Below are 57190 nucleotides of genomic sequence, written 5' to 3' on the forward strand. Positions count from 1 at the left end.
GCCTGGTGGCAATAGCGTTGTGGACCCACCTGATCCCATGCCGAACTCAGCAGTGAAACGCAACCGCGCCGATGGTAGTGTGGGGGTTCCCATGCGAGAGTAGGTCACCGCCAGGCACCCAATTTTGTGCCTTTGTCCCATGACGGGGGCGCGACAAGTGATTCGATGCAGATGCATCACCCGTTTTTGCCTGGTGGCAATAGCGTTGTGGACCCACCTGATCCCATGCCGAACTCAGCAGTGAAACGCAACCGCGCCGATGGTAGTGTGGCAGTTGCCATGTGAGAGTAGGTCACCGCCAGGTTCCAATTTGAGAAACCCCGCCTCTGTTGAGGCGGGGTTTTTTCTTTTCTATCTCAGCCTGACACACCAAGCCTGTGATTGGTTTACTTGGAGGCTCAGTGCGGTCGGGGCCGAAGCGATCCCTTTAAGGTGTTCAGCCTTGTCGGCCATTGCCGAGGGGCTTTTCAGGGCAACATTGGACACTTCGCCACCGAGGCGGCCAAAACCTCGGCAGTTGGCGCTGGATAAGGGAAAAACCCCTTTACCTTTGACCCTGCTTCCGTATAATTCCAGCTCGTTCGCTAGGGGTATAGCTCCAATTGGTAGAGCACCGGATTCCAAATCCGGGTGTTGGGGGTTCGAGTCCCTCTACCCCTGCCATCTAAAGCGAAGAAGCCCGTTGAAAAACGGGCTTTTTTGTGTCTTTTTGCCGGTCCTGGCAAGGCCTACGGGTGGTACACAGAGGTGGTACACTCATGGTCGCATTCCCCTACCTGTTTCGTCGTGATAACGGCATCTACTACGTTCGCTATGTGATCCCTAAGGCTTATCGCAGCCAGCTGGGTCTCACGGAGCTGCGACGCTCGCTGGGCACCAATAATCGCACGGTGGCAATCGATCGCGCGTTAGTGTGGCTTTGCCATTACCGGGATTTTATGGCATCACTGGAGAGACGGCAGCAAGGATCGCTGCCGACACTCACCAGCAGGGAGATTGCCATGGCCAAGGACAGGCGGCCCATCAACGTTCGGATCACCGAATGTGCTCAACTGACCCTTTCCCCCCACACCTTGCTGAGCAAACTTCAACTGCAGCGTAACGAGAATCAGCAATTGACCTCGGAGGTGGACCGTCACCGACGGTTGTCGGCGCAAGCCTTGTCGCTGGCCGAGCAAGCGGAAGAAGCGCAAAGACAGCTTATTGAGACCGGTCAGAACGCGCTGGCGTTGTCACAGAGCAGCGCAGAGGCGTCTGTACGGGCCATCGTTCAACTCGAGGCATCTCAAAAGGCGTATTCGGCGCAAGTGCGCATCAATGAGCAACTGGTGGCGGACAATGAGCTGCAGTCATGCTCTTTGCAAGCGGCCTGGGATCGTTATGTCGAAATCAAAATCACCTTGGGCGGCCGCTCTGGGGAACCGTTATCACCGACCACGTTGCGGCAGTTGCGTCAGCGGGGCCAATGGTGTGTCGAATGCATCGGGGGGGAAAAACCGATCGGCGCGGTGGCTCAATCGGATGTGGAGCGCATTCAGTGTGCCCTGGTAGAAGCCGGGTACAGCCCCAAAACTCGCAAGCACTACCTGAATGGCTTCAGTGCGTTCTTTAATTGGGCGGTCAAAGCAGAACTGGTGCAGTCAAACCGCTTTCATGGCAGTGCCCCGCAGGTGCTGAAGAAGGAGCCGGTGATCTTTCATTCCACGCAGTTGACGCGACTGTTCCAACACCCACGCTTTCGGCGATGCCTTGGGCAGCCGGCTTACTACTGGCTGCCCTTATTGGCGTTGCACTCGGGCGCGCGCAGCGGGGAATTGGGGCAGTTGCGGATCGACGACGTGGTGAGTGTGCATGGAATTCAATGCTTGCAGATTCAAGCGAACCATCCACTGCAGTCGGTGAAAACTCAGGCAGCAAAGCGGGTGATCCCCATCCACGATCACTTGCTGGCTTTAGGGTGGTTAGAGTATGTCGCCGAGATGCGTGCCTCGGGAATGGACTGGCTGTTCCCGTCCATGATGAGAGGCGGCAGTAGCCCTTCGAGCCGAATGGCCCCCCGATTTGCGGAGATGGTCAATGACCAGCGGATCCCTAATGCGAAGGGATTGTCGATGCACGCGCTGCGGCGCACTGTCGCGACAGCCTGGCGCCACGTTGACGTTCCGGAACCTAAGGCGGCGGTGCTGCTCGGCCATCGAGGTAGCCTGGGATTTAGTTACAACGCCTACAGCATGCCAGAGAAGGCAGTGACGGTGCTTAAGGGAGTGATCGACCGACTCGACTTCAGCGCTGAGACCCAAGCTGTGGTGCCATTCTATAAGCGAGCACGGTGATGGCGGCATGGATTTTTAAGGGTGCTGTGACACCCGTTCTTCACCTTAATGTCCTTCTCAGAACGCCATTTGCTTACCCTCAGGGCCGACAATTTGTGCCCCAAAAAGGGGAAGGCGCAAAAGTACCACTTTACAGCCTACGCAATAGGCAAGATCTGCCATGACTAAGAACCGGATAAGCAAGGCGATTTTACGGGCCAATCTCAATGGCAACGCTTGCCGTGCAGTTGGTAGTGGTTTAACAAGGAAAGAGAGTATAGCGATCTGCCGCCAAGTACGTCTGGCCACGGAAGCTAGATGGTCGGATAAGCGTATTCAGAAGGAGATCATCACACCGTTTACACGAGGGCGAGAAGCTCATGGGCCCCAGGACCCCATCTACCGAGTTTCTCGGCGTTCAGAACAGCTTGCCCTGGTTCCCCTAATGGGCGATCCCAAACAGGCCGCAAAGCGCATGAGCTTGGCAGGACGGACGGTATTTGAGCCTTTTGTCGCTGCCTTCATTGCATTGCAGCACCATGCTCGTCAGGCAGAGCAGAGACTTTATCAAGTGACGGTTCAGTTCAATCCTGAGCAGATAGCCCGTCTGGCTCTCAAGGCGAAGCCCGCAGCCTACTTGGGTAAGCGTTGGCGTGATAGAGGTCTGCTGAGCCGGTTTATCTTGGTGCTGGAGCCCGGAGGTGTGAATGGTAGCCATGACCCTCGTGGGCTGCATCTGCATATGGTTACGAGTCTGGCCCCCTCTTCGGTGCAACCATTGCGGCGCGCTCTAAAACGCTATGCCCAAAACTACTGCAGTGCTATTCAAATCGTGGATAGATACCGCCAGACACGGCTGTACGATGACTTTATGGCAGAGGATGAGGCGTTGTTTGGGCCCCTCCCGGTTGGTGCGCCTGCTTACGATGAGCGGTGGGGAAGTACCTATCGTGATACCGGAGCTCGACGATTCCTGGTGCACACTGAACTGCCCATTGATCTCGGCATGTTGGATTACATGAGTAAAGGGATAACGGATAACCGGCAGCGTGGTCGCCGCTTCACTATCGTTGGGCTGTCTGGTCATCGTGCTATTCGAGAGGCATTGCACCGTGAAGCCCAAAAACTAAACCGCTGAGGGTTTGGTCCGTCCAAACGGCGATGAGTTGGACGTCCTAGGGAAACACCAGTGTAAGGGTGGCTGTGGTTTCTGAAAAATTCGCTGCCGCCAAAAAACCTTATACTTGCGCGACCCGCCTGGCGGAAAATCCTTAAAGTTGCGCCCTCCGTCTTGATTCCAATCCTTATGTTTGCATTAAAAAAATCCAAAAATTCTATATTGTTCAATGGTCTGTGAACATATTTTGGGGTGGAATAATCCATTTTGGCAGACTATACCCAAGGGATTGGACTCAATTAATTTTTGGTTAAGTTATGGCCGGGAGGGCAGCAATGCGTCTTTGGCGATATCCCGACGAGTATCAGTGTTATGTGGCTAGCTGGCATCATGGATTTGGGGTGTCACTACGGCAAACTGCTAAGCATTTTTGGGTGAGTGCCGACTCGGTTGGTCGTTGGATTCGTAAGTTTCCTCAGCAATCTATCGGCACTTGGGAAAATGGGAGGTCGCAACTGGAATCCGGTGAACTGGATTGCCAGCGCTTGATACAACAGCAGAAGCTGTGGAAGACGATTGAGGAAACCGCCAATGGAGATAAGCTCGGTTTGTTCTTTTTGTGCACGCTGGCTTTCCTTGAGCGCGGTTGTGAATCTGATTGAGGGCAAGTGCTGAATAGCTGACAAAGCGATGCGTCGTTTCTGCCCCTCTTCCGATTTCTGGCTGGTGAAATGCAGTATCGATACCTTGATTGTCTGCAATGACCCCTCGATCTCAATCTAAGGCGTCCTGGCTTCTGCAGGAGCCTGGGCCAGCCGCCGTTTAAAATGGTATCAACTTCGCGCTCCGAACTAGCGCCAATGTTGTATGAACGTCGCACCCGCGATGGCTCTGAACGCAACTGTCTTTCGGAGCCGCATCTCGTAGATGATGTGCTGCGGCTCTCGAGGGCCAATAACATAACCCTCATGATTGAGTCTCGGGTTGTAGCAGGCGGGCTGGGAGGTACAAAGACACAGAAGATTGCGCTTTGTTGCTCAGAGCCAGAAGTGAGTGCTGAGCGGTGAGGTGAGCCGTAAGTGCGGTCATAGAAGTCGAGCGGTCAACACAACCTTGCTCGTAAGCTCCAATTGGGGCTCTAAACGGTCCAATGGTGAAAGCCGTATTGGGAACCGGTTGACGTATGTCGACGGTAAGGCCCCTCAATGGCTCTTAGCGGCCACCGGTGTGGCACTCCCATGCCCTGCCCTTGATTTAGGCCTGAAGGTTTCTGCTGGGCGGCTAGCTGACTCTGTTGCGGAACAACGCGAAGCTGCGCCTGCAACGCATTGTGCCTCTGAGCAGGAAAGTGGCCTGGTGAGGCGCTGAAGGACATGGTTAAAGGTTAATGGTTGGCTGGAGTCATTCAAATCCGCCTGACTCCTTGTCCGAGATGTAATCCAGCAACCATTGGTGGCCCAATGGTGCTCTCTCCTTGAGTACCTGAGCCGGAGTCAGGTTGCCGAACCCCGCAATGTTCTCGTCCCGGAACCACAGCCATGCGCGGGCGACATCGCCTTCAAACCAGTGGTTAATCCGCTCTAGGATGTCAAACGCCTCACCAAGCTTGTGTTGCACCTCCGGAGTCAATGCGTATTCGACTTCCCAAGATGGGTTACTTGGCAACCCTAAATCATCACAGAGCCATTCGACGCTAGTACGCAATGTTTGGGCCCATTTATGTGGGTCTTGATAGGGCTGTCCATCGTGCATGGAAGTGAACTGCTCAACGGGTAAAAGCTGCCGCTTGTCGATGCGGGTCATGGTGTTCTCCTCGACGCGAATGTCAAAGATGATGAAGCGCTCTGTTCAGCATATTACGAAGCGTCGCGATTGATGCTCCCTGTCCGAGGATTATGCGCTTGGGCACAGATTGCCACTAGGTAAACTTGGCCTGCTCCGCTTCCTGAACCACCACTTGTTGGTAGAAGTCTTCCAGCTGCGGATTATAGGGATGGGCCACGTCCATCCGTTTAAGGTAATAGGGCAGCAACGCTTTGGGCACTGATAATGGCAACGACAGAGTGTCCAGATCCATGCCGTTGTCTTTGGCAATCACCTTTTGCTGTCGCGGGCTCAGTCGCGGGTTGGGGATCAGGGTGCAGGTGACGCTCTGGTGCCAGGCTTCATCGTCGGTCTTCTGGATACGCGGCCGACTGTCGTCCAGTGACGCGGGCCCGCGGAACCGGCTGATCACGAAATCCCGGAACCCCTGATTTTTCTCGCACCAGGCGCGTACATGCCAACGTATGCCGTTGAACACCAAGGTGTGGGGATGAATCAGGCGAGTGGGATCGTCGGCCGGCGCCTCGGAGCTTAACGAGTCGTAGTGCACTTCAACCGCCAAGCCTTCTCTTGCCGCCTGCACCAGGGTGCGGACCACTTGTGGGTCAACGTGGCGCGACGGCACATCCAATACCTCGGTTCCCCCCAGCTTTAAACTTAAGAAAGAGAGCACACCGCCCAGATCGTCATGGCGATCGAGCAGTTGCAGGTATTCGTGTGCGTGGCCTTCGCAGAATTGAGGGCGAAAGCTGGGGGTGGGTTTATAGCCTTTGAGACTGCGATCGTACTCCAGGCCCCCCTGGGCGAACTCTCGCAGGTAGTGATTGATGTCCTTGGATGCCTGCTGCCGGCCAATGCCAAAGGCCTGACATAGGTGGTTGGTGGTCAGGCGGCCCTCCCACAGAGCAATGATCTCGATGAGGCGGTAGCGCAACTGGAGGTCCAGTTTGACTGAGGTGGTGTCCATATCTGCTCGATTAGTTGACATGTATATGTAGCCAGTAAAGACATGTATATCAGGGCTACATATACTTTGTCCATCACTACAACACAGCAGGAGCAGACCATGTTGACCTCTCACGCACATCAGCGCATGCAGCAGCGGGCCATTCCGATGGCGTCCATTGAGCTCCTGCTGACCTTTGGTCAGTCCGACTTTCATCGCGGCTGTGAAGTGGTGTTCTTCGGTAAACAGGCCTGGCAACGGGTTACTCAGGCGATGAGAACGGTCCCAGAACGGTTCCGTAACCACTACCTGGTGCTGCACGGCGGTGAGGTGGTGACCGTAGGACATCGCTGTAAACACTTTAAGCGGGATCGCCGATGAGAGCCTGGATCCGGTTGGCTTTGGTCGCGCTGTGCTTTGCGCCCCAGGGGGTGGCCTTGGAATGGTCGGTGCCGGCCTTTCGCTGCACCTCAACTTCCCTGGTTAAAGTCGGAGACAGCACGGGCGCGCTGCTCCGCCGGTGTGGCCATCCAGCGCTGACTGAGTACCTGGAGTACCCCGAGGGCGGCATCGCCCTGACCCGCTATCACTATCGTCACCAGCGCCATCAGAGTGTGGTGATGGAGGTGCGCGGTGGGCATATCACCGCCATCTATCGAAGTCGGCCGTAATTGAATCGGACAGGATAACGCTGTGAATCAACTGCATGACAAAGCGCAGGGGGCCCTGCTGGGCCTGGCTCTGGGCGACGCGTTAGGGACAACACTGGAGTTTCAACCGAAGGACTCGTATCCGCCGCTGACCGATCTGGTTGGTGGGGGCCCCTTTAATCTGGCTCCCGGTCAGTGGACGGACGACACTGCCATGGCACTGTGTTTGGCCCAAAGCCTGGTGGAAACCGGGCGTAATGACATCGTCGATCAGATGCAGCGTTATCTGCGCTGGTTCCGCGAGGGCGAAAACGCCTGTACCGGCGAGTGCATCGACATCGGGCACACCGTAAAGCAGGCGCTGCTGCGCTTTGAAGCGGACGGCAACCCAGTCGCGGGCATCGACGCCGAATGGACGGCCGGTAATGGCAGCCTGATGCGGATAGCGCCGATCGCGCTGTTTTTCCATCGGGCGGATCTGGGGCTGGCGATCTCGGGTGCCCTCATCAGCAGCATCACTACCCACGGCGAACAGCGGGCCATCGAAGCTTGCGAGTTGATGACCTACTTCCTGCATCGACTGCTGAACAGTCGCGGCCAGCCCTGCAAAGCGGCGCTGTTGTTTGAGCTTGATGAGCGACTCGATAAGGTACGTCAAAACTGGCACCCAGCCATTCAAGCCATCGCCAATGGCGCCTACCGCCATAAGCCCCGCAGTGCCATCCATGGCAGCGGATACGTGGTGCACTCGCTGGAAGCGGCCCTGTGGTCCTTCTTTCACAGCAACAGCTTTGCCGAAGGCGCGCTGTTGGCTGCCAATCTGGGAGAGGATGCTGACACTACAGCGGCGATCTACGGCCAGCTGGCCGGCGCTTACTACGGTCGAGCAGCGTTGCCTCAAGCCTGGCTGGAGAAGTTGGCGTGGCGAGACAGCATCTCAGCCCTGGCGCGGATGCTGTGCGATCTGGCGCAAACCGCACACGGCAGAGGGCCTGGCGGCTTGGCTAAGGGCTCTGTAGCGGATCACGCCCTGGCTGGATAAGAGAGCGAAGATGGAAACGCTGATTTGGATTCTGTTGTTGGGCCTGATCCTGTTGGCCACTAAGTGGAGCCTGCAAGGCGCAATGCGGCTGTTTGCTTTTGCCGCGGAGCAGGGCTTTATCGGATTGGTGGTATACATCGCCTGCTGGATCAGCGCCTTCCCCTTCATGCTGACCGCCTGCCTGATTTGCGGTCTTTGTCGGGTTCCGGAGCCTGATTAGGTAATGCCGTTTGAACTCAAATGACTGAGATCAAGAGAACAACAACTTAACTCGTAATGAAGTGCAAATTTACAGAAAGGCTGGGATACGGTTGTCGATACTTCTCATGCCTTTACGCCCATTGGTTGAGCTAACGAATTGAGGAGCGCCGGATGCACAGGGGTCATAAGAGCTGGGGAGAGTGTTTTACTGGCTGGTGTCGGGTAATGCACAGTTCAATCCAGCTATCGTGTTACTAGGTATTCTCACGCGGTTAGGGTCGCAGTCACTTTCTTAAGTGAATGCAGAATCAATGGGTACCTTGCGCCCCATTTTACTCAATTGCCAATGCGCCCCGGTGGGCCCCAAAAGTGGGATCGCAGCCACAGCAATGGTTATCAGAGTTAGCGAATAATAACCGCCCTTTGCCGTCTTTTTGTACGAGGTTGGTGTCTTGCTGGCGCTTGACTAATCTCAATAACTCAAAATCTCAATAAAATCACAATCATTACTACCATGCAGCCATCTTTCAGCTTCTCAAATCTGATCCCGGACTTTGGCAGCCTGCTCGCGATGTGGGCGCGCGGCCAGTGGATGCCGGACGACACAGCAACCCTTTCTGCAATGTTTGTTTTGTTGCTGTTATCGGTATTTTCGGTGGGCCTCTCATTTAGTCTGGCGGCTTTTGTCCGTGCACGCTCTCGCATCGGGTTCTACCACAACTCGCTCTTGGGAAAGGTGCAGTTTGATACTGTGCACGACCAACTGCACGACATAAATCAGAAAGCACGGGATTCCAAATCACATCGTCACCTTTGGCATGAGTTTACTGAGACGTTAGTGGAAGTAGATCACGGTCAATCGAGTCATTACCACAATACTTACGACGCAGAACACTTTTTTAACACCACGACATTGTCGCGTGGTGCATCGGAGAGTCGCATTGCGGTGGCGGTGCCGGGATTCTTGACTGCTATTGGGGTCCTTGGAACCTTCGTTGGGCTGCAAATGGGTTTATCCGGCCTCAACTTGGCGGAGAACGCTTCGGTCGATGAGCTGCGCGCCAGCATTGGCCACATGATTAGTGGTGCGGCAGTGGCATTCACGACCTCTGTTTGGGGGGTCTTTCTTAGCTTGTTGTTCAACTTTATAGAGAAAAAGCTGGACTGGAATGTCCGCTCTAATCTATTGGCTCTGCAGACACGTGTTGATCACCTATTCCCCCGCATAACGCCTGAAAATCAACTCGTTAAGATTGCCAAAGACGGCAATCAATCGCGAGAAGCTTTGCAGGGGCTCGCGGACAAGATTGGCGACAAGATGCAGGTGGCGCTCGATAACGTGACCCAGTCTATTCAGACCAGCCTGGAGGCCAGCTTGGAGAACATCATGAAGCCGGCCATCGACAAACTGGTCGATGTAGGGACAGATACCAGCTCACAAGCGCTTGATAACATGCTTAATCAGTTTATGGACAGCATGGGGAAAGAGGGTAATCGACAGCGAGAAGCTATGGATCAAGCCTCTCAACAGATGCTCGGCACTCTGGAGCAATTGGGTACGACGCTGACCGCATTCATGAATCGCTTGGAAGCTTCCGAAGCAGATTCTGCCCAACGGCAGAACCAGCTTGGTGACACCATGGCTAACCAGCTCCAGCAAATGGCCGAGCACAGCAGCAGCCACTTGACCCAGTTGTCCGAGCGTACCGAAGCCGCCCAGCAAGCGATGGCGAAACAAGTATCAACGGTGGTTGCAGACCTGACCGAACAACAAAGTCAAAATCAACATCAGTTCGATAAAAGCCTACAGCAGATGGCGCAAAGCAGTTTGGACTCGTCCGAACAGATCCGCGCTGCGACTGCCCAAGCAACAGAGTCGTTGACTCAGTCCGTGGGGTCAGCCGTCGACGAGCTTCGCCTAGCTCAGCAACAGCAACATGAGCAGGTGCAAGCCGAAAACCAAAGTCTGCGAGAGAGCACAGAAGCATTGCTAATGCAGGTAAATGGCCTTCTTCGAGACCAAGTGGAAGCGGTAGCGAATTTGCTCGCTCAAGGCCAAAGTTTGCAGTCTGGAATTGAACGCTCCGCTAGTGCAAACGTGGATGCTGCCAGTAAGACTTTGACGGCCAGTGAGCAGATGCGCCAAGTCTCGCAAGACATCAATGTCTTTGGCAACAGTATGCGGGATGCTGCCAACGGGCTTTCTGGCGCCATCACTCAAGCGGTCAGCTCAACACGGGATTTGGCCGAGCAAAATCAACTTTCAGTGGAGCGTGTGGAGTCATTGCGCGACGAGATGGCATCAGAGCAGGCGCGCCTTAAGCAAACGCAAACGGCAATCGATAATACTCTGGCAACTGCGGGTCAGGTGTTTGCTGACATGCGTCAGCATCAACAGAGCTATCTGGATGGTTTGAACAGCAACGTGGAAGGATTGGTTAATCGTCTCAATCAATTGCTGCGTGAGTACTCTCAGGAAGTGCAAACTCAAACCACGGAACGTATGGAAAACTGGAACCAGCAAACCTCGGCGTACACCACGCAAATGACCAGTGCCATCGAAGCTTTGGCCGGTGCTGTGGATGAGATTGAAACCAAGATTCAGGGTGCAGCATGAGGGCGAAAGCACGACGTGCGGTTTCGGTAGATGAAGACAATCCGTATTGGATGTCCTTTTCTGACTTGATGTCGGGGCTGCTGGTGATTTTTATCCTGGCGGCGTTAGCTCTCATCTTGGAGCTGACTCAAACCCGGCAACAGGTCGACGAGGCGCTCAAAGAGCTTCAAACCGCCGAAAAGGTGCGGCGGAATATCTTGGATGACATTGTTGATGAACTGAAGCGACAAGATATTCATATTGAAGTCAATGAGAATAAGAGCATTCTTAGGATCCCTGATAGTCTGGCTTTTGCCTCTGGTCGCTATGAGATCCCCGACGACAACAAAACGCAGGATACTGTCAACAAGATTGGTTTGGCGATTCATCGTGCGATATTGAAAGAGCGAAGTGGGACTCTGGAATGTTCGGGCGCCTCAGAGGAGGTTCGACGGGAGCATAACTGTAAACCTGGTTATGAGTATCTGGATACAGTCTTTATTGAAGGGCATACCGACAGCGTGAACTTTAATGGGCTGTTGGGTACTGGAAATTGGGGTTTGTCGGCCTTTCGGGCGATTTCATTGTGGTCACATTGGAGCCAGGAGCTTGCGTTGACACCGTCGTACCAGGAAATGGTTAATCATGATGGTCTGAAGCTGTTTTCTGTCAGTGGATATGCGGATTCGCGCCGCGTGGACGAAGAAGAGAGTACCGCGCAGCAAAGGGCGAGAAATCGTCGCATTGACATTCGATTCACCATCCGTCGCCCATCCGACTTGGATCTTGAAAATGTGCTGGAATTGGCCAGGTGATCTCTATGACCCTCATTCCTAAGCTCAGTTTTAAACTTACTCTCTCTGATGAGCCGTTGACCTCAGTTCTACGAGCCGAAAGAGGAAAGTTGGAGGCGGTAGCGCGAAACGCAGGGGCAACGAGCAAGGCTTTCCGACAAGCATTTATTGCGGTTCACACGGGCATCGCGGAACGGAAGTCTTTGGAGACACTGCTAACCAACAAGATGCAACTCCGAGCCTACGCGGTGGGTATTGGTGGTGCGGATTTTCGGCGGGTTCCCTTAAGTAATGAAGCGTTGGCACGTATCGACCATTTACGGCCAGTCCCTGGGCGCCAGTTGATGGAGAACCTCTTTGATTGGTACTGCACTGACTATGACGAGATGGACAACTTTGGATCAGTGCGTGACTGGCTCCGTAAAGCCATTAAGTGCCGTGAAGAGTTTGGTCGTTGGCTTCCCGCACTAAGTGATGATGCTCCTCATCTCTTGGCAAAGGAAGCCCGCGATAACGAACTTTCATTGCCTGAGCAGCTCAAGCAAATGGGACTGGAACGTCTTCAAACCGGGCGACTCCACTCAATTGCACAAAACATCTACTACTTAGAAAGCCTCAAATCGCTTGAGCCTAATGAGGAATCGCCGCTGCTTGGGCAACTGGTGGTGCCCGAAGTGTATGAATCGCCTTTCACTCCGGAGGTGCCTCTGGGAGTAGAGGTCATGAGGATCCTTATTGAGCGAGTGCCTGAAAATGGCGAATTGGGCGATAGTTGGCGTGCAGTAATCAACGCCATTGGTGGCGATCCTCGGATTCCTGATGGCTCAAAAACGTATCGACGCTGGTGGCGACCGCTTGGGCCTGAATTGATTGAAAAAGCGCGGGGTTGGTTCTCGCGGATGGACTTGAAGATCTTTCTTCGTGTTATCGAAGAACACGGGAGAGCCAGTCATGACCCAGCGTTGCAGCGCATGTTTCCGGCACGAAAACGCTTTTTGGAAGGGCTATTTGACCATGGATTTGTCAAAGGCAGTCGGCTTTATCTGTCACGCGGCGCCGCTCGTTACGTTCGTCACCACATCAACAAAGAGGACCTGCCGGCGTATTCCACGGTTGCGGATCAGGACAAGTCCATCATCTATTTGAACCTTGGCGATGTACATTTGGTGGAGGGCAGCCACAACTGTAAATTGTGGCTTCATCGAAAATTGCCCCACAACAATGTCTTGAATAACTATAGCGTGTCGATTCCATCTTATTATGATCTAACCCGAGGCATCGCCAGTGGGCAGCACACGGCCATCACTCACACACCTAATAGATGGATAACTAATGCGATCAGTGCCATGCAAAGCTATGGAATTGCTGTGATGGCAGAGCACGTCATGGATAAAAAGGACGCCAAGGCACACATTAGAACTTACGGGTATTAATCGATGTTAGGGCAACTGGTTAAGCGTTTTATTCAAAAAGAGCAACAGAGTTATGAGTGGCGTCCCTTGTATGATGAGGTTGTGTTTACCGTCTCGAATAGTGTGACCAAAGCTTTGGAGTCCTTGCAGGCTGAAGCATGGGTACAACACCAGCATGTTTACCTCAGTATGTTGGTGGAGCAAGGGGATGCGGAGCGGATTCCGAATGGTTTTGCTGTGCCTGGCGAGGTGATTGCCCGATTAGATGAAGAAGGTCGGGCACTGTTGGAGTTACCCGCACTTTGGCAGGGGCAACTATCTGCGGAAATCAGCGGTCAGTTGCACAGTCCAGCGTTCAACGTGACGTTGATGGTGGAATGGCTTCAGCCTGAACAGATACAGCAAACGAAAAATTGGCGGTGTACTGGGGCATTTTTGCAGTTTGGCGAGACTCGCCGGTACTTGCTCGATGAAGCCCAGCTGAGTGTGTTTCGTGCTTTGGAGACTCATCAATCTACCCCCCACTCAGAGGCCGACAATCTTGAATTGATCTACGCATTGCAGCAGGCAAAGCGAGCAGGTACTGAAATCAAGCTGGCTCACTTCGACACCGATAAGTTGCAAATTCGCGTCCCGGATTCGATCGGTGTGCAACTCACGGTGACTGAGCGCGGTAACGGGATCCTGACTCCGTCGCTAGGGACGGAAGCCGATGCCGATATGATTCAAGCCCGCTTGGGGCAGCTCCGGCCTGACGCCACCAACGCCAGTTTGCGTGTTGGTAATGAGATTGTCCTTTTGGATGAGGAGCGCCTTAAGGCCACAAAAGAGATCTTGAATCACCGAGTTATCTCCAAAGCGAACCTGAGAACGTTTTTGGAGAAACCATCCGCATTTTTGGATGCCTCATTGGTCAATTTGGACGTTGGCTTTTCTGCTCGAGTCCACGGTGCGACTGCTTTTAAACACAGTTACTTTGGTGACACAGACGAGTCAGGCATCGATTGGTTTGGTAAAGCGGCTGCGACACAAAGCGTGCAACCGATCGGCAGCGTTATTCACTTAGTGGAGGATGAGGAATGTTTGCAACGATTGCAGCAAGGGCTCAAGGACGCACAGAACGTCGGAGCTCATGAGTTTGAGTTTGAAGGAAAATTGTTCGATATCGCCGATGGCGAGCAGGTCAATGCAGCTTTAGAGAAAGCCAAACGAAAGGTTGATGGTGCTGAACCCGATAATGAAATAGAGCCCGACGATGTAGCCGACGACGCGGTGCTTGAGCAGCCCCAAGTTCGGGTGGTTGATGTCGACCTGAATGACGAGGTGCTCGAGCAGGAGTCACCGGTGGTGCAGCGGGCAATTGACGACGTTTTGTGTCCTGTCGAACAGCTGACTTGGCAGAATTACGCTCGGACTCCTTTTCCTCACCAAGAAGTCGGGATTCGCTGGGCCGTGGGGCTTGCAATTGAGCCCTCTCACCAAGGGGGCGGCTTATTGGCGGACGACATGGGCCTTGGTAAAACCCTGACGGCATTGGCCACCATTGACCAACTGTACAAACAGTCAAAACAGAAAGGTGAGGTGCAGAAGCCTTGCCTGATCGTTGCGCCACTGAGCTTGCTGGAAAACTGGCGAGATGAGGTGGAGAAGACCTTTATCGAATCGCCATTCGATGACGTCGTACTGTTGCAATCTGGTGCCGACCTTCCTCGTTTTCGCCTGGGGGGGGTAGAAACCAAGAATCAGGTAGGTGAAGGAGATTTGGATGTGTCAGAAATCCGCTTCTCACTTAAGGTTGGTGGGGACTTCTCTTTAGAGCGCTTGGATGTGCCGCGGCGACTGGTTATCACGACATACCAAACACTGCGCGACTACCAATTTTCGTTGTGCAGTATTGATTGGGCGACTGTGGTATTTGATGAGGCTCAAAACATCAAAAACCCAAATGCTTTACAGACCCGAGCGGCAAAAGGACTAAAAGCAGACTTCAGTTTGGTCACTACCGGTACGCCGGTGGAAAACAGCCTCGCGGATTTTTGGTGCTTGATGGATACCGCCTGTCCTGGGTATCTCGGGAGTTACCAAGATTTTCGTGCCAGCTATGTCGCCCCGATCTTGCAGTGCGCCAGTGACGAGGTAGAAGAAACCCGAGAGCGAGTAGGGAGAGCCTTGCGAGTTAAAGTTGGAGCGATCATGCTTCGCCGGCTCAAAGAGGACAATCTGAAAGGACTGCCGAAGAAGCGGATGTTTGTAGGAACCCAGGATGAAACATGGATCTACAAAGAATCGTTAGCGTCCCATCTCCAAGGGCAGCAGTTGGCTGTTTACGATGCGACGTTATCTGCACAGGAGCAAAGTGAGCAAAATGTGGTGCTCGGATGTCTGCAGCGGCTTCGAGATGTATCGCTGCATCCGCGACTCGTCGACCAAGGACGACTTGATGTACCCAACAGTAGTAAAGCAGTCAATGCGTTAATAAACGAGTCGGCAAAGATGGCATCGCTGGTGTCTACTTTGAACGAAATACAACAGCGAAACGAGAAGTGCATCATTTTCGCGGTGAATAAGCGCCTGCAAGCGTTTCTCAGTGTTGCGCTTGGGAGGGTGTATGGCCTGGGGCCGTTGGCTGTAATCAATGGTGACGCAAAAGCCGTGGCCAAAAGAGATGGTGTCCCGACGCGCAAGTCGATGATCGCTGACTTCGAATCTCGGCCCGGTTTTAACATCATCGTCATGTCCCCAGTTGCTGCGGGAGTGGGTTTGACGGTAGTGGGATCTAACAACGTTATCCATTTCGAACGTCACTGGAACCCCGCCAAAGAAGCCCAGGCAACGGATCGGGTGTATCGCATTGGACAGCAGAAAGACGTCAACATCTATGTCCCGCTCGCTCACCATCCTGAATTCGAGTCCTTTGATGTTAATCTCCATAAGCTACTCACCAAGAAGACCCAACTGAAAGACGCAGTTGTGACGCCGGAACAGGTGATACCGGCTCCAGCAGGAATGGACCTATTGGCGGAAATTCAATCCAGGCCGCTACAGCGAGAAGACCTGGTTAGAATGCCATGGGGACATTTTGAAGCGTTATGCGTTGAGCTCATGGCGCGCGAGCGCGCAGGAGCAAGGGTATGGTTGACTCAAAACGGGTCAGATCACGGAGCTGACGGCGTGCTGGATTTGGGACATAGCATTACGTTATTGCAAGTGAAGCACACCGGTAAGGCTCAGTACGATGGTCATAAAGCGATTCAAGAAGTAGCCGGTGCTAAGGAGTACTACCAAAATTTGCTTGGTAAGCCTGTTACTGAACTGGTCTTCATGACCAATGCGGTCACTCTTCGTGCGCAGGGCAGGAAGACTGCCAAGTTGTCCATGGTCGATGTGATGGTGAATGAGCACCTCGATTCCCTATTGCAGAAGCACCAAGTGCGATATGACTGCGTCTTAAAGCGATTGGCGCAAAAGCGATTGGCGGTGTCGTAATAGGGCTAGCGCATGCCATCTTCCCCGCAAACGCTGTGGTCAATTGACGAAGTCATTACTTGTAAGCAACTATCACACTCCATTGTTGGCAAAGTGCCTGGCGAGGTGCTTTGAGGACGTACTTCGTTCAGAGAGGTTCTAGCTCTCGTTAAGTCCTCTCCCATTGGATGAAACCTGAGGAAGCAGATGTATCAAATCATCAAGGACGATAACCGCATCACCAAACTGGAAGCCAAGCGCTTTTCTGAGTTGGGCTTTACTGAGCGACATCACCTTCAGGAGTGGTTGGCGAATCAGCTGGATGCGCTGGGAGAGGACTTACTCCTGATCCAAAAGGAATTTGACGGTTTCAATGAGACTCGTGAGCGACTCGATCTGTTGGCGCTAGACCGGGAAGGCAACCTTGTGATCATTGAGAACAAGCTGGATGATTCCGGGCGAGACGTGGTCTGGCAAGCACTGAAGTACGCCTCATACTGCTCCAGCTTCACCAAGTCGCAAATCATCGAAGCTTACCAGTCCTACCTCGACCGCTATGAACCAGGCCAAGATGCAGCGCAGAGGCTGGCGGAGTTTTTGGATGTCCCTGACCTAGACGAAGTTATTCTGAACAGTGGTAATCAGCAAAGGTTGATATTGGTTGCGGCTCAGTTTCGCAAAGAAGTCACCAGCACGGCACTGTGGTTAATGTCCCACGGCATTACAGTCCAGTGTTTAAAGGTGACTCCGTACAGCCTCGAAGAACAGTACTTTTTGAATGTTGAGCAGATCCTTCCGCCTCCGGAAGCAAAGGAACTCATGATTGGCATTGCGGTTAAAGAGGCCGATGAACAGAGCACGAAGGGTGAAGTCAAGCATCGTCACATCCTTCGCAAAGAGTTCTGGATGTCAGCTCTGGAGGTGATGCGAGAAAGCCAATGTGACGCATTCAATAACATCAGCCCTTCCAAAGACTCCTGGGTAGCCGCTGGGACGGGCATCAGTGGATGCCAGTATCTGATGGCGTTCAGCAAGCGAGAGGTGCGAATTGAGCTGTGGATGGGACGTCCAAGAAAAGAAGAAAACAAAGCTTTATGGGATCTATTGAAGGCCCGCCAGTCCTGTATAGAGAACACCTTTTCTAATCCTCTTAACTGGCTACGCTTAGATGGTCAGAAGTCCAGTCGAATAACCTTTTCTCATGATGTTGAGGGGCATGATAAGGGGAACTGGCCAGAGATGATCCAGTGGCTGGCAGAACATATGGCGCAATTAGAAAACACCCTGAAACCACACCTCGATGAGCTCGGGGGTCAAATTAAGATGGGGGGAATATTTGATTGTGACCTTGATTCTTAATCATTTTATCACTGGACGGCAACGCCGATTTCCTGGCTGGTAAGAAGGGAAATGGTCCTACGAAGCGAGATTTACGCTGAAGCCTCTGTTTAAGCCAACCAACGTGCAACACAACTGTTGATCGCGCATCGCGAGTCACTGGAGTTATTGGTTGAAGAGCTTAGAAAGCGTTTTGTGCATTGAGATCGGCCAGGCCATCAACTCAATTTTGGAAACGAAACTGGGGTGAGTACTGGCTATTGAACGCTGTTGCATCTGCCGCCCATAGCCTATTCTCGCCGGCACTATTTTTAGTGCCCCTAAAGGGCGTTTTTTTGCCGTTGTAGCGTATTGAGGTTAACCACCCCTTATGGCACGCGCGATCTAACAGCAAGGTGCCACTACTGAATGAATAACGCTGAAGCACCTGGGCATGCCCTTTAGAGCTCTTTATTTGGATAAGCTCTGGAATCGTTGCGGGCTCTGAACGCGGGGTTGATGGCCTCCACCCCGGTAGCCATCCATCCACACTATCGAGCGGCTATTATCCGGTCCGGCACTGATGTGGAAGGGACGGTGCGCTGAATAGAAGTAGAGCCGGTCAAAGGGGGTGTGCTGGGCGGCCCATTGGGCCACGACCAGTGAGCTGACCCCGGGAACGTAACAATCCACCGCTTGGCCCAGTCGGGGGCAGATGGGCTTGCCGGCACGGTTGAGTTCACAGCCCGCGTGCTGGTCGCCACTGGGTGTTATGTTGGGGTAGGGCGTTTCTTTGACCACTTTGACCAGTGAAGCCGAGCTAAATCCATAAGTCAGCTTGATCGGGCCGAATTGAGCCCAGATCGGGTCTAATACCGTTTGGCAGAGTGTGTCGATGGCCTGGTAGGTGGCCAGTTGCTGCGGCACATTACTGGGGCGGGCGCGAACCCAGCTGTCGCTGCACTCAATAAAGTCTTTGTACGTGAAGTGCTTGCCGCAGGAGCTGTCCGGTGAGGGCAGGGGAGGTTGCTGTGTCATGTTGAGCCATCCTTGGTGTCAATCCATAGAAATCAGCAAGTTAAAATATAGCTTACACCAGCGGATGCCGTCTTTTTTGGGGAGTGAACTGAACTGGCAGCAATGATGTCAGGTGGTACACTTTGCTGGTACAACAGGCATCCCAAGAAATGTATAAACCCGGGCTTTTCAGTGGCTTCGATGATGGTTCGAGTCCCTCTACCCCTGCCATATCGCGAAAAAGCCCGTCGTAAGACGGGCTTTTTTGTGTCTGTCGATCGCCCTGGCCATGCGCTTGGGGCGGCGCTGTGGTACCTTCCTTGCCATGACCGAATTGACCTCCCGACAGCGTGCCGCCTTGAGCCAGATGGGCGTTCAGCCCCTGGCGCTGCGTCGCACCAAGGCCCCCCTGGCGCTGATTGACCCTCAAGGCCGGGCGACGGCGGAGCACCCCCTGGTGCAGGATCTGCTTACCCTGCTTGAGTTGCCCGCTGAGCAGCTGCTGTGCGCCACCGAGGAGCAGGCCGCGCCAGCCAAGCGCTACTGGGTGCTGGGGCGAACCTTGCCGGCCACCGCCACCCATCTCTACTCCCCGTCATTGGATAAGCCCCTGAGCGCCGACGAGAAGCGTCGCTTGTGGCGGAGCCTGCAACGGTGGCTCTGAGCTATCGGCCGGCCTCAGCGTCGCTGTTTGAGCCCCTGTGGGCCATTGAGCAAGCTGCCCACCCCTATCCCTGGTCCGAGTCGCTGCTGCGCTCCTGTCTTACCGCCCCCTATTGGGGAGAGGTGGCCTGCACTGAGACTCCGGTGGGTTTCTACCTGTTCCAGCAGGTGCTGGACGAGGTGACCCTGATGAATATCTGTGTCGACCCGGTGCACCAGGGCCAGGGTTGGGGACAGGCGTTGCTGGAAAGGGCGCTGATGCGAGCCAGGGCGGCCGAGGCCCGCCGCTGTTTCCTGGAGGTGCGGGCCAGCAACGTGGCGGCGCTGGCGCTCTATCGAAAGGTGGGTTTTGTCGAGGATGTTCGGCGCAAGGGGTACTACCCCTGCTCCGAGGGGCGCGAAGACGCGGTGTTGATGTCCTGCACCCTGTGAACCCTTAAAACAACAACGCCCCGGCCTAAGCCGGGGCGTTGTTGTTTCTGGCTCTGAGGTTACTTGACCTCTTTACCCTGGGCTTGCAGGTCCGCGTGGTAGCTGGAGCGCACCAGAGGGCCACAGGCGGCGTGGGTAAAGCCGATGGACTCGGCGACCTCTTTCATCTGGTCGAACTCGCCTGGGGTTACGTAGCGTTTGACCGGCAGATGGTGGCGGCTGGGCTGCAGGTACTGCCCCAGGGTCAGCATCTCCACGTCGTGAGCACGCAGATCCTTGAGCACCTCGACGATCTCCTCGTTGGTCTCCCCCAGGCCCATCATCAGGCCGGACTTGGTGGGCACGTCCGGGTGCATCGCCTTGAACTTCTTCAGCAGATCCAGCGACCATTGGTAGCTGGCCCCGGGACGGGCGGCGCGGTAGAGGCGCGGCGCGGTCTCCAGGTTGTGGTTGAACACGTCCGGCGGGTTGTCCTTGAGGATCTCCAGGGCGCGATCGATGCGGCCGCGGAAATCGGGCACCAGGATCTCAATCTTGATGTGCGGGTTGCGCTTGCGGATCTCGCGGATGCAGTCGGCAAAGTGCTGAGCGCCGCCGTCGCGCAGATCGTCCCGGTCCACCGAGGTGATCACCACGTACTTGAGCTTCATATCGCGGATGGTGCGTGCCAGCTTGACCGGCTCTTCCGGGTCCGGCTTCAGCGGGCGGCCGTGGGCCACGTCGCAGAAGGGGCAACGGCGGGTGCAGATGGCCCCCAGGATCATAAAGGTGGCGGTGCCGTGGTTGAAGCACTCCGCCAGGTTGGGGCAGGAGGCTTCCTCGCACACCGAGTGCAGGCCGTGATCGCGCATCGCCTGCTTCACCTGGTCGATCTTCTCGCTGGAGGCGGGCAGTTTGATCTTCAGCCAGTCGGGCTTGCGCAGCATCTCTTCCCGCTCGGTGGGCATCACCTTGACTGGGATCCGGGCAACCTTGTCGGCGTCGCGGAGTTTTACCCCCGCCTGCAGACGTACGGGACGTTCGGTCATCAATCCAATCCTTCTTTTACTACGGTCGCCTGGTAGCCCAGGCGCTGAGGGAATATCTCGCACAGGTGACGGGCCGCTTCCTCGACGGTTTGCGGGCCACCCAGTTGGCGGGTCTGCACCATCTCCAGGCCGGCGTAGCCGCAAGGGTTGATGCGCAGGAAGGGGGACAGATCCATGTCCACGTTCAGGGCCAGGCCATGGAAGGAGCAGCCCTTACGGATCCTGAGCCCCAGGGAAGCCACTTTGCGCTCCTCCACGTAGACGCCGGGGGCATCGCAGCGGGAGGCGGCAGGGACGTCGTAGCGGGCCAGCATGTCCACCAGGCTCTGCTCAATCTCGGTCACCAGGTCCCGCACCCCCAGCTTGCGCCGGCGCAGGTTGATCAGCGGGTAGGCCACCAGCTGTCCGGGACCGTGGTAGGTCACCTGGCCGCCGCGGTCCACTTTCACCACCGGGATGTCGCCGGTGGCCAGCAGGTGCTCCGCCTTGCCGGCCTGGCCCTGGGTGAACACCGGGGGGTGCTCCACCAGCCACAACTCGTCGGCATGTTGGTCGTCACGGGTGTCGGTGAACGCTTGCATGGCGTGCCATACCTGTTCGTATGGCTGGGTGCCGAGATGGCGAATGATGAGGGTGTTGGCAACCAATCCTGTACCACTTCCTGGCTGAAACTGTTGCCCGCATTATACCCGGGCAAAGTCAGAATGCCAGATGGGTCACACTTTACAGAACGCCGCGAACCCCATCGATGGCCGCCAACTCGGTGTACAGCAGTTCGATGTGCTCTTTGCTGGTCACCGTGGTGGTCACGGAGACGGAGATGTAGGTGCCCTTGCTGGAGGGTTTGATACTGGGCACGTAGTCGCCGGGGGCGTGCTGCTGCAGCACGGCCACCACGCGATCCGCCAGGGTGTCGTCCGCCAAGCCAAGGACCTTAAAGGGGAATTTGCAAGGGAACTCAAGGTATTCGTCGAATTTGGTGTCCATGGGTACTCCAGGTGCGATATGAGACCGCTGTTAATGGGGCTCATTGTATCAAAATTCAAGGGGGCCAATAAAAACGGGGTGGCCCTGGCCACCCCGTTCGCACCGGTTCCGTCCTTAGAAGAGGGAGAGGAACAGCAGCTTGAAGTAGTCGATGAGCTTGGAGAACCAGCTGCCCTCGTTGACGTCCTCCAGCACCACCAGCGGGAACTTGGCGATGTCCTCGCCGTCGAGCTGGAAGTAGAGGGTGCCCACTTCGTCACCCCGGGTCAGGGGCGCCTTGAGCTCCTGGCTCAGTTCGAAGTTGGCTTTGAGGTTGCCCGACTGGCCACGGTAGATGGTCACCGGGGTGTCCTGCAGCACGCCCAGGCGCACCTCGGACTTGTCGCCGTACCAGATCTGCTGGCTGGTGAACTCCTCACCGGCACTGTAGGGGGTCACGGTCTCGAAGAAGCGGAAACCGTAGTTGAGCAGCTTCTTGCTCTCCGCCTCGCGGGATTGGGGGCTCTTGGCGCCCATTACCACGGCGATAAGACGCATGTCGCCCTTGGTGCCGGAGCTCACCAGGTTGTAGCCGGCGCCGGCGGTGTGGCCGGTCTTCATGCCGTCCACATTGAGGCTGCGATCCCACAGCAGGCCGTTGCGGTTGTGCTGACGGATGCCGTTGAAGGTGAACTCCCGCTCGGAGTAGAGGGAGTAGTACTCGGGGATGTCACGGATGATGGCGCGACCCAGCAGGGCCATGTCGTAGGCGGTGGTCACCTGGTCGTCGGCGTCCAGGCCATGGGCATTGGCGAAGTGGCTGTCCGCCATCCCCAACTGTCCGGCCCAGGCGTTCATCAGATCGGTGTAGGCGCTTTCGGTGCCCGCCACGTGCTCGGCGATGGCGACGCAGGCGTCGTTGCCGGACTGGACCACCATGCCGCGGTAGAGGTCCATCAGGTTGACCTCTTTGCCCACTTCAATCCACATCACCGACGAACCGGGGAAGTTCTTGGCCCAGGCGTTGTTGGAGATCTTCACCATGTCCTCTTCGGACACGTTGCCCTTGCTGAGCTCCTGACCGAGGACGTAGGAGGTCATCATCTTGGTCAGACTGGCTGGGCGGCGCGGATCGTAGGAGTTGTTCTCCGCCAAGATCTGTCCGGTCTTGAAGTCCATCAGGACGTAGGACTCGGCGGCCACGGTGGGCGCGTTGGGGATCACGGAGGGGGCGGCGGCCACGGTGGCGCTGAACAGCAGCGTGGCGGCGCTGGCCAGAGTGCGTTTTACAAAAGTCATGTCAGGTGAATACGCTTTATTTGAATTTATCTGCGGGATTGAGGCGGTTAGCCATCCATAGCGACACATTATATCAACAGACCACGGGCCCACGGCAAAAGTTTCACAGCTCGTGGGGCTCCAGCACTTTAAACGCTTGGGGATAGGCCCCCTGGCGCAGTTGCTCAAGCAGGGTTTGGGCCTGTTCCGCATCCTCGAACGGGCCCAGCTGCAGCTTGTGCAGATCGCCGGCTTGCTGGATCCGCGCCGCGACCGCCCACTCCTCCTCAAGCCGGGTTTTCATGGGCTGTAGGGCCTCGGCGTCGCCACTGGCCACCAGCTGGATAAACAGCCGGGGCGGGCCCACCAGGGGCGGCACCGGGCTGTCGGGCCCGGCGAAATGGTAGGCCTCCACCCGCACCGGCGCGGTGCCGGCGGCCAGCACCCCTAGGTGCCAGGCGGCGGCGTAGGAGAGATCGATCACCCGCTCCGGGTGGAAGGGGCCCCGATCATTGACCCGCACCACCAGGCTTTTACCGTTGGCCAGGTTGGTCACCTTGGCGTAGGTGGGCAGCGGCAGGCTTTTGTGGGCGGCGGAGAAAGTGAACATGTCGTAGGTATCGCCGTTGGAGGTCAGGTGGCCGTGAAACTTGGCGCCGTACCAGGAAGCGATCCCCTCCTCGACGTAGCCCTCGGCGCTGGGCAGTACCTCGTAGGCCTGACCCCAAACCACGTAGTCGCGGTTGCCGCCCCGGCTTTTCGGCTCATAGCGGGGCACCGGTGGCTCCAGCTGGCTGAGATCCGGCGCATTGGCCGGGGCCTGGTCCTGGCTCATCTGGTAGCGGCCCGAAGGCGTGGGGCTGCTGCAGGCGGCCAATAGGGCGACGCTCAGCAGAGGCACCAGGATGCGGGCCTTAACCATCGGCCATGGCCTGCTTGAGCTGCTGGCTGAACTCCCATACCGCCATGGCGTACAGCGGACTGCGGTTGTAGCGGGTGATGGTGTAGAAGTTGGGGTGGGCCAGGAAGTGGCCCCACTGGCCTTCGGCCACCTCCAGCTGCAGCAGACTGAGCTTGCCATCGCGGCCCTGGGGCACGGCCACCCCTTGGGCGCTCAACGCCGCGGCATCGTGCTTCAAGGGTCTGCCGTCCCACAGCACCGGTTTGATCGGTGCATCGGCGGCCACGGTAACCGGCTCCGCGGCGATGGCGCCGTGCTGCCAGCGGTGCTTGGCGAAGTAGTTGGCCACGCTGCCGATGGCGTCAGTGGGGTTGGTGAGCAGGTCCCGTTTGCCGTCCCCGTCGAAGTCCACGGCGTAGGCCTGGTAGGAGGAGGGGATAAACTGGCCCAGCCCCATGGCGCCGGCGTAGGAGCCCTTGATCTCGGTCAGCGACCAGCCCTGCTCTTCGGCCAGCTGCAGGTAGTGGCCCAGTTCCTTGCGGAAAAAGGTCTGGCGCGGCGGGTAGTAGAAGCCCAGGGTGTAGAGGGCGTCCAGTACCGCGTGGCGACCCAGGTGGCGGCCGTAGTAGGTCTCCACCCCGATGATGGCCACGACGATCTCCGGCTCGACGCCAAGCTCCTGCTCGGCCCGCTCCAGGGTGGCGCGATGCTCTTGCCAGAACGCCAGACCGGCGTCCAGGCGCTCCTCGGTGAGAAACAGGGGGTAGTACTGGTACCAGGGTTTGGCTTCCCAGGGTTTCTGGATGGCGTCCAGGATCCCCTGGTTGAAGGTGGCTTGGTCGAGGGCCTGTTCAATGTAGGCCTGGGACAGCCCCTGTTGTTGCCAATGGTCGATGAATTCGGCCTTGGGGTCCGCGTGCGCGAACAGGCTGCCGCAAATCAGGGCGGCAGCGAGAAGGGAGCGTCCTGTCATGGGTTACCACTTACTTACTGGGCGATAAAGCGCCGGTGGGTATGAATGGCCATCAGGATGCCAAATCCTGCCATCAATGTCAGCATGGATGTGCCGCCGTATGAAACCAGCGGCAAGGGGACCCCCACCACGGGTAACAGGCCGGAAACCATACCGATATTCACGAACACGTAGACGAAGAAGGTGAGGGTGATGGAGCCGGCCAGCAGGCGCCCGAAGGCGGTCTGGGCGCGGCTGGCGATCACCAGGCCACGGCCGATGATAAACAGGTAGATGAGCAGCAAAAGGGCGATCCCCAGGTACCCGAACTCCTCCCCCAGCACCGCGAAGATGAAGTCGGTGTGACGCTCGGGAAGGAAGTCGAGCTGGGACTGGGTGCCCTGCAGCCAGCCTTTGCCCTCGAAGCCGCCGCTGCCGATGGCGATCTTGGACTGGATGATGTGGTAGCCGGCCCCCAGGGGGTCTTTCTCCGGGTCCAGCAGGGTGAGCACCCGGGTGCGCTGGTAGTCCTTCATCAGGAAGAACCAGAGCACCGGCAGGAAGGCCAGCACCGCGGCCACGCAGGCCCCCACCACGGCCCAGCTCATGCCGGAGAGAAACAGCACGAACACCCCGGAGGAGGCCACCAGAATGGAGGTGCCCAGATCCGGCTGAGCGGCGATCAGCAGTGTGGGGATGAGCAGCAACAGGGCGCCGCCGGCCAGGTAGCGTTTTTTCGGCGGCAGGGGGTAGCGGCTGATGTACCAGGCCATGGTGATGGGGAAGGCCAGCTTCATCAGCTCCGACGGCTGGAACTCCATAAAGCCCAGGTTGAGCCAGCGCTGGGCGCCCTTGTTCACCTCGCCGAACAGATCCACCAGGATCAGCAGGCCGATCCCGAACAGGAAGATGGGCAGGGCCCAGCGGCGGTAGATCTCCGGGTTGATCTGGGCCAGCACGAACATCACCCCCAGCCCCAGGCCGATGCGGATCACCTGGCGGTCCAGGGTGGCCATGCTCTCGCCGCTGGCGCTGTAGAGCACCATCAGGCCGTAACCCATCAGCACCAGCAATGCGGTCAGCAGGGGCAGGTCCAGGTGCAGGCGCAGCCACAGGTTGGGTTTGCTTCCGGGGGTCTTGCCCATCAGTCCGCCTCCAGCAGTTCCGGATCCAGGGCATCGGGATCCAGGTAGAAATCAAACAGGGCACGGGCCACCGGGCCGGCATTGGCGCCACCCCAGCCGGCGTTTTCCAGCACGATGGCGATGACGATCTGGGGATCGTCGTAGGGGGCGTAACCGACAAAGAGGGCGTTATCCCGAAGGTGCTCCGCCACGTTGTCCTCGTCGTACTCGGCGTCCTCGGCGAGGCCGAACACCTGGCCGGTACCGGTTTTTACCGCCGACTTGTAGCTGGCGTCGTTGAACTGACGATACCCGCTGCCCATGGGGTTGTGGGCGGTCAGGTACATGGAGCGCTGGATGGAGCGCCAGGCGCTCGGCCGTTCCAGCTCGATGGGTGGCCGGTCGATGATGGGTTCTTCGGTGCGTACCCCGTCGGACTCGGTGGCCGCTAGCAGGTGGGGGATGTGGCGGGCGCCGTCGTTGGCCAGGATGGTGGTGGAGAGCGCCAGCTGCAGCGGAGTGGCGGTCCAGTAGCCCTGGCCGATCCCCACGGAGATGGTGTCGCCGATGTACCAGGGCTCCTTGTAGCGGATCCGCTTCCAGTCCCGGGTGGGCATGTTGCCGGCAGACTCCTCCATCAGGTCGATGCCGGTGCGCTCACCGAAGCCGAACTGGAACATGAACTGGCTGATCTCGTTGATGCCGGTCTTGTAGGCCAGATCGTAGAAGTAGGTGTCACAGGAGGCGGCGATCGCCTTGTCCAGATCCACCCAGCCGTGGCCCCAGCGCTTCCAGTCCCGGTAGCGGCGGTCCACCCCGGGGATCTGCCACCAGCCCGGATCCCAGATCTTGGTCTTCTCGGTGACGTGGCCCAGCTCCAGACCCAGCAGCGCCAGGTGGGGCTTGACCGTCGAGGCCGGGGCGTACTGGCCCTGGGTGGCGCGGTTGATGAGCGGGCGGTTGCCGTCGTTGAGCAGCTCACTGTACTGCTTGCCGGAGATCCCGGTGACGAAGGCGTTGGGGTCGTAGCTGGGGCTGGAGACCATGGCCAGCACCCCGCCGTCCCTCGGGTCCATCGCCACCACGGCCCCCCGCCGGCCATCGAGCAGGCGCTCGGCCATCTTCTGCAGGGGCAGATCCAATGTCAGGTGCAGATCCTGGCCCGCCTCCGTGGGCTGGGCGGTCAGGGTGCGCACAATGCGGCCGCGGTTGTTGACCTCCACCTCCAGCATGCCGGGCTGGCCGTGCAGGGCCGCTTCGTAGAAGCGTTCGATCCCCTGCTTGCCGATGCTGCGGGTGGCGGCGTAGCGCGCCCCTTCGCCGTCGGCTTCCAGTCGGGCCTGGTCCTGGCTGTTGATGCGGGCCACGTAGCCCAGCAGGTGGGTCAGGCTGCCGCCGTGGGGGTAGTGGCGCTTGAGGCCCGCCTCGACGGTGAAACCGGGGAAGCGGTGCTGGTTAACGCTGAACTGGGCCACCTGGGCTTCGGTCAGCTGGTTGACCAGGGCCAGGGGCTTGAAGCGGCGATGGCCCTGCAGGCGCTCCCGGAAGGTCTCCAGCTGCTCGTCGGTCAGTTCCAGCAGTTGGGCCAGGCCGCTGAGGCTGGCCTCCATGTCGGCCACCCGCTCCGGCACCGCTTCGAGGGTGAACACCGGCTGGTTGTCCGCCAGCAGGATGCCGTTGCGGTCGTAGATGAGGCCCCGGTTGGGGGCCACCGGGATCAGACGGATCCGGTTATCGTTGGAGCGGGTCTGGTAGGCCTGGTGATCGACGATCTGGATGTAGTAGAGGTTGGTCAGCAGGACGCCGACCATCAGCACAACAAAAGCGAAGCAGACGATCGCCCGCCGCTTGAACAGTGCCGACTCTGCGGCGTGATCCCTAAAGGCAACCCGTTGCCGAACTCGTCTCATTCGCGGTGATATGGATGGTTGTTATTGATGCTCCAGGCCCGGTACAGGCTCTCCGCCATGACCACACGCACCAGGGGGTGGGGCAGGGTCAGGTTGGAGAGCGACCAGCTCTGTTCGGCCGCCTGCTTGCAGGCGGGGGCCAGCCCCTCGGGGCCGCCAATCAGGATGGCCACGTCCCGGCCGTCCAGTTGCCAGCGGGTCAGCTGCTTGGCCAGGGTCGGGGTGTCCCAGGGCTTGCCGGGGATGTCCAGGGTCACGACATGACACCCCTTGGCCGCCGCCAGCATCGCCTCCCCCTCCTTGTCGAGGATGCGGTCGATGTCGGCGTTCTTGCCCCGCTTGCCCGCCGGGATCTCCACCAGCTCCAGCGGCAGATCCCGGGGAAAGCGGCGCTGATACTCGGTGAACCCCTTGGTCACCCAGTCGGGCATCTTGGTGCCCACGGCGATCAGCTTCAGCTTCATTTACTGGCCCGGGTGCGCCGACCAGAGCTTTTCCAGCTGGTAGTGGTCGCGGGTCTGCTCCTGCATCACGTGCACGATGACCGCGGAGAGATCCACCAATACCCACTCACCGCTCTCCTTGCCCTCGATCCCCAGCGGCTGCAGGCCGGCGTCCTTGGCTTCGCTGACCAGATTTTCAGCCAGGGAGCGGACGTGGGTTTTGGAGGTGCCGGTGCAGACCACCATGTAGTCGGTGACGTCGGAGCGGTCGGAGACGTCGAGCACCACGATGTCGCGGCCCTTGAGGTCGTCCAGTTTATCTACAGCAAAATCTTTCAGCTCAACAGCTTGCACTCGGATATCCTCGTCTGACATTCGGCAAAGCGGCGTATTATACCGGCTTCGCGCCTGTGCCACCATGACTGACCCCGTAGAGTCCATGGCGTTCAATATAAGCGACCACTTGCGGTGGGAGTAAAAAATGGGGGGCGATCCCCTGGCGCATCTGCGCCCTCAGTGCCGTGGAGGCGATGTCCAGCTGGGTGGCCTCGAGGCAGTGGATGAGGCCCGCGGGTTGCCGGTGCAGCTGCGCCGGGTCTTCGCAGCGATACCGGGACAGCCAGGATTGCACCGGGGCGTCGCTGGCCAGCCGGTAACCCGGGCGGTGGCACACCACCAGGTGCGCCAGCTCCAGGATCCGCTGTGGGAGGTGCCAACGGGGCAGGTTGAGCAGGGAGTCCATGCCGATGATGAAACACAAGGGGGTGTCCGGGTGTTCGGCGCGCAGGGCCTCCAGGGTGTCCACCGTGTAGGAGGGGGCCGGCCGGGCCAGCTCACGCGGGTCCACCGACAACTCCGGATAGGGGGCCACCGCCAGCTCCACCATGGCCAGGCGGTGTTCGGTCGCGATGGCCGGGCCCGTCTTGTGGGGCGGGATGGCGTTGGGCAGCAGGTAGGTGTGGGACAGCCCCAGGGCGTGGTGCACCTCGAAGGCGCTGCGCAGGTGGCCGTTGTGGATGGGATCGAAGGTGCCGCCAAAGAGGCCGATGGCCGGGCTCATAGCGCCTCCAGGCCCTGGTAGGCCGGGTCAAAGCGGGCGCAGAGATCCGCCAGGGCCAGCCATTGGCTGGCCTCGTCCTGGGCCTCGCCCTTGAGCTGGGCCTCCACCTGGCCGGCCGCCGCCAGGGCCGTGGCGATCCGCACCGGGCCCATCCGATTGAAGCAGCCCTGGTAGAAGCGCTGCCTCTTCTCCCAGATCTTGGCCTGCTTCATCAGCGCCGGCAGGGCCTCTCCCCGGTTGACGCCAAAGGCCAGCTGGGCCAGCAGCGCCAGTTCCCGGTTGATGGCCCAGGCCACCAGGGTGGGGGCGGTGCCCTCCTGGCGCAGCTGGGCCAGAATTTTGAGCGCCGGATCCAGCCGCCCGGCCAGCAACTCATCACTGAGCTGAAATACGCTGTAGCGGGACTGGTCCTCTAGCAGGCGCTCCAGCGCCTCCTGGCTGAGGCGCTGACCGTCCGCGATCAACGCCAGCTGAGCCATCGCCTGATCCGCCGCCAGCAGGTTGCCCTCGAACAGGCTCGCCAGGTAGTGCTGGGCGTCTGGGGCCAGGGCCAGTTGATGACGCCGGGCCCGCTCGGCAACCCAGCGCTGGTAGTGGGGCCCTTCCGGCGTCAGCGCCTGCACATAGAGGCCCTGTTTCTCCAGGGATTTAAACCATTTGGTATTGGTCTGCTCCCGTCCGGCCTTGGGGCCGTGCAGCAGCAGCCAGAGATCCCGCTGCTGGGACAGCTCGGCGGCCAGCTCGGTCAGGGTGGCGGCCCCCTCGGTGCCGGGCTTGAGGCTGGGCAGCTCCAGCTCGATTACCCGGACGGAGGCGAACAGGGAGAGGGCCTGACACTCCTGGCGCAACTCATCCCACTTGAAGGGGGACTCCTGCACCAAGGAGAGGCGCTCCTGGGCGCCCTGGGCAAAACAGGCCTGGCGCAGAGCGTCGCGGCACTCCTCCCGGATCAGCACATCGTCACCGAACACCATCAGGATCTGGGGCAGTTTTCCCAGGTGCTGGTTGAGTTGGCTGGGGAAGATGCGCATCAGGGCTGGGCGTCCGTGTCGACCTTGGTGGCGGAAAGGGCGCGCAGAATGCGATCCGCGGCCTGGGCCCGCATCTCACCGAGCAGCAGCTCCAGCTCGCGGTTCTTCGCCAGGGCGGTACGGGGATCGTCCAGGTAGTCCCGGCGGATCTCGATGTCGAAATTCTGCGGGGCCTGTTCCGCCACGGTGACGGAGAAGCGCACCGAGTAGATGAGCTCGTATTCGGCCACCTGGCCGGAGGGGAACAGGGAGAGCGTGGAGCGCTCCAGGCGGTCGTCGCCCAGCCACAGGCGCGGGGCGGCGTCATCGGCCACCACCTCGATGTTGGACAGGCGCAGCCGCTCCTTGACCAGGCGGTGCAGCTCGCCCTGATCGTCGGAGCTGTCCAGGCGCACCTGGGCCAACTCGTCGGGGAACTGGTAGTTGCTCTGCAAGCGGAAGCCGCAGCCGGCGGTGGTCAGCAGGGCCAGGGCGGTAAAGATGGTGAGAAGGCGTCGGATCACCTTCGGCTCCTTATGGTAAAAGGCACCCCGAAGGGTGCCGTTCAATCAGTCTCAGTTGGCAACGATGTTGAGCAGCTTGCCGGGCACGTAGATCACCTTGCGGATGGTCTTGCCGTCGGTGAAGTTCTTCACGTTGCTGTCCGCCAGGCCCAGGGCCTGAACCTCATCCTGGCTGGCGCTGGCGGCCACGGTGATGCGGGCCCGCACCTTGCCGTTGACCTGCACCACCACCAGTTTCTCGTCCTCCACCATGGCGTCCTTATCAGCCACCGGCCACTGGGCGTCGTCGACGTTGCCCTGGTGACCCAGCGCCTGGTACAGGGCGAAGCTGGTGTGGGGGATGATGGGGTAGAGCAGCACCACCAGAGCGTCCAGGGCTTCCTGCAGCAGGGCGCGATCGTTGTCGCTCTGCTGCGGTGCCTTGGTCAGCTTGTTCATCAGCTCCATCACTGCGGCGATGGCGGTGTTGAAGGTCTGGCGGCGGCCGTAGTCGTCGGTCACCTTGGCGATGGTCTGGTGCAGGGCGCGGCGCAGGGCTTTTTGCTCGTTGCTCAGGCTGGCCACATCCAGGGCCGGGGCGGGGCCCTGACCAATGTGCTCGTGGGCCAGTTTCCACAGCCGCTTCAAGAAGCGCTGGGCCCCCTCTACACCGGACTCCTGCCACTCCAGGGTCAGCTCCGGTGGGGCGGCGAACATCATGAACAGGCGCACGGTGTCGGCACCGTACTTCTCCACCATCTCCTGGGGATCGATGCCGTTGTTCTTGGACTTGGACATCTTGGTCATGCCGGAGTGCACCAGCTCGCGACCCTCGGCGTCGGTGGCCTGGGTGATGGCCCCCTTGCCGTCGCGCTCCAGGGTCACCTCGGTGGGGGAGACCCAGACCCGCTGACCGTTGTCGCCCACGTAGTAGAAGGCGTCACAGAGCACCATGCCCTGACACAGCAGGCGCTTGGCCGGCTCGTCGGAGTCCACCAGGCCGGCGTCCCGCAGCAGCTTGTGGAAGAAGCGGAAGTAGAGCAGGTGCATGTTGGCGTGCTCGATGCCGCCGATGTACTGGTCCACCGGCAGCCAGTAGTTGGCCTTGGCCGGATCCAGCATCCCGTCGTCGGTGCCAACGCTGGTGTAGCGGGCGTAGTACCAGGAGGACTCCATAAAGGTGTCGAAGGTGTCGGTCTCCCGGGTGGCCTTCTGACCATTGATGGTGGTCTCGGCCCAGGCCTTGTCGGCTTTGATGGGGCTGGTGACGCCGTCCATCACCACGTCTTCCGGCAGGATCACCGGCAGATCCTCGGCGGGCACGGTCACGGTCTCGCCGTTCTCCAGGGTGGCCATGGGGATGGGGGCACCCCAGTAGCGCTGACGGGACACGCCCCAGTCGCGCAGACGGAAGTTGGTGGTCTTGTGGCCCTTGCCCAGTGCACCCAGCTTGTCGGCGATGGCGTTCAGGGCACCATCGAAGTCCAGGCCGTCGAACTCGCCGGAGTTAAAGAGGATCCCCTTGTCGGTGTAGGCCTGCTCGGACAGGTCCAGCTCGGCGTCCGCCGGCTTGATCACCCCTTCGATGGCCAGGCCGTACTTGGTGGCGAACTCGTAGTCGCGCTGATCGTGGCCGGGCACCGCCATCACGGCACCGGTGCCGTAATCCATCAGCACGAAGTTGGCGACCCAGATGGGCACGCGCTTGCCGGAGAGCGGGTGGAGGGCGTACAGGCCGGTGGCCATCCCCTTCTTCTCCATGGTGGCCAGCTCGGCCTCGGCGACCTTGGTGTTCTTGCACTCGTCGATAAAGGCGGCCAGCTCCGGGTTGCCCTCGGCGGCGCGGGTGGCCAGCGGGTGACCGGCGGCGATGCCGACGTAGGTCACCCCCATCACGGTGTCGGGGCGGGTGGTGTAGATGGTGAACGCCTCATCCAGGCCGTCCACGTCGAAGGTCATCTCCACCCCTTCGGAGCGACCGATCCAGTTGCGCTGCATGGTCTTGACCATCTCGGGCCAGCCCTCGAGCTGGTCCATGTCCGCTAGCAGCTGATCGGCGTAGTCGGTGATCTTGACGAACCACTGGGGGATCTCTTTTTGCACCACCGGGGTGTCGCAGCGCCAGCAGCAGCCGTCCACCACCTGCTCGTTGGCCAGCACGGTCTGGTCGTTCTCACACCAGTTGACGGAGCTGGTCTTCTTGTAGATGAGGCCCTTGTTGTACAGCTCGGTGAAGAACCACTGCTCCCAGCGGTAGTAGTCCGGCTTGCAGGTGGCCAGCTCCCGGCTCCAGTCGTAGCCGAAGCCCAGCATCTTCAGCTGGCCCTTCATGTATTCGATGTTCTCGTAGGTCCAGGGGCCCGGCGCGGTCTTGTTCTTGATGGCGGCGTTTTCCGCCGGCAGACCGAAGGCGTCCCAGCCGATGGGCTGCAATACGTTTTTGCCCTGCAGACGCTGGAAGCGGCTGATCACATCCCCGATGGTGTAGTTGCGCACGTGGCCCATGTGCAGGCGGCCACTGGGGTAGGGGAACATGGAGAGGCAGTAGAACTTCTCCTTGCTGGGATCCTCTTTGGCAACGAAGGTCTGTTGATCATCCCAGTGCTGTTGCACCTGGGGCTCGATTTGCGCGGGATTGTATTGCTCTTGCATCGACACGTCGGGAGTCCAAGATTGAATTTTGATTTCGGGCCAGGAATGACCCATAAAGATCTGCATAGAATAACGCAGGAGCTTCCGTGGCAACAAGGGCCTGAATCCCGCCTCGGCAGCGTCGGCATCACCCGGTTTCGGAGGACGCGATGGGGATGGAAAAAAGCCAATTGATCCACAAGTACGAGCAACTGCTCAAAGAGCTGGAGCGGCGCTACCGCAATGACCCGGACCTGACCCTGGGCCAGCTGGCCCAAGTGCTCAAGGACAGCCGGACCTACATGGCCATGGGCTCGGAGCTAACGTCGGAGCAGATGGACCTGGTGGAGCAGTTCCTGCGCCGGGACCTGGCGGAGTACGCCCGCCAACTGGAGAGCGGCGAAGCGCCAGAGCCGGACAGCGTCTTTACCCTGGGGCTGGAGAACAGCATCTGGAGCTGGCTGGTGGAGATCACCGATCGCAGCCAGATGGAGTGGCATGAACTCAATACCGAGCTGCGCCACCACGGCACCTTCCAGGCCGGTGAGGTGGTGGGCCTCGGCGAGCTGGTGTGCGACAACTGTGGCCACGCCATGGAATTCTATCACCCGGACACCCTGCCCAAGTGCCCACAATGCGACGGCGAGCTGTTCTCCCGTCGCCCCCTTGAGCCCTGAGTTGGCCTCCCCATAAAAAAAAGCCGGGCGCATGCCCGGCTTTTTTTTTGTCGCCTCGACTCAGTCGATGCGCTTGTACTTGAGGCGGTGAGGCTCGGTGATGTCGATCCCCTGCTCCTTCTTCATCCAGTCGGCGTACTCGTTAAAGTTGCCCTCGAAGAAGTTCACCTTGCCCTCGTCGCGGTAGTCGAGGATGTGGGTGGCCACCCGGTCCAGGAACCAGCGGTCGTGGGAGATCACCATGGCGCAGCCGGGGAACTCCAGCAGGGCGTTTTCCAGGGCCCGCAGGGTTTCCACGTCCAGGTCGTTGGTCGGTTCGTCCAGCAGCAGCAGGTTGCCGCCGGCCTGCAGCAGCTTGGCCAGGTGCAGACGGCCGCGCTCACCCCCGGACAGCTCGCCGACCCGCTTCTGCTGATCGGTGCCCTTGAAGTTGAAGCGGCTGACGTAGGCCCGGGCAGGGATCTCGAAGTTGCCGATCTTGAGGATGTCCTGGCCGCCCGAGACCTCCTGGAACACGGTCTTGCTGTCGTCCATGCTGTCGCGGAACTGGTCCACGGAGGCCAGCTGGACGGTGTCACCCAGGATGATCTCCCCGGAGTCCGGTCCTTCCTGGCCGCTCATCATGCGGAACAGGGTGGACTTACCGGCGCCGTTGGGGCCGATGATGCCGACGATGGCGCCCTTGGGAATGCTGAAGGAGAGATCATCGATCAGCACACGGCCGTCGTAGGACTTGGTCAGGTTCTGCACCTCCAGCACCTTGTCCCCCAGGCGCGGCCCCGGCGGGATGAACAGCTCGTTGGTCTCGTTGCGCTTCTGGTAGTCGGAGCTGTTGAGCTCTTCGAAGCGGGCCATCCGGGCCTTGGACTTGGCCTGGCGCCCTTTGGGGTTCTGACGCACCCACTCCAGCTCTTTCTGGATGGACTTCATGCGCGCCTTCTCCTGGGCCGCTTCCTGCTCCAGGCGGGCTTCTTTCTGCTCCAGCCAGGAGGAGTAGTTGCCCTCCCAGGGGATCCCCTCACCGCGGTCCAGCTCCAAGATCCAGCCGGCGGCGTTGTCCAGGAAGTAACGGTCGTGGGTGATGGCCACCACGGTGCCGGGGTATTCCACCAAGAAGCGCTCCAGCCAGGCCACGGACTCGGCGTCCAGGTGGTTGGTGGGCTCGTCCAGCAGCAGCATGTCCGGCTTTTCCAGCAGCAGACGGCACAGCGCCACCCGGCGGCGTTCGCCCCCGGACAGGTGGCCCACTTTGGCGTCCCAGGACGGCAGACGCATGGCGTCGGCGGCCCGCTCCAGGGCGTTGTCCAGGTTGTGCCCGTCCTTGGCGGCGATGATGTTCTCCAGCTCCCCCTGCTCTTTGGCCAGGGCATCGAAGTCGGCGTTCTCATCGGCGTAGGCGGCGTACACCTCGTCCAGGCGGGTCAGGGCGTTCTTCACGTCGGACACCGCTTGCTCGACCACCTCACGGACGGTCTTGTCCAGGTCCAACTGGGGCTCCTGGGGCAGGTAACCCACCTTGGTGCCGGGCTGAGGGCGGGCTTCCCCTTCGAACTCGGTGTCGACCCCGGCCATGATCCGCAGCAGGGTGGATTTACCGGCGCCGTTGAGACCCAGAACGCCGATCTTGGCGCCGGGGAAGAAGGAGAGGGAGATGTCTTTGAGGATGTGGCGCTTGGGCGGAACCACTTTGCCCACGCGCAGCATGGAGTAGATAAACTGAGCCATTTGCAGGTTAGCTTGAGTAAAAAATCAGGGGCCTGATTGTACCTCAGAATTGTCACCGGTGCTGCCCTGGGGGCAAGGAAGAGAAAGATTCTCCTGCGGTTTTAAATGCTGCACCTTTGTGGGCGGGGCATTGCGGGGCGGCCATGGCCTGTTGCCAAAGGGTTGGCGGCTTGATCGAGAGGCATTCTCATTCGCCCCCTTTTGGATCCGGTCGTTTACCTGGCTAACAATCCCCCCCAAAGACGCATCATTTTGTTGTGTAAAACGAGAGGCTTAGCAAATTTTTTCACCAGCCTGGTTGCTACACTGGCGACGGTCAAAATTCATGATAATGAGAATCGTTTGCACTAGGCGATCTCACCCAGGTTAGGTGACGTACACAATGAAAACCCGCCCTTTGAGCACGGTCAGCGCCGCCGTGTTGTCCGCCCTCGCTCTGCCCGCCCTGGCCGAGCACGATGAGGCCCCCTCCCACCGCCAGGCCCAAGAGGTGATGGTGGTCTCCGGCTCCCGTCTGGAGCAGAGCCTGGACCAGGTGGCCGGCTCCGTGGTGGTGATCGACGAAGAGAGCATCGCCCGCAACATGAGCACCGATTTCGCCTCGCTGTTCCGCAACGAGTCCGCGGTGGACGTCAAGGGGGGCGCCGGTAAGCCCACCTCGGTGACCATCCGGGGGATCGGCGGCAACCGGGTGATGATGGTCAAGGACGGGGTGCGGGTGAACAACCAGTACGCCTCGCCGCTGGGCCCGGGGGCCGAGGGCACCGGCCGGGGCCTGACCGAGGTGGAGACCCTCAAGCAGGTGGAAGTGGTCAAGGCGGCCGCCTCCACCATGTACGGCTCCGACGCCCTGGGGGGCGTGGTGGTGATGAACACCAAGGACGCCACCGACTACCTGCTGGGTGAGTCCACCTACTTCTCCGCCAACGCCGGCTACACCGGCATGAACAACGAATGGACCGCCGGCTTCACCGGCGCCGCCGCCTACGGCAACTTCGAGAACCTGCTGACGGTTCAGCACCGCAACGGCGAAGAGCAGCAGAACTACGACGGCACCCTGCCGGACAGCGATCTGGTCAACAACAGCGTGCTGTTCAAGAGCAAGTACCTGCTCAACGATCACACCAATGTTCAGCTGACCCTGGACTACCTGGAGCAGCAGCTGGACCGCTGGGAACAGCGGGAGTACGACGGCGAGCGCAACGAGGACCGGGATCTCGACCGTGGCACCCAGGTGTTCAACGGCTCCCTGCGCCTGCGCTCCGACAAGGCCACCTTGCTGCACGACAACCTGGACGTGGTGATGTACTACGGCTTCACCGATCAGAACGAACACCGCGACTACTTCGCCGTGGCCGACGATCAGCGCCAGGGGATGACCGAGTTCCGCGATTACAACTTCGAGGAGTCCCGCATCGGTCTGGCCAGCACCTTTGGCAAGTACATCGGCGGCGACAGCTACGGCCACCAGCTGACCTTCGGCCTGGACGTCGAGTCCTCCACCATGACCCGCCACCGCACCTACTACACCCCCGGTGAGAGCGGCGGCTGGGTGGGCGAGGACCAGTTTGCCTTCGCCGATACCGACAGCCTGCGGGTGGGCGCCTTTATCCAGGACGACATCAGCCTGCTCGACGGCAAGCTGAACCTGATCGCCGGCCTGCGCTACGACTACTACCGCAACACCCCGGACGCGCAGATGGCCGAGGACGCCGGGCGCGATCCCGAGGACTTCCAGCAGATGAGCGAAAGCTTCTGGTCGCCCAAGCTGGGGATGGTGTACCACCTGACCGATGCGGTCAGCGTCTACACCCAGTACGCCTACGGCTACAAGATGCCCACCCCGGATCAGAAGTGGGGTGAGCTGGAGATCCAGGATGGCCGCATGCCCTTCCCCGTGGAGGTGCTGCCCAACTACGACCTGGAGTCCGAGGAGTCTCACACCATCGAGGTGGGCGTGCGCGGCAACCACAACCGCACCAGCTATGAGCTGACCGGTTTCTACACCCAGGCCAAGGACTACATCGACTGGCAGTTCACCGGCGCGCCCCTGTGCAACCCGGGCTACCTGCCGGGCTACGGCTTCGAGCGCTGTGAGCCGGGCAAGATGGATCCCGTGGTGGCGCTGCAGTACGAGTACGTCAACCGCGACCGGGTGGAGATCTACGGCTTCGAAGGCCAGGTCAGCCACTGGTTGACCGACGACATCGAGCTGTGGGGCAACATCACCTACACCTACGGCAAGGATCACAACGGCGACTTCCTCAATACCGTCAGCCCGCTGAAGAGCACCGTCGGGGTGAACGCCTACGCCACCCTGGGCGGCGTGCCCACCACCTTCGGTGGCGTGGTGCGGATGGCCGCCAACATGGATCGCGTCGACAACATGGAGCTGCTGTCCGAGACCTGTTACGAGAGCAGCATCCCCGGCATGCCGGATCTGTGCGTCGGCGGCGACGAGTACAACGAGGTGTACCAGACCGCCGGCTACGCGGTGGTGGACATGACCATGAGCCTGGAGCTGACCCAGCAGTGGCGCCTGCGGACCGGGGTGTTCAACCTGTTCGACAAGGAGTACATCGAGTACGCCGACGTCGCCGGCCAGTCCAAGTACCTGATGGAGAACATGGGGGCCCCGGAGAGCAACTTCACCCAGCCGGGCCGCTACTTCAACCTCAGCATGAACTACCAGTTCTGACCGCGCCCGACGGCGCACCGATAAAAACCGGGCCCAGGCCCGGTTTTTTCATGCCTGAGGAAAAGGGATTTCAGTCGGTGGTTATGGAGCCATCACTGTGACCGGGATCGCAAAAGCTTGGGTTGGGGCGGGGGAGGGAGTACACTGTGGCGCCAACAAAATCCCCCTTACCTCAGAAGACCGCCCAGGAGAGACGGATGCTGGAAAGAAAGATGAACATCGCCGACTTTGACCCGGAACTGTTTGCCGCGATGGAAGCCGAAAAGGTGCGCCAGGAAGAGCACATTGAGCTCATCGCATCCGAAAACTACACCAGCCCCCGGGTGCTGGAAGCCCAGGGCTCCCAGCTGACCAACAAGTACGCCGAGGGCTACCCCCACAAGCGTTACTACGGCGGCTGTGAGCACGTGGACGTGGCCGAGGAGCTGGCCATCGAGCGCGCCAAGCAGCTGTTCGGCGCCGACTACGCCAACGTCCAGCCCCACTCCGGTTCCCAGGCCAACGCCGCGGTGTTCATGGCGCTGCTGCAGCCTGGCGACACCGTGCTGGGCATGAGCCTGGCCCACGGCGGCCACCTGACCCACGGCGCCCACGTCTCCTTCTCCGGTAAGATCTACAACGCGGTGCAGTACGGCATCACTCCGGAAACCGGCGAGATCGATTACGCCGAGGTGCGGGCCCTGGCCCTGGAGCACCAGCCGAAGATGATCATTGCCGGCTTCTCCGCCTACTCCGGCGTCATCGACTGGGGCAAGTTCCGCGCGATCGCCGACGAAGTGGGTGCCTACCTCTTTGTCGACATGGCCCACGTGGCGGGTCTTATCGCCGCCGGTATCTACCCCAATCCGCTGCCTCATGCCCACGTGGTGACCACCACCACCCACAAGACCCTGGCCGGTCCCCGTGGCGGTCTGATCCTCTCCGCCATCGGCGACGAGGCGATCTACAAGAAGCTCAACTCCGCGGTGTTCCCCGGTGGCCAAGGCGGCCCCCTGTGTCACGTCATCGCCGCCAAGGCCGTGGCCTTCAAAGAGGCCCTGCAGCCGGAGTTCAAGAGCTACCAGGAGCAGGTGGTCAAGAACGCCCAGGCGATGGCAGACACCTTCATCAGCCGCGGCTACAAGGTGGTTTCCGGTGGCACCCAGAACCACCTGTTCCTGCTGGATCTCATCGACAAGGAGATCACCGGTAAGGACGCCGACGCCGCCCTGGGTCGCGCCAACATCACGGTGAACAAGAACTCCGTGCCCAACGATCCCCGCAGCCCCTTCGTCACCTCCGGCCTGCGCATCGGCACCCCGGCCCTGACCCGTCGTGGCATCGACGAGGGCGAAGCCCGGGAGCTGACCGGCTGGATCTGCGACATCCTGGACCACTTCGGCGATGAGTCCGTGGTGGAGCGGGTCAAGCAGCAGGTGCTGGAGCTGTGTCAGCGCCACCCGGTCTACGCCTAAACGGCACCGCTTCCAGAGCGTGACCAAGCCCGCCATTTGGCGGGCTTTTGCTTGTCCGAATCTTAACCTTGCGTGCAATATTCGTTATCCTTTGCGGGCAGTTAATCCCAACTTCTTTCCCTTTGCGCAACTCCTGGAGGAGCGATGCACTGTCCCTTCTGTGCCGCCACCGATACCAAGGTGATCGATTCCCGTCTGGTGGCGGACGGCCACCAGGTGCGCCGTCGTCGTGAATGCCTGACCTGCCATGAGCGGTACACCACTTTCGAAACCGCGGAGCTGGTGATGCCCCGCCTGGTGAAATCCGACGGCACCCGCCAGCCCTTCGACGAGGAGAAGCTGCGCCGGGGGCTGCAGCGGGCCCTGGAAAAGCGCCCGGTCAGCACCGAGCAGGTGGAGCAGGCGGTCAGCAAGATCAAGTCCGCCCTGCGCGCCACCGGGGAGCGGGAGGTCAGCTCCCAGCTGCTGGGCAACCTGGTGATGGAGCAGCTGGCCACCCTGGATAAGGTGGCCTACATTCGGTTCGCCTCGGTGTACCGTGCCTTCGATGACCTGTCCCAGTTCGGGGAAGCGATCGCCAGTTTGGAAAAACGCTGATGTTCTCTGCTGATGACGCCCGCCATATGGCGCGGGCGCTGGAGCTGGCCCGTCGCGGTCGGCTCACCACCCGGCCCAACCCCCGGGTCGGCTGCGTCCTGGTCAAGGACGGGGCCGTGGTGGGGGAGGGCTACCACATCAAGGCCGGCGGCCCCCACGCCGAGATCCACGCCCTGGCCGCCGCCGGCGACGCCGCCCGCGGGGCCACCGCCTACGTCACCCTGGAACCCTGCAGCCACTTTGGCCGCACCCCGCCCTGCAGCCAGGCGCTGATCGACGCCGGGGTGGGCCGGGTGATCGCCGCCATGGTGGATCCCAACCCCAAGGTGGCCGGCCGTGGCCTCAAGATGCTGGAAGCGGCGGGGATCCCCACCGCCCACGGCTTGATGGCCCAGGAGGCGGAGGCCCTGAACCCGGGGTTCATCCAGCGCATGAAGACCGGCCGCCCCTATGTCCGCCTCAAGCTGGCCGCCAGCCTGGACGGGCGCACCGCCCTGGCCAATGGCGAGTCCAAGTGGATCACCGGCCCTGAAGCCCGGGCCGACGTGCAGCGCCTGCGGGCGATGAGCGATGCGGTGATCACCGGCGCCGACTCGGTGCTGGCGGACAACCCCAGCATGAACGTGCGCCACGGTGAACTCGGCCACTGGCGCAGTCGCATCGAGGCCAGTGAACTGATGCAGCCCCTGCGGGTGGTGGTGGATGGCCGCGCCCGCCTGGCGCCGCCGCTGAAGATGCTTGAGAGCGACGGCCCGCTGATGCTGGCCAGCGTCCAGCCCTACACCCAGCCCTGGCCGTCCGCTGTGACCACCTGGCTGGGGCCGGACAACGGCGCGGGCAAACTCGATCTGGCGGCCCTGCTCAGCGAGCTGGGGCAACGGGAGATCAACGAGGTGCTGGTGGAGTCCGGCGCCGCCCTGGCCGGGGCCTTTATGGCCGCGGGCCTCTGGGATGAGCTCTGGCTCTACCAGGCGCCAAAATTGATGGGCACTTCGGCCCAAGGTCTGGTAGCCTTGCCCGCCTATGAGTCCATGGCGCAAGTGGCTTCGCTGGCCCTGCGCGACGTGCAGCGGGTCGGCGCCGATCTGCGCCTGATCCTGACCCGCCAGGAGAATCACTGAATGTTTACCGGCATCATCGAAGCGGTCGGCACCCTGAGAAAGCTGGAGTCCCGGGGCGGCGATCTGCGCCTGACCGTGGCCACCGGCCGGCTGCCCCTGGACGACGTCCAGCTCGGCGACAGCATCGCCACCAACGGCGTCTGCCTGACCGTGGTGGCCCTGGGGGCGGATCACTTCGTGGCGGACGTCAGCGCCGAGACCCTGGCGTTGACCAACTTCCCCCATTACGCCGTTGGCCAGAAGGCCAACCTGGAGCGGGCCGTGACCCCCTCCACCCGGCTCGGCGGTCACCTGGTGAGCGGCCACGTTGACGGTGTGGCCGAGGTGGTGGCCCGCCACTCCCGGGCCCGGGCCATCGAATTCTGGCTGGCGGCCCCGGCCGAGCTGGCCCGCTACCTGCCCCACAAGGGGTCGGTTACCGTGGACGGCGTCAGCCTGACCATCAACGAGGTGGACGGCGCCCGCTTCCGCCTGACCATCGTGCCCCACACCGCCCAGGAGACCACCCTGGTGGATCTGGCGGTGGGCGACAGTGTCAACCTGGAGGTGGACCTGCTGGCCCGTTACCTGGAGCGCCTGATGCAACCGGCTGCCGAGTCGACCAACTCCGGGGTCACCCTGGAGATGCTCGCCCGCAGCGGTTTTATGAAGTAATTAAGGAAACCCACAGTCATGGCACTGAATACGATCAACGAACTTATCGACGACATCCGTCAGGGCAAGATGGTGATCCTGATGGACGATGAGGACCGGGAGAACGAGGGCGATCTGATTATGGCCGCCGAGGCGGTCACCCCGGAGGCGATCAACTTCATGGCCCGCTTCGGCCGGGGTCTGATCTGCATGCCGATGAGTGCCGAGCGATGCGATCGCCTGGGGCTGCACCAGATGGTCAGCAACAACACCGAGCAGTACGGCACCGCCTTCACCGTCTCCATCGAGGCCGCCGAAGGGGTGACCACCGGGATCTCCGCCGCCGATCGGGCCCGCACCGTGCTGGCGGCAGTAGCCAAGGACGCCAAGCCCACGGATCTGGTACAGCCGGGCCACATCTTCCCGCTTCGGGCCAAGGACGGTGGAGTGCTCAACCGCGCCGGCCACACCGAAGCGTCCGTGGACCTGGCCCGCCTGGCCGGGTTCGATTCCGCCGCGGTGATCGTGGAGATCCTCAACGAGGACGGCACCATGGCCCGACGCCCCCAGCTGGAGGAGTTTGCCCAGGCCCACGATCTTAAAATGGGCACCATTGCCGATCTCATCGAGTACCGTAATCTCAACGAAACCACCATCACCCGCGAGGTGGAGTGCCGTCTGCCCACCCGCTACGGCGAGTTCGACCTGGTGGGCTACCGCGACACCATCGACGGCCAGTTCCACGTCGCCCTGTGCAAGGGCCCGGTGAGCGACAACAGCCTGGTGCGGGTGCACCTGCACGATCCCATGAAGGATCTGCTGGGGGCCACCGGCGACGCTGCCTGGCCTCTGGACACCGCCATGGCCCGCATCGCCGACGAGGGCGGAGTGCTGGTGATCCTCGGCCGTGAGCACGGTGCCGAAACCCTGCTGGGGCAGCTCAAGCACCTGGCCGAGGCCCAAAGCGGCACCCTGGTGCCCCGCAAACCCCAGGGCGCCTCGCGCACCGTCGGGGTGGGCTCCCAGATCCTGGCGGATCTCGGGGTGCACCGGATGCGCCTGCTGTCCGGTCCCAAGCGCTACCACGCCCTGTCCGGGTTTGGCCTGGAAGTCACCGAATACGTGCAAGAATAACCGCAGGGCGGGCGATGGATGCCGTCGTCCGCTGTGCTATCATTACGCCCACTTTTTTGCCCCCCGCTGACGGGGGCACGGAACAATAACGGAAACAAAGATGAAGGTAATCGAAGGCAACATCGAAGCCAAAGGCGCCAAAATCGCCATCGTGGTCTCCCGTTTCAACAGCTTTATCGTCGACAGCCTGCTCGAAGGCGCGATCGATACCCTCAAGCGGTTCGGTCAGGTGAACGAAGAGGACATTACTGTTGTGCGGGTGCCCGGTGCGTTTGAACTGCCGTTGGCCGCTCGCCGCATCGCCGCCAAAGGGGAGTTCGATGCCATCATCGCCCTGGGTGCCGTGATCCGCGGTGGCACTCCGCACTTCGACTTCGTTGCCGGTGAGTGCAACAAGGGACTGGCCCAGGTGATGCTGGAGTTCGATACTCCGGTGTCCTTCGGGGTACTGACCACCGACACCATCGAGCAAGCCATCGAGCGCGCCGGCACCAAAGCGGGCAACAAGGGCGGCGAAGCGGCCCTGGGTGCGCTGGAGATGGTCAACGTCCTAAACCAACTGGCCTAAGGCCGGAGAGAGTAAGTGAAGCCTTCCGAGCGTCGTAAGGCCCGCCGATTGGCGGTGCAGGCCATCTATTCCTGGCAAATGAGCGGCAACCCCGTTGCCGATATTGAGCACGAGTTCCTCACCGAGCAGGACACCAAGGGCGCCGACATGGCCTACTTCCGTGAGCTGCTGGTGGGGGTGGTCTCCCAATCCAGCAACCTGGACGCCAAGCTGAAGCCCAACCTGGCCCGGCTGGTGGAAGAGGTGGATCAGCTGGAACTGGCGATCCTGCGTCTGGCGGCGTTTGAACTGGTGCATCATGACGATGTCCCTTACAAGGTGGTGATCAACGAAGCCATTGAGCTGGCGAAAGCCTTTGGCGCCGAAGAGAGCCACAAGTTCGTCAATGGGGTGTTGGACAAGTTGGCCAATTCCCTTCGACGTTAAGCGGACTGGACAGACAGGGAGCGCGGCCACATCAGGTGGCCGTGTCACGTTATGGGATCCGAATTTGATGTCATTAAGCGCTACTTCGATCGCCCGGTGCACCGCAAGGATGTGCTCAAGGGCATAGGAGACGATGGCGCGGTGCTGGCCCTGCCGGCCAACAGTGAGCTGGTGGTTTCCACCGACACCCTGGTGTGCGGGACCCACTTCCTGCCGGACATCGCGCCGGCGGACCTGGCCCACAAGGCGGTGGCGGTTAACCTCAGTGACCTGGCCGCCATGGGCGCCGAGCCGGCCTGGATGACCCTGGCCATCACCCTGCCCGGGGAGGACAGCGACTGGTTGCAGGCCTTCTCCGAGGGGCTGCACGAGATCTGCCAGTACTACGGTGTGGCGCTGATCGGCGGCGACACCACCCGGGGGCCGCTGAGCCTGACCGTCACCATCCACGGCCACCTGCCCGAAGGGCGCGCGCTGCTGCGCGACGGGGCCCGCATCGGCGACTGGATCTACGTCACCGGTAACCTGGGGGACAGCGCTGCCGGGCTTCAGTGCCTGCTGGGCCAGCTGGCGCTGGCGCCGGAGGCCACCGAGTACCTGGTGGAGAAGCACCTGCGTCCGCGTCCGCGGCTGCTGGCGGGGCGAGCCCTGCGTGGGCGGGCCTCCAGCGCCATGGATCTCTCCGACGGCCTGGCCTCGGATCTGGGCCACATCCTGGCCGCCTCCGGTGCCGGGGCTCAGCTGGAGCTAGAGCAGTTGCCCATGTCGGCGGTGCTTAAGGGCGCGGTCAGTGCCGAGCGGGCGCTGGAGCTGGCCCTGGCCGGCGGCGAGGACTACGAGCTGCTGTTTACCGTACCGGAAGCGGAGAAGGGCGCCCTGGCCACGGCCTTGGCGGAGACTGGCATCAATCACACCTGCATCGGCCAGATCGTGGCCGGCGAGGGGATCCGTTACCTCAAGGAGGGGGCACCTGTGGAACTGACCCTGTCGGGGTACGATCACTTTAAGGAGCAAGAATGAGCCGCTTTGCGGAGCGTTTGCCGGGGTTGAACCTGGCCAATCCCGTCCACTTCCTCGCCGTGGGGTTCGGCCTGGGCCTGGCCCGCAAGGCCCCCGGCACCTGGGGCACCCTGGCGGCCCTGCCGTTCTATTTCCTGATGGCGGATCTGAGCCTGCCCCTCTACCTGGGGATCACCGTATTGCTGGGTCTGGTGGGGATCTACCTGTGCGGCAAGACCGCCGAGGACATGAACACCCACGACCACCCGGCCATCGTCTGGGATGAGGTGGTGGGCATGCTGATCGCCATGGCGATGCTGCCCGCCGGCTGGGGTTGGGTGGTGGGGGCCTTCGTCGCCTTCCGCTTCTTCGACATCCTCAAGCCCTGGCCCATCCGCCTGCTGGACAAGCATGTCCACGGTGGGTTTGGGATCATGATTGACGATGTGCTGGCGGGGCTCTTTGCCCTGGGCGTGGTGCAGCTGGCCGCCTATCTCCTTATCGGCTGAACCCTTAAGGCAAAAAAAAGCCGCCCCCGGGGCGGCTTTTTTGCGTTTGGCGGTTACCCGTCGGTGGGGCGGGCGGAGGCTTCACCGGTCGTGGCCTTATCGGAGGGGGTCTCGTCAGGCTGACCCTCTTGGGCGGCCAGTTCGGCGCGCTCGGCCTTGGAGACATAGCGGGGCTTGTTGCCCTGGCCCGCCTTCTTGGCCCGCGCCTTCTTCGCTTGCTTGAGCAGGGTCTGCTTGACCTTCTTCTTGCGGTTCACGGCCGATTACTCTTCGCTCAGGGAGACGCCGATGTTGGAGACGCCGCTCTCCCTAAGCTCCTTGCGCAGCCCCTTGATGTCCTCGATGTCCCGGCGGCTCATCTGCTCCACCAGGGCCAGGATCTGGTTCTGGATGTCGCGCTCCTCCTGCATCAGGGGGTGGGCGAAGACAAAATCCTCCAGCGCGTCCTCCTCCAGCTCCGGCGCCTCGCTGGCCTCGATAAAGGCGGCGACGGTGCTGCTGGAGAGTTTGGAGATGTTGACCAGATCGCTCTCCACCTTCTGCTGCAGGGCGGTGAGGATGGTGGTGATCGCCATCAGGGCATCGGTGGCGGGGTAGACGCCGTAGAACTCGTGCTGCTGGGGATCCGGCATCATCTCCTCCAGCTGGTTCATCATCCGCTCGTGGTTGAGCTTCATCTCCTTGCTGTAGAGGGACTGCCACAGCATATCCAGTTGGACCACCGCCTTGTCGCTGCCCTCCGCCTCGGTGATCTCGGCAAACAGCAGGTAGTTGGGCAGCATCCGCTCCGCCAGACAGGTGGCAAAGAGGGTTTTTTGCCACAGGTCGAGGGCTTTGATTCGGCTAAAGAAGCCTTGTTTTGAAGTCATGGGGTTGTCCATCAGGCCACCAGTATCTCTTTGGCGGCGGATTCTACTTTATCCAGCTCGTCGAGCAACTCCAGCAGTTCGGGTTGCAAGTCACTGGACGGGTTGCCCTGCTTGAGGGCGGATTCGATCTGGGCACACAGCTTCTGCAGGGCGGGGACCCCGGAGTAGCAGGTGGCGCCATGCAGCTTGTGGATCACCCGGGCCAGGGTCTCGTCGTTGGCGGGGTTGTCCAGCTGGGCCCGGGTATCGGGGATGCTCTCCAGCAGCATGGCGAGCATCTCCCGGGCCAACTCTTCGTTGCCGCCGGCCTGGCTCAGGGCCAGGGACCAGTCCACCACGGAGCTTTCGATCACCGGTGTGCGCACCCAGCGTTCCAGCACCTGGCGCAGGTCCGCCTCGTCGATGGGTTTGGTCAGGTAATCGTCCATGCCGGAGGCGAGGATCCGGTCCCGCTCGTCGCCGATGGCGTGGGCGGTCACCGCGATGATGGGGCTGTGGCGGTTCAGGGAGTCCAGACGGATCGCCTGGGTGGCCATCAGGCCATCGATGTCCGGCATCTGGATGTCCATAAACACCGCGTCGTAGGCGGTCATCCGGCAGCGGTCTATCGCCTCCTGGCCGCCCCGGGCGGTGTCCACCTGGCCGGCCACTTCCGCCAGCAGGGTGGCAATGAGTTTGAGGTTGGCCTTGTTGTCGTCCACCGCCAGTACCTTGAGGTGGTGCTGGGGGGCGGTCGGGGCCGGCGCCGTTTCGGACTTGGGCAACTGGGCCAGATCCTGCAGGCTTAGGGCCGCGAAAAGCCGACGCTGACTGAGCGGCATGGCCACCAGACGGGCCTTGCCCTGGCTGACCAGCTGCTGGGCCCAGGGCTCCGGTTGCCCTTCGTGCAACAGCAGCAGTTCACCGCCCTTGGCCTCCAGGGTGGGCTGAATCGCCGCCAGGGCGTCGTAACCGGGCACGCTGGCGGTGGCGATCAGGGTGAAATCCAGTGGGGGCTCGCTCACCAAGGTATCGGAGAGCTGCAGCAGACTGGTGGTGGGCAGGGGCTTGGTTTGCCACTGCTCCAGCTGGCTGGCCAGGGCGTTGCGACTGAGACGACGGGACTCCAGCAGGGCGATACGGGCGCCTCTGAGCGGTTCCCGGGGCAGGGGGTCGCTGATGGTGAAGCCGCTTTTCTCGATGCTCAAGGTAAACCAGAAGGTGGAGCCCTGATCCAGGTGGGAGGTGAAGCCGATCTGGCCCTCCATCTGGTTGACCAGGCGCTTGGTGATCACCAGCCCCAGGCCGGTGCCGCCAAAGCGCCGGCTGACGGAGCTGTCCGCCTGGCCGAAGGCCTGGAACAGCATCGATTGCTGATCCTCGGCGATGCCGATACCGGTGTCGGACACCTCGGCCCGCAGCAGTACCCGGTCCGGGGTCTCGTCCGCCAGATCCAGGCTCAGGCGCACACTGCCCTTGTCGGTGAACTTGACCGCATTGCCCACCAGATTGGTGACCACCTGCTGAATTCGCATCACATCGCCGCACAGGCTGTCCGGCACCTGGTCGTCGATCTCCACCACAAACTCCAACCCTTTGTCGTAGGCGGCGCCGGAGAGCAGGGTCAGGGTTTCGTCCAGGGCATCACGCAGGGCGAAAGGCACGTCGTCCAGCACCATCTTGCCCGCCTCCAGTTTGGAGAAGTCGAGGATGTCGTTGATGATCGACAGCAGGTTGGAGGCGCTGCGCTCGATGGTCTTGAGGTAGTCCTTCTGGTTGTCGTGCAGCGGGGTCTTGAGCAGCTGGCGGGTGAAGCCGATGACGCCGTTCAGCGGGGTGCGCAGCTCGTGACTCATGTTGGCCAAAAACTCGGACTTGATGCGGCTGGCCTCCAGGGCCCGCTTCTTGGCGATGTCCAGCTCCACGTTCTGGATCTCAATCTGCTCCAGGGTCTCCCTAAGGTCCGAGGTGGCCTGATCGATGTTCTGCTGCATCTCGTTGTGGTATTCCGACAGCGAGGCGGCCATGGCGTTGATCCCCCGTTTCAGGGAGTCCAGCTCACCGATGAGGTCCCCGTGCAGCCGGGTGTTGAGCTTGCCTTCGCGGATCTTGGCCACCGCCCGCACCATCTCGGTGATGGGCTGGGTGACGTTTTTCAGCAGGCGGAAGGTGAACAGCAGGTTCAGCTGCACCCCGATAAGGACGATGATGAAGGCGGCTACCGCGGCCCGGTACTGCTCCAGCAGCGCCTCGTGCTTGTTTAGCTGCACCGCGATGTACCCCAACTGGGTCTCGCGGCTGGCGCCAAAGGCGATAGCCGCCCCTTCGCTGATCACCGGGGTGCGCAGCACCAGGGAGTCCCCCAGATGCTCCAGTTCGGTGCCCTGGTTGAGGTCCCGGTTGCTGGGCAGCTTGATGAGCTCGAAATCCCGGTGGTATTTGCTGCTGACGAAGATCTGGTTCTGGTTGTCGAACACCGCGATGGACTGCACCAGGCCGGAGTTTTGCCGGTGGGTCAGGTCAATCAGCCGCTTGGTGTACTCGCGGTTGTTCATCAGCAGGCCGTACTCGCTGGCGATGGCCAGCGGCTCGATGATGTTGGTGCCTTGGCGCAGCAGAGTTTGCTCCAGCTCGGAGAAGCGACTGGAGGTGAAGTAGCCCCCAAGCAGCAAGCCCACCAGCATGGTCGGCGCCAAAGCCAGCACCAGGACCCAAGTGCGCAGACTGTATTTGGTCACCGTTTTCATCTATGGGACAATGCCCCCTCTATCCATTGGTCGGCCCCCGCCAGATCCCACTATTGTAATCAACGAAGCTTTTCATGGCACAGTTTTATTCCGCAAAGTCCAACAAAACAAAGCACTTGTCTAAAAAAGTGACCCTGAAACCCGAGGCGCTGGACCACCAGGGGCAGGCGGTGGCGGCGCACCAGGGCAAGGTGGTCTTTGTGCCCGGACTGCTGCCCGGGGAGTCGGCCCAGGTGCAGCTGGTGGAAAACAAGGCCCGCTTTGCCAAGGCCAAGGTACTGAAACGCTTGGAGGACCACCCCCAGCGCATCGCCCCGGCCTGCCCCCATTTTGGCCGTTGCGGAGGCTGCCAGCTTCAGTACGCGCCCACCGAGTTGCAGCGGACGCTCAAGGCCCAGGCCCTGGGGGAGCTGGTGACCAAGCTCTCCGGCCTGGCCCCGATGGAGTGGGCGCCGCCCCTGGTAGGGCCGGACTGGCACTACCGTCGCCGGGCCCGGCTTGGTGCGCGCTGGGATAAGGGGGATCTGGTGCTGGGCTTTCGCCAGGCCAGCAGCAACACCCTGACCCCCATCGACGCCTGCCCGGTGCTGGCCGAGCCCTTGAGTGCGCTGATCGCTCCGCTGCAGGCGGCACTGGCGCCCCTTAAACTGGCCCGCCACCTGGGCCACATCGACCTGATGCTGGCCAGCGAAGGGTCGGTGGCGGTGCTGCGTCTGCTCAAGCCCCTGCGGGACGACGAGCGACCGGCTCTGGCGGATTTTGCCCAACATCACGGCGTGACACTGCTGCTCCAGGGCGAGTCTCTGACCACCCTGGACGGCGCAACCGTCACCCCGCTGCATTACGGCATCGGGCCGGGCCGGCCGGAACCGGCGTTTCTGCCCGGGGATTTTTTCCAGGTTAACGATGCGGTCAACCAGGGGATGGTCAGCCAGGCCATCGACTGGCTGGCCCCGCAACCGGATGAGAAGGGGCTGGACCTGTTCTGTGGCGGCGGCAACTTCACCCTGGCACTGGCGGGATTGAGTCAGGAGGTGATCGGCGTCGAAGGGGTCCCCACCATGGTCGAGCGGGCCCGTCAGCGGGCCGAAGAGCTGGGGCTGACCCAGCTGCGGTTCGAGGCGGCGGATCTCAACGGCGAGGATCCCAAGGCGAAGTGGCTCCAGGATATCGACTGGGTGCTGCTGGACCCGGCCCGCGCCGGGGCGCCGGGGGTGATGGCCTGGCTGGCCCGATTGCGCCCCGGCCGTATCCTCTACGTCTCCTGCCACCCCGCCAGCCTGGGGCGCGACGCGAAAGTGCTCGCCCAGCAGGGGTATCGCCTGACTAGACTTGGACTGGTGGACATGTTCCCGCATACTCATCACCTCGAGTCGATGGCGCTGTTTGAGCCTGATTTCACCAAACATCCTAAGTAGTTGGTTGCGCAAGGAGGGGAACGCACACCATGGTATCGGTCCGTCAAATCCACTTTGGAGAATCCCCCCAGGCCCTGGTCCAGTGGCTGGAGGGACTCGACCTCACCCATTCCCAGCAGCAGGTGCTGGCCCAGTGCTACCAGGAGTGCGAAGCCCTGCCCAGCGAAGACAGCGAGCAACACCAGGCCCTGCTGATGCGGGCCCGGGAGATGATCGAGATCCTGCTGCCCCTCAATATGGACCTGGATACCCTCAAGGCCAGCCTGCTCTACGTCATGCTGGACGCCGGCCTGCTGGACGGGGAAACCCTGGAGGAGCGCCAGGGCACCGCCATGGCCACCCTGGTGCAGTCGGTGGTGGTGATGGACGCCATCCGCACCCTGCGTCAGCAGAGTGCCCCGGGCAGCAACCAGATTGAGAACCTGCGCAAGATGCTGCTGGCCATGGTGGAGGACGTGCGCGCCGTGGTGATCAAGCTGGCGGAGGCCGTGGTCTTGCTGCGGGAGGTGAAAAACGCCGACGAGGAGACCCGGGTGGTGCTGGCCCGGGAGGTGCGCGACGTGCACGCTCCCCTGGCCAACCGGCTGGGGATCGGTCAGCTCAAGTGGGAGCTGGAGGATCTCGCCTTCCGCTACCTGCACCCGGACACCTACATGGAGATCGCCCGCTGGCTGGACGGCAAACGGCTGGACCGGGAGCAGTACATCGACCAGTTCGTCTCCGGGCTGCAGGCCTCGCTGGACGACGAGGCGATCCGCGCCGAAGTCTCCGGCAGGCCCAAGCACATCTACAGCATCTGGCGAAAGATGCAGAAGAAGAACCTGGCCTTCGACGAGCTGTTCGACGTGCGCGCCGTGCGCATCATCGCCGAGCGGCTGCAGGACTGCTACGGCGCCCTGGGCGTGGTGCACACCCACTGGCACCACCTGCCCAACGAATTTGACGACTACATCGCCACCCCCAAGCCCAACGGTTACCAGTCCATCCACACCGTGGTGATGGGCCCCCAGGGCAAGACGGTGGAGATCCAGATCCGCACCCGGGCGATGCACGAAGACGCCGAGCTGGGGGTCGCCGCCCACTGGAAGTACAAAGAGGGCAGCGGCGGCAGCAAAACCAGCGGGTTCGAGGACAAGATCAACTGGCTGCGCAAGATCCTCGCCTGGCAGGAGGACGTGGTGGAGTCCGGCAACCTGGTGGAGGAGATCCGCTCCCAGGTGTTCGAAGACCGGGTCTACATCTTCACCCCCAAGGGGGAGGTGGTGGATCTGCCCGCCGGCTCCACGGTGCTGGACTTTGCCTACTACATCCACTCCCAGGTGGGCCACAAGTGCATCGGCGCCAAGATCGACGGCCGTATTGTGCCCTTCACCACCTTGGTGGAGACCGGCCAGCGGGTGGAGATCATCACCGCCAAGCAGCCCAATCCCAAGCGCGACTGGCTCAACCCCAACCTGGGCTACATCAAGACCAGCCGGGCCCGGGGCAAGATCCAGAGCTGGTTCAAGCAGCAGGACAAGGACAAGAACCTGGTGGCCGGCCGGGAGATGCTGGAGGCGGAGCTGACCAAGGTGGGGCTGACCCTGGCGGACACCGACTCCGCCATCGAGCGGTTCAATATGCACACCCTGGATGACCTGCTGGCGGCCATCGGCGGCGGCGACGTGCGCCTCAACCAGGTGGTCAACCACCTGCAAAGCCGTCTGCAGCGCGAGGAGTTCGACGAAGAGCAGGCCCTGGAGGAGCTGATCAGCAAGCCGGCGGCGCGCCGCCGCAGCCAGGGCCACATCGAGGTCAACGGCGTCGGCAACCTGATGACCCACATGGCCAAGTGCTGTGAGCCCTTGCCTGGCGACACCATCTACGGCTACATCACCCAGGGCCGCGGCGTCTCGGTACATCGGGAGTCCTGTGAGCAGCTGGCCGGTCTGCTGGAGCGCCACCCGGAGCGGGGGGTCGAGGTGGTCTGGGGCGAGAACTACAGCGGTGGCCACAGCGTCAGCCTGCGGGTGGTGGCCAACGACCGCTCCGGTTTGCTGCGGGACGTCACCACCTTGCTGGCCAACGAGAAGAGCAACGTGCTGGAGATGCGCAGCCACTCCGACACCAAGCAGCAGACCGCCGCCATCGATCTCAAGATGGAGCTCTACAACATGGAATCCCTAAGCCGGATCTTAAGCCGCCTGAGTCAGCTGCCCGGCGTCATCGAGGCCAAACGACTGTGACCCTTGCCCTGCCTGAGCACCCCATCGAACGCTTGCTGGCCATCATGGCCGCCCTGCGCCATCCGGAGCAGGGCTGCCCCTGGGACCGCAAGCAGACCTTCGAAACCATAGTGCCCCACACCCTGGAGGAGGCCTACGAGGTGGCCGACACCATCGAGCGGGGCGATTGGGCGGAGCTGCCCGGAGAGCTGGGGGATCTGCTGTTCCAGGTGGTGTTCTACGCCCGCATCGCCGAGGAGCGGGGTCAGTTCGACTTTCTCGCGGTGGTGGCCCAGCTTAACGACAAGCTGGTCCATCGCCACCCCCACGTGTTCGCCGGGCTTGAGGTGGACGAGGCCACCATCAAGGCCAACTGGGAGAGCGGCAAGGCCCAGGAACGGGCCGACAAGGCCCAGCACTCGGCGCTGGACAACGTGCCGCTGAACCTGCCGGCCCTCTCCCGCAGCGTCAAGCTGCAGAAGCGCGCCTCCCGGGTGGGGTTTGACTGGGATAGCCTGGAGCCTGTGGTGGCGAAGGTGGCCGAGGAGATCGACGAGGTGATGGCGGAGACCCGCCAGGCCGTGGTCGAACCGGCCCGGGTGGAGGAGGAGATGGGGGACCTGCTGTTTGCCGTCACCAACCTGGCCCGTCACCTCAAGGTGGACCCTGAGCAGGCCCTGCGCCGGGCCAATGCCAAGTTCGAGCGCCGCTTCCGCCAGGTGGAGGGCTGCTGCGCCGAGGCCGGGGTTGAGCCACAGGAGGCCGGGCTCGACCAACTGGAGGCGTTTTGGCAGTCGATTAAGGCCAGGGAAAAGCAGGAATAAGAGCGTCGACAATTGTTCGCTCTGGGAGGCTCTGGTATAATGTGCTCCCGTCCTATTAGTGGTTATCGCAGCCCCTGCGATGCCACGAAGTTCCCAATTTTCTCAGGTTCAGCATGACTACAAACTACATCTTCGTTACGGGCGGGGTGGTCTCCTCCTTGGGTAAAGGTATTGCGGCCGCGTCCGTGGCTGCCTTGCTGGAGGCCCGCGGCCTCAACGTCACCATCATGAAACTGGATCCCTACATCAACGTGGATCCGGGCACCATGAGCCCCACTCAGCATGGGGAGGTGTTTGTCACCGAGGATGGCGCCGAGACCGATCTGGACCTGGGCCACTACGAGCGCTTCATCCGCACCAAGATGACCAAGCGCAACAACTTCACCACCGGCCGGATCTACTCCGACGTGCTGCGCAAAGAGCGCCGCGGTGACTACCTGGGGGCCACCATCCAGGTGATCCCCCACATCACCAACGCCATCAAGGAGCGGGTGATCGCCGGTGCCGAGGGTCACGACGTGGCCATCGTTGAGGTGGGCGGCACCGTGGGGGACATCGAGTCCCTGCCGTTCCTCGAAGCCCTGCGTCAGCTGGCGGTGGAACTGGGCCGCGAGCGGGCCATGTTCATGCACCTGACCCTGGTGCCCTACCTGGCCGCCGCCGGCGAGGTGAAAACCAAGCCCACCCAGCACTCCGTTAAAGAGCTGCTCTCCATCGGCATTCAGCCGGACGTGCTGGTGTGCCGCTCCGACCGCGCCATCCCCGCCAACGAGCGCAAGAAGATCGCCCTGTTCTGCAACGTGCAGGAGAAGGCGGTGGTGTCCATGAAGGACGTGGACAGCATCTACAAGATCCCGGCCCTGCTCAAATCCCAGGGCGTGGACGACCTGTTCGTGCAGCGCTTCGGCCTGAACAGCCCGGACGCGGATCTGAACGAGTGGGAGAAGGTGATCTACGAAGAGGCCAACCCCACCGGCGAAGTCACCATCGGCATGGTGGGCAAATACGTGGAGCTGCCGGACGCTTACAAGTCCGTCAACGAAGCGCTCAAGCACGCCGGTCTGAAGAACCGTCTGCAGGTCAACATCAAGTACATCGATTCCCAGGACGTGGAGTCCAAGGGCGAAGAGGCCCTGCAGGGGATCGACGGGATCCTGGTGCCCGGCGGTTTCGGCGAGCGTGGTGTGGAAGGCAAGATCCAGGCCGCCCGCTTTGCCCGTGAGAACAACCTGCCTTACTTTGGGATCTGCCTGGGGATGCAGGTGGCGCTGATCGAGTACGCCCGCAACATGGCCGGCCTCAAGGGCGCCCACTCCTCCGAGTTCGACAAGAGCTCCAAGCACCAGGTGGTGGGCCTCATCACCGAGTGGCTGGACGCCGAGGGCAACGTGGAGGAGCGCTCCGAGAGCTCCGATCTGGGGGGCACCATGCGCCTGGGTGCGCAGCTGTGCCACCTGATCCCGGGCACCAAGGCCCACGCCCTGTACGGCAACGACACCTGCGTCGAGCGCCACCGTCACCGCTACGAAGTGAACAACCACTATCGTGAAAAGCTGGAAAAGGCAGGCCTGGTGTTCTCCGGTCTCTCCGCAGACAAGAAGTTGGTGGAGATGATCGAGATCCCCAGCCATCCTTTCTTCGTGGCCGGGCAGTTCCACCCCGAATTCACCTCCACCCCGCGGGACGGGCACCCTCTGTTCGAGGGCTTCGTCAAGGCGGCGGGTGAGTTCAGCAAAAGCGTCAGCTGAACCTGATTTACTAAGCCGGGCCCGAGGGTCCGGCTTTTCTGTTTTTGGAAAACACTGAGGAAGCTAATGATGGCTAAAATCGTCAAGGTACTGGGCCGTGAAGTGATGGATTCCCGTGGTAACCCCACGGTGGAAGCGGAAGTGCACCTGGAAGGGGGCTTTATCGGCATGGCCTGTGCGCCGTCCGGCGCCTCCACCGGCACCCGCGAAGCCCTGGAACTGCGCGACGGTGACAAGTCCCGTTACCTGGGTAAAGGCGTGCTCAAGGCCGTGGCCAACGTCAACGGCCCCATCGCCGATGCCCTGATCGGCCAGGACGCCCTCCAGCAGCGCGCCCTCGACCAGGTGATGATCGACCTGGACGGCACAGAGAACAAAGACAAGCTGGGCGCCAACGCCATCCTGGCGGTCTCCCTGGCCGCCGCCAAGGCCGCCGCGGCCGCCAAGGGGATGCCCCTGTACGCCCACATCGCCGAGCTCAACGGCACCCCGGGGGTCTACTCCATGCCCCTGCCGATGATGAACATCCTCAACGGTGGTGAGCACGCCGACAACAACGTCGACATCCAGGAGTTCATGATCCAGCCGGTCTCCGCGCCGAACTTCCGCGAAGGCCTGCGCATGGGCGCCGAGATCTTCCACGCCCTGAAAAAGGTGCTCTCCGCCAAGGGGCTAAACACCGCGGTGGGTGACGAGGGCGGCTTTGCCCCCAACCTGGCCTCCAACGCCGACGCCCTGGCGGTGATCAAAGAAGCGGTGGAAGCGGCCGGCTACGTGCTGGGCACCGACGTGACCCTGGCCCTGGACTGCGCCGCCTCCGAGTTCTACAAAGACGGCCAGTACGTGCTGGCGGGGGAGGGCAAGAGCTTCGACGCCAACGGCTTCTCCGACTACCTGGCGGACCTGACCGCGCGCTACCCCATCATCTCCATCGAGGATGGCCTGGACGAGTCCGACTGGGATGGCTGGGCCTACCAGACCCAGATCCTGGGCGACAAGATCCAGCTGGTGGGCGACGACCTGTTCGTCACCAACACCAAGATCCTCAAGCGCGGTATCGACAACAAGATCGGCAACGCCATCCTCATCAAGTTCAACCAGATCGGCTCCCTGTCCGAGACCCTGGACGCCATCAAGATGGCCAAGGACGCCGGCTTCACCGCGGTGATCTCCCACCGCTCCGGTGAAACCGAGGACGCCACCATCGCCGATCTGGCGGTGGGCACCGCCGCCGGCCAGATCAAGACCGGCTCCCTGTGCCGCTCC

Annotated in this window: 51 protein-coding genes, 1 tRNA gene and 2 rRNA genes (1 of these 54 cut by a window edge); 32 read left to right on the forward strand and 22 right to left on the reverse strand. The window is 60.9% G+C overall.

From position 1 onward, the window contains the following. Position 1: 1 nt before the first annotated feature. The 5 genes from rrf (KUV81_RS00005) (at position 2) to KUV81_RS00025 (ending at position 3450) form a co-directional block, all read left to right on the forward strand. A 5S ribosomal RNA gene (gene rrf, locus KUV81_RS00005) occupies positions 2–116 on the forward strand. Positions 117–189: 73 nt separating this feature from the next. Next, positions 190–304: ribosomal RNA gene (rrf, locus tag KUV81_RS00010) — 5S ribosomal RNA — on the forward strand. 282 nt (positions 305–586) lie between these two features. After that, positions 587–663: transfer RNA gene (locus tag KUV81_RS00015), tRNA-Trp, on the forward strand. 95 nt (positions 664–758) lie between these two features. Next, on the forward strand, positions 759–2333 hold the full coding sequence (locus KUV81_RS00020; protein WP_222541796.1) for a site-specific integrase: 1575 nt from the start codon (positions 759–761) through the stop codon (positions 2331–2333). Between the two features lie 160 nt (positions 2334–2493). Beyond that, positions 2494–3450, forward strand: a complete 957-nt coding sequence (locus KUV81_RS00025; protein ID WP_222541797.1) for a hypothetical protein — start codon at positions 2494–2496, stop codon at positions 3448–3450. Positions 3451–3836: 386 nt separating this feature from the next. Here KUV81_RS00025 and KUV81_RS00030 read toward each other — a convergent pair whose 3' ends face one another. From KUV81_RS00030 to KUV81_RS00040, 3 genes are all read right to left on the reverse strand, one after another. Next, positions 3837–4190 carry a hypothetical protein gene (locus KUV81_RS00030; RefSeq protein WP_222541798.1) on the reverse strand — a complete coding sequence of 118 codons (354 nt, stop codon included), beginning with the start codon at positions 4188–4190 and terminating at the stop codon, positions 3837–3839. A 640-nt stretch (positions 4191–4830) separates the two neighbouring features. Beyond that, on the reverse strand, positions 4831–5232 hold the full coding sequence (locus KUV81_RS00035; protein WP_222541799.1) for a hypothetical protein: 402 nt from the start codon (positions 5230–5232) through the stop codon (positions 4831–4833). 115 nt (positions 5233–5347) lie between these two features. Further along, positions 5348–6220, reverse strand: coding sequence for a helix-turn-helix transcriptional regulator (locus KUV81_RS00040; protein ID WP_222541800.1), 873 nt, complete (start codon positions 6218–6220; stop codon positions 5348–5350). Positions 6221–6319: 99 nt separating this feature from the next. Here KUV81_RS00040 and KUV81_RS00045 point away from each other — a divergent pair, with 99 nt between their 5' ends. From KUV81_RS00045 to KUV81_RS00085, 9 genes are all read left to right on the forward strand, one after another. Then, positions 6320–6580 (forward strand): DUF4258 domain-containing protein, encoded by a 261-nt coding sequence (locus tag KUV81_RS00045; RefSeq protein WP_222541801.1) that lies wholly within the window; start codon positions 6320–6322, stop codon positions 6578–6580. Then, positions 6577–6870: a DUF2845 domain-containing protein gene (locus KUV81_RS00050; RefSeq protein ID WP_222541802.1), complete on the forward strand. Its 294-nt coding sequence runs from the start codon at positions 6577–6579 to the stop codon at positions 6868–6870. Before KUV81_RS00045 ends, KUV81_RS00050 begins: the two co-directional genes overlap by 4 nt. Positions 6871–6892: 22 nt before the next feature. Next, positions 6893–7891 carry an ADP-ribosylglycohydrolase family protein gene (locus tag KUV81_RS00055; RefSeq protein ID WP_222541803.1) on the forward strand — a complete coding sequence of 333 codons (999 nt, stop codon included), beginning with the start codon at positions 6893–6895 and terminating at the stop codon, positions 7889–7891. Positions 7892–7901: 10 nt separating this feature from the next. Beyond that, positions 7902–8111: a hypothetical protein gene (locus tag KUV81_RS00060; protein WP_222541804.1), complete on the forward strand. Its 210-nt coding sequence runs from the start codon at positions 7902–7904 to the stop codon at positions 8109–8111. A gap of 495 nt (positions 8112–8606) precedes the next feature. Next, complete coding sequence (zorA, locus tag KUV81_RS00065) at positions 8607–10709, forward strand: anti-phage ZorAB system protein ZorA (RefSeq protein WP_222541805.1); 2103 nt, start codon at positions 8607–8609, stop codon at positions 10707–10709. Further along, positions 10706–11503, forward strand: coding sequence for a flagellar motor protein MotB (locus tag KUV81_RS00070; protein ID WP_222541806.1), 798 nt, complete (start codon positions 10706–10708; stop codon positions 11501–11503). The genes zorA and KUV81_RS00070 overlap by 4 nt, the downstream gene beginning before the upstream one ends. 5 nt (positions 11504–11508) lie before the next feature. Then, positions 11509–12915 (forward strand): EH signature domain-containing protein, encoded by a 1407-nt coding sequence (locus KUV81_RS00075; RefSeq protein ID WP_222541807.1) that lies wholly within the window; start codon positions 11509–11511, stop codon positions 12913–12915. Positions 12916–12918: 3 nt separating this feature from the next. After that, entirely contained in the window at positions 12919–16380 is a 3462-nt protein-coding gene (locus tag KUV81_RS00080; protein ID WP_222541808.1) for an SNF2-related protein, read from the forward strand. A gap of 186 nt (positions 16381–16566) precedes the next feature. Then, positions 16567–17718: a DUF4268 domain-containing protein gene (locus KUV81_RS00085; protein ID WP_222541809.1), complete on the forward strand. Its 1152-nt coding sequence runs from the start codon at positions 16567–16569 to the stop codon at positions 17716–17718. A 429-nt stretch (positions 17719–18147) separates the two neighbouring features. Here KUV81_RS00085 and KUV81_RS00090 read toward each other — a convergent pair whose 3' ends face one another. Further along, positions 18148–18714 (reverse strand): hypothetical protein, encoded by a 567-nt coding sequence (locus tag KUV81_RS00090; RefSeq protein ID WP_222541810.1) that lies wholly within the window; start codon positions 18712–18714, stop codon positions 18148–18150. A 304-nt stretch (positions 18715–19018) separates the two neighbouring features. On the opposite strand from KUV81_RS00090, the gene KUV81_RS00095 reads away from it, so the two are divergent. Together KUV81_RS00095 and rimI are read left to right on the forward strand one after the other, a co-directional pair. Next, the gene (locus tag KUV81_RS00095) at positions 19019–19357 is read left to right on the forward strand and encodes a DNA polymerase III subunit psi (RefSeq protein WP_222541811.1); all 339 of its coding nucleotides are present in this window, start codon (positions 19019–19021) and stop codon (positions 19355–19357) included. After that, entirely contained in the window at positions 19348–19788 is a 441-nt protein-coding gene (gene rimI, locus KUV81_RS00100; protein WP_222541812.1) for a ribosomal protein S18-alanine N-acetyltransferase, read from the forward strand. The genes KUV81_RS00095 and rimI overlap by 10 nt, the downstream gene beginning before the upstream one ends. Positions 19789–19847: 59 nt before the next feature. Here rimI and lipA read toward each other — a convergent pair whose 3' ends face one another. The 14 genes from lipA to leuS form a co-directional block, all read right to left on the reverse strand. After that, positions 19848–20816 (reverse strand): lipoyl synthase, encoded by a 969-nt coding sequence (gene lipA / locus KUV81_RS00105; protein ID WP_222541813.1) that lies wholly within the window; start codon positions 20814–20816, stop codon positions 19848–19850. Continuing rightward, positions 20816–21463, reverse strand: coding sequence for a lipoyl(octanoyl) transferase LipB (lipB, locus tag KUV81_RS00110; protein WP_222541814.1), 648 nt, complete (start codon positions 21461–21463; stop codon positions 20816–20818). The genes lipA and lipB overlap by 1 nt, the downstream gene beginning before the upstream one ends. Before the next feature lie 76 nt (positions 21464–21539). Continuing rightward, positions 21540–21803, reverse strand: a complete 264-nt coding sequence (gene ybeD / locus KUV81_RS00115) for a DUF493 family protein YbeD (protein ID WP_222541815.1) — start codon at positions 21801–21803, stop codon at positions 21540–21542. 114 nt (positions 21804–21917) lie between these two features. Beyond that, entirely contained in the window at positions 21918–23081 is a 1164-nt protein-coding gene (locus tag KUV81_RS00120) for a serine hydrolase (protein WP_222541816.1), read from the reverse strand. A gap of 103 nt (positions 23082–23184) precedes the next feature. Beyond that, positions 23185–23982, reverse strand: a complete 798-nt coding sequence (locus KUV81_RS00125) for a septal ring lytic transglycosylase RlpA family protein (protein ID WP_222541817.1) — start codon at positions 23980–23982, stop codon at positions 23185–23187. Continuing rightward, positions 23975–24934, reverse strand: a complete 960-nt coding sequence (mltB, locus tag KUV81_RS00130; protein WP_222541818.1) for a lytic murein transglycosylase B — start codon at positions 24932–24934, stop codon at positions 23975–23977. The genes KUV81_RS00125 and mltB overlap by 8 nt, the downstream gene beginning before the upstream one ends. 14 nt (positions 24935–24948) lie before the next feature. Continuing rightward, positions 24949–26058 carry a rod shape-determining protein RodA gene (gene rodA, locus KUV81_RS00135; protein ID WP_222541819.1) on the reverse strand — a complete coding sequence of 370 codons (1110 nt, stop codon included), beginning with the start codon at positions 26056–26058 and terminating at the stop codon, positions 24949–24951. After that, on the reverse strand, positions 26058–27947 hold the full coding sequence (gene mrdA / locus KUV81_RS00140; RefSeq protein WP_222541820.1) for a penicillin-binding protein 2: 1890 nt from the start codon (positions 27945–27947) through the stop codon (positions 26058–26060). The genes rodA and mrdA overlap by 1 nt, the downstream gene beginning before the upstream one ends. Further along, positions 27944–28411, reverse strand: a complete 468-nt coding sequence (gene rlmH / locus KUV81_RS00145; protein WP_222541821.1) for a 23S rRNA (pseudouridine(1915)-N(3))-methyltransferase RlmH — start codon at positions 28409–28411, stop codon at positions 27944–27946. Before rlmH ends, mrdA begins: the two co-directional genes overlap by 4 nt. Continuing rightward, positions 28412–28744 carry a ribosome silencing factor gene (rsfS, locus tag KUV81_RS00150; protein ID WP_222541822.1) on the reverse strand — a complete coding sequence of 111 codons (333 nt, stop codon included), beginning with the start codon at positions 28742–28744 and terminating at the stop codon, positions 28412–28414. Positions 28745–28781: 37 nt separating this feature from the next. Then, positions 28782–29450, reverse strand: coding sequence for a nicotinate-nucleotide adenylyltransferase (nadD, locus tag KUV81_RS00155; protein WP_222541823.1), 669 nt, complete (start codon positions 29448–29450; stop codon positions 28782–28784). Then, positions 29447–30481 carry a DNA polymerase III subunit delta gene (holA, locus tag KUV81_RS00160; protein WP_222541824.1) on the reverse strand — a complete coding sequence of 345 codons (1035 nt, stop codon included), beginning with the start codon at positions 30479–30481 and terminating at the stop codon, positions 29447–29449. Before holA ends, nadD begins: the two co-directional genes overlap by 4 nt. Then, positions 30481–30984, reverse strand: a complete 504-nt coding sequence (gene lptE / locus KUV81_RS00165; protein ID WP_222541825.1) for an LPS assembly lipoprotein LptE — start codon at positions 30982–30984, stop codon at positions 30481–30483. Before lptE ends, holA begins: the two co-directional genes overlap by 1 nt. A 51-nt stretch (positions 30985–31035) precedes the next feature. Continuing rightward, the gene (gene leuS / locus KUV81_RS00170; protein WP_222541826.1) at positions 31036–33615 is read right to left on the reverse strand and encodes a leucine--tRNA ligase; all 2580 of its coding nucleotides are present in this window, start codon (positions 33613–33615) and stop codon (positions 31036–31038) included. A 155-nt stretch (positions 33616–33770) separates the two neighbouring features. Between leuS and KUV81_RS00175 the strand changes: the two genes are divergently transcribed. Continuing rightward, positions 33771–34271, forward strand: a complete 501-nt coding sequence (locus KUV81_RS00175) for a zinc ribbon-containing protein (protein ID WP_222541827.1) — start codon at positions 33771–33773, stop codon at positions 34269–34271. Positions 34272–34331: 60 nt separating this feature from the next. On the opposite strand, the gene ettA is transcribed toward KUV81_RS00175, so the two are convergent. Further along, entirely contained in the window at positions 34332–35996 is a 1665-nt protein-coding gene (gene ettA / locus KUV81_RS00180; RefSeq protein WP_222541828.1) for an energy-dependent translational throttle protein EttA, read from the reverse strand. Positions 35997–36378: 382 nt separating this feature from the next. On the opposite strand from ettA, the gene KUV81_RS00185 reads away from it, so the two are divergent. From KUV81_RS00185 to KUV81_RS00230, 10 genes are all read left to right on the forward strand, one after another. Then, positions 36379–38694, forward strand: coding sequence for a TonB-dependent hemoglobin/transferrin/lactoferrin family receptor (locus KUV81_RS00185; RefSeq protein ID WP_222541829.1), 2316 nt, complete (start codon positions 36379–36381; stop codon positions 38692–38694). A gap of 197 nt (positions 38695–38891) precedes the next feature. Next, positions 38892–40148, forward strand: coding sequence for a serine hydroxymethyltransferase (gene glyA, locus KUV81_RS00190; protein ID WP_222541830.1), 1257 nt, complete (start codon positions 38892–38894; stop codon positions 40146–40148). 144 nt (positions 40149–40292) lie between these two features. Continuing rightward, complete coding sequence (gene nrdR, locus KUV81_RS00195; RefSeq protein ID WP_222541831.1) at positions 40293–40745, forward strand: transcriptional regulator NrdR; 453 nt, start codon at positions 40293–40295, stop codon at positions 40743–40745. Further along, on the forward strand, positions 40745–41866 hold the full coding sequence (gene ribD, locus KUV81_RS00200) for a bifunctional diaminohydroxyphosphoribosylaminopyrimidine deaminase/5-amino-6-(5-phosphoribosylamino)uracil reductase RibD (protein ID WP_222541832.1): 1122 nt from the start codon (positions 40745–40747) through the stop codon (positions 41864–41866). The genes nrdR and ribD overlap by 1 nt, the downstream gene beginning before the upstream one ends. Beyond that, positions 41867–42520 (forward strand): riboflavin synthase, encoded by a 654-nt coding sequence (locus KUV81_RS00205; RefSeq protein ID WP_222541833.1) that lies wholly within the window; start codon positions 41867–41869, stop codon positions 42518–42520. Between the two features lie 18 nt (positions 42521–42538). Next, complete coding sequence (gene ribBA, locus KUV81_RS00210) at positions 42539–43633, forward strand: bifunctional 3,4-dihydroxy-2-butanone-4-phosphate synthase/GTP cyclohydrolase II (protein ID WP_222541834.1); 1095 nt, start codon at positions 42539–42541, stop codon at positions 43631–43633. A gap of 100 nt (positions 43634–43733) precedes the next feature. Beyond that, entirely contained in the window at positions 43734–44201 is a 468-nt protein-coding gene (ribE, locus tag KUV81_RS00215; protein ID WP_222206805.1) for a 6,7-dimethyl-8-ribityllumazine synthase, read from the forward strand. Between the two features lie 15 nt (positions 44202–44216). After that, entirely contained in the window at positions 44217–44627 is a 411-nt protein-coding gene (gene nusB, locus KUV81_RS00220) for a transcription antitermination factor NusB (RefSeq protein WP_222541835.1), read from the forward strand. 51 nt (positions 44628–44678) lie between these two features. After that, on the forward strand, positions 44679–45647 hold the full coding sequence (gene thiL / locus KUV81_RS00225) for a thiamine-phosphate kinase (protein ID WP_222541836.1): 969 nt from the start codon (positions 44679–44681) through the stop codon (positions 45645–45647). After that, positions 45644–46135 (forward strand): phosphatidylglycerophosphatase A, encoded by a 492-nt coding sequence (locus KUV81_RS00230; RefSeq protein ID WP_222541837.1) that lies wholly within the window; start codon positions 45644–45646, stop codon positions 46133–46135. The genes thiL and KUV81_RS00230 overlap by 4 nt, the downstream gene beginning before the upstream one ends. 53 nt (positions 46136–46188) lie before the next feature. Here KUV81_RS00230 and KUV81_RS00235 read toward each other — a convergent pair whose 3' ends face one another. From KUV81_RS00235 to barA, 3 genes are read right to left on the reverse strand one after another with little or no spacing between them, the layout of a single operon-like run. Continuing rightward, the gene (locus KUV81_RS00235) at positions 46189–46392 is read right to left on the reverse strand and encodes a DUF2986 domain-containing protein (RefSeq protein WP_222541838.1); all 204 of its coding nucleotides are present in this window, start codon (positions 46390–46392) and stop codon (positions 46189–46191) included. Positions 46393–46398: 6 nt separating this feature from the next. Further along, entirely contained in the window at positions 46399–47004 is a 606-nt protein-coding gene (locus tag KUV81_RS00240; RefSeq protein WP_222541839.1) for a YjaG family protein, read from the reverse strand. Positions 47005–47015: 11 nt separating this feature from the next. Beyond that, positions 47016–49730 carry a two-component sensor histidine kinase BarA gene (barA, locus tag KUV81_RS00245; protein ID WP_222541840.1) on the reverse strand — a complete coding sequence of 905 codons (2715 nt, stop codon included), beginning with the start codon at positions 49728–49730 and terminating at the stop codon, positions 47016–47018. A gap of 74 nt (positions 49731–49804) precedes the next feature. Here barA and rlmD point away from each other — a divergent pair, with 74 nt between their 5' ends. From rlmD to eno, 5 genes are all read left to right on the forward strand, one after another. After that, the gene (gene rlmD / locus KUV81_RS00250; protein WP_222541841.1) at positions 49805–51148 is read left to right on the forward strand and encodes a 23S rRNA (uracil(1939)-C(5))-methyltransferase RlmD; all 1344 of its coding nucleotides are present in this window, start codon (positions 49805–49807) and stop codon (positions 51146–51148) included. Between the two features lie 29 nt (positions 51149–51177). Then, positions 51178–53373 carry a GTP diphosphokinase gene (relA, locus tag KUV81_RS00255; protein ID WP_222541842.1) on the forward strand — a complete coding sequence of 732 codons (2196 nt, stop codon included), beginning with the start codon at positions 51178–51180 and terminating at the stop codon, positions 53371–53373. Continuing rightward, complete coding sequence (gene mazG / locus KUV81_RS00260; RefSeq protein WP_222541843.1) at positions 53370–54176, forward strand: nucleoside triphosphate pyrophosphohydrolase; 807 nt, start codon at positions 53370–53372, stop codon at positions 54174–54176. Before relA ends, mazG begins: the two co-directional genes overlap by 4 nt. A gap of 113 nt (positions 54177–54289) precedes the next feature. Then, positions 54290–55924: a CTP synthase gene (locus KUV81_RS00265; RefSeq protein ID WP_222541844.1), complete on the forward strand. Its 1635-nt coding sequence runs from the start codon at positions 54290–54292 to the stop codon at positions 55922–55924. Positions 55925–55993: 69 nt separating this feature from the next. Further along, a protein-coding gene (gene eno / locus KUV81_RS00270) for a phosphopyruvate hydratase (RefSeq protein ID WP_222541845.1) crosses the window boundary here: on the forward strand, positions 55994–57190 show its 5' portion. It continues 99 nt past the right edge of the window; only the first 1197 of its 1296 coding nucleotides appear in the window; the start codon lies at positions 55994–55996; its stop codon lies beyond the right edge, outside the window.

This window comes from Ferrimonas balearica (genome assembly GCF_019802085.1).
In the GTDB taxonomy this organism is placed as follows: domain Bacteria; phylum Pseudomonadota; class Gammaproteobacteria; order Enterobacterales; family Shewanellaceae; genus Ferrimonas; species Ferrimonas balearica_B.

Excerpts from the sequence above, each read along its gene's own strand:
- KUV81_RS00120 (WP_222541816.1), bottom strand. The coding sequence starts at position 23,081 with ATGACTTTTGTAAAACGCACTCTGGCCAGCGCCGCCACGCTGCTGTTC.
- ribE (WP_222206805.1), top strand. The coding sequence starts at position 43,734 with ATGAAGGTAATCGAAGGCAACATCGAAGCCAAAGGCGCCAAAATCGCC.
- nadD (WP_222541823.1), bottom strand. The coding sequence starts at position 29,450 with ATGAGCCCGGCCATCGGCCTCTTTGGCGGCACCTTCGATCCCATCCAC.
- KUV81_RS00040 (WP_222541800.1), bottom strand. The coding sequence starts at position 6,220 with ATGGACACCACCTCAGTCAAACTGGACCTCCAGTTGCGCTACCGCCTC.
- KUV81_RS00240 (WP_222541839.1), bottom strand. The coding sequence starts at position 47,004 with ATGACTTCAAAACAAGGCTTCTTTAGCCGAATCAAAGCCCTCGACCTG.
- KUV81_RS00125 (WP_222541817.1), bottom strand. The coding sequence starts at position 23,982 with ATGGTTAAGGCCCGCATCCTGGTGCCTCTGCTGAGCGTCGCCCTATTG.
- KUV81_RS00045 (WP_222541801.1), top strand. The coding sequence starts at position 6,320 with ATGTTGACCTCTCACGCACATCAGCGCATGCAGCAGCGGGCCATTCCG.
- lipA (WP_222541813.1), bottom strand. The coding sequence starts at position 20,816 with ATGACCGAACGTCCCGTACGTCTGCAGGCGGGGGTAAAACTCCGCGAC.
- KUV81_RS00265 (WP_222541844.1), top strand. The coding sequence starts at position 54,290 with ATGACTACAAACTACATCTTCGTTACGGGCGGGGTGGTCTCCTCCTTG.
- relA (WP_222541842.1), top strand. The coding sequence starts at position 51,178 with ATGGTATCGGTCCGTCAAATCCACTTTGGAGAATCCCCCCAGGCCCTG.
- KUV81_RS00075 (WP_222541807.1), top strand. The coding sequence starts at position 11,509 with ATGACCCTCATTCCTAAGCTCAGTTTTAAACTTACTCTCTCTGATGAG.
- barA (WP_222541840.1), bottom strand. The coding sequence starts at position 49,730 with ATGAAAACGGTGACCAAATACAGTCTGCGCACTTGGGTCCTGGTGCTG.
- KUV81_RS00185 (WP_222541829.1), top strand. The coding sequence starts at position 36,379 with ATGAAAACCCGCCCTTTGAGCACGGTCAGCGCCGCCGTGTTGTCCGCC.
- zorA (WP_222541805.1), top strand. The coding sequence starts at position 8,607 with ATGCAGCCATCTTTCAGCTTCTCAAATCTGATCCCGGACTTTGGCAGC.
- KUV81_RS00080 (WP_222541808.1), top strand. The coding sequence starts at position 12,919 with ATGTTAGGGCAACTGGTTAAGCGTTTTATTCAAAAAGAGCAACAGAGT.
- KUV81_RS00085 (WP_222541809.1), top strand. The coding sequence starts at position 16,567 with ATGTATCAAATCATCAAGGACGATAACCGCATCACCAAACTGGAAGCC.
- KUV81_RS00070 (WP_222541806.1), top strand. The coding sequence starts at position 10,706 with ATGAGGGCGAAAGCACGACGTGCGGTTTCGGTAGATGAAGACAATCCG.
- KUV81_RS00025 (WP_222541797.1), top strand. The coding sequence starts at position 2,494 with ATGACTAAGAACCGGATAAGCAAGGCGATTTTACGGGCCAATCTCAAT.
- nrdR (WP_222541831.1), top strand. The coding sequence starts at position 40,293 with ATGCACTGTCCCTTCTGTGCCGCCACCGATACCAAGGTGATCGATTCC.
- glyA (WP_222541830.1), top strand. The coding sequence starts at position 38,892 with ATGCTGGAAAGAAAGATGAACATCGCCGACTTTGACCCGGAACTGTTT.
- KUV81_RS00090 (WP_222541810.1), bottom strand. The coding sequence starts at position 18,714 with ATGACACAGCAACCTCCCCTGCCCTCACCGGACAGCTCCTGCGGCAAG.
- ribBA (WP_222541834.1), top strand. The coding sequence starts at position 42,539 with ATGGCACTGAATACGATCAACGAACTTATCGACGACATCCGTCAGGGC.
- holA (WP_222541824.1), bottom strand. The coding sequence starts at position 30,481 with ATGCGCATCTTCCCCAGCCAACTCAACCAGCACCTGGGAAAACTGCCC.
- KUV81_RS00060 (WP_222541804.1), top strand. The coding sequence starts at position 7,902 with ATGGAAACGCTGATTTGGATTCTGTTGTTGGGCCTGATCCTGTTGGCC.
- mltB (WP_222541818.1), bottom strand. The coding sequence starts at position 24,934 with ATGACAGGACGCTCCCTTCTCGCTGCCGCCCTGATTTGCGGCAGCCTG.
- KUV81_RS00230 (WP_222541837.1), top strand. The coding sequence starts at position 45,644 with ATGAGCCGCTTTGCGGAGCGTTTGCCGGGGTTGAACCTGGCCAATCCC.
- ybeD (WP_222541815.1), bottom strand. The coding sequence starts at position 21,803 with ATGGACACCAAATTCGACGAATACCTTGAGTTCCCTTGCAAATTCCCC.
- mrdA (WP_222541820.1), bottom strand. The coding sequence starts at position 27,947 with ATGAGACGAGTTCGGCAACGGGTTGCCTTTAGGGATCACGCCGCAGAG.
- KUV81_RS00095 (WP_222541811.1), top strand. The coding sequence starts at position 19,019 with ATGACCGAATTGACCTCCCGACAGCGTGCCGCCTTGAGCCAGATGGGC.
- rodA (WP_222541819.1), bottom strand. The coding sequence starts at position 26,058 with ATGGGCAAGACCCCCGGAAGCAAACCCAACCTGTGGCTGCGCCTGCAC.
- KUV81_RS00175 (WP_222541827.1), top strand. The coding sequence starts at position 33,771 with ATGGAAAAAAGCCAATTGATCCACAAGTACGAGCAACTGCTCAAAGAG.
- leuS (WP_222541826.1), bottom strand. The coding sequence starts at position 33,615 with ATGCAAGAGCAATACAATCCCGCGCAAATCGAGCCCCAGGTGCAACAG.
- KUV81_RS00020 (WP_222541796.1), top strand. The coding sequence starts at position 759 with ATGGTCGCATTCCCCTACCTGTTTCGTCGTGATAACGGCATCTACTAC.
- rlmD (WP_222541841.1), top strand. The coding sequence starts at position 49,805 with ATGGCACAGTTTTATTCCGCAAAGTCCAACAAAACAAAGCACTTGTCT.
- ribD (WP_222541832.1), top strand. The coding sequence starts at position 40,745 with ATGTTCTCTGCTGATGACGCCCGCCATATGGCGCGGGCGCTGGAGCTG.
- KUV81_RS00035 (WP_222541799.1), bottom strand. The coding sequence starts at position 5,232 with ATGACCCGCATCGACAAGCGGCAGCTTTTACCCGTTGAGCAGTTCACT.
- thiL (WP_222541836.1), top strand. The coding sequence starts at position 44,679 with ATGGGATCCGAATTTGATGTCATTAAGCGCTACTTCGATCGCCCGGTG.
- KUV81_RS00205 (WP_222541833.1), top strand. The coding sequence starts at position 41,867 with ATGTTTACCGGCATCATCGAAGCGGTCGGCACCCTGAGAAAGCTGGAG.
- ettA (WP_222541828.1), bottom strand. The coding sequence starts at position 35,996 with ATGGCTCAGTTTATCTACTCCATGCTGCGCGTGGGCAAAGTGGTTCCG.
- rlmH (WP_222541821.1), bottom strand. The coding sequence starts at position 28,411 with ATGAAGCTGAAGCTGATCGCCGTGGGCACCAAGATGCCCGACTGGGTG.
- KUV81_RS00050 (WP_222541802.1), top strand. The coding sequence starts at position 6,577 with ATGAGAGCCTGGATCCGGTTGGCTTTGGTCGCGCTGTGCTTTGCGCCC.